The 43,374-nt window shown below is 34.4% G+C and carries 42 protein-coding genes (1 of these 42 cut by a window edge); 18 read left to right on the forward strand and 24 right to left on the reverse strand.

The window, feature by feature from the left end; all coding sequences use genetic code 11:
* Positions 1-391 carry the start of an alpha/beta hydrolase gene (locus F5ESL0230_RS08115; RefSeq protein WP_122022349.1) on the reverse strand. Its footprint begins 473 nt before the window's first position, so only the first 391 of its 864 coding nucleotides appear in the window; the start codon lies at positions 389-391; its stop codon lies beyond the left edge, outside the window.
* Entirely contained in the window at positions 384-1,685 is a 1,302-nt protein-coding gene (locus F5ESL0230_RS08120; RefSeq protein ID WP_122022350.1) for a PTS transporter subunit EIIC, read from the reverse strand. The genes F5ESL0230_RS08115 and F5ESL0230_RS08120 overlap by 8 nt, the downstream gene beginning before the upstream one ends.
* Positions 1,686-1,831: 146 nt before the next feature.
* On the opposite strand from F5ESL0230_RS08120, the gene F5ESL0230_RS08125 reads away from it, so the two are divergent.
* Positions 1,832-2,065, forward strand: coding sequence for a hypothetical protein (locus F5ESL0230_RS08125; protein ID WP_122022351.1), 234 nt, complete (start codon positions 1,832-1,834; stop codon positions 2,063-2,065).
* A 149-nt stretch (positions 2,066-2,214) separates the two neighbouring features.
* Here F5ESL0230_RS08125 and F5ESL0230_RS08130 read toward each other — a convergent pair whose 3' ends face one another.
* The 13 genes from F5ESL0230_RS08130 to F5ESL0230_RS08190 all read right to left on the reverse strand — a co-directional run bounded on the left by F5ESL0230_RS08130 (position 2,215) and on the right by F5ESL0230_RS08190 (position 14,890).
* Positions 2,215-2,934 (reverse strand): helix-turn-helix domain-containing protein, encoded by a 720-nt coding sequence (locus F5ESL0230_RS08130; RefSeq protein ID WP_122022352.1) that lies wholly within the window; start codon positions 2,932-2,934, stop codon positions 2,215-2,217.
* A gap of 114 nt (positions 2,935-3,048) precedes the next feature.
* Positions 3,049-3,987 carry a carbamate kinase gene (gene arcC / locus F5ESL0230_RS08135; protein ID WP_122022353.1) on the reverse strand — a complete coding sequence of 313 codons (939 nt, stop codon included), beginning with the start codon at positions 3,985-3,987 and terminating at the stop codon, positions 3,049-3,051.
* 10 nt (positions 3,988-3,997) lie between these two features.
* Entirely contained in the window at positions 3,998-5,431 is a 1,434-nt protein-coding gene (gene arcD, locus F5ESL0230_RS08140) for an arginine-ornithine antiporter (protein WP_122022354.1), read from the reverse strand.
* A gap of 2 nt (positions 5,432-5,433) precedes the next feature.
* Positions 5,434-6,480, reverse strand: a complete 1,047-nt coding sequence (argF, locus tag F5ESL0230_RS08145; protein WP_122022355.1) for an ornithine carbamoyltransferase — start codon at positions 6,478-6,480, stop codon at positions 5,434-5,436.
* 37 nt (positions 6,481-6,517) lie between these two features.
* Positions 6,518-7,762: an arginine deiminase gene (arcA, locus tag F5ESL0230_RS08150; protein ID WP_122022356.1), complete on the reverse strand. Its 1,245-nt coding sequence runs from the start codon at positions 7,760-7,762 to the stop codon at positions 6,518-6,520.
* 300 nt (positions 7,763-8,062) lie between these two features.
* Entirely contained in the window at positions 8,063-8,740 is a 678-nt protein-coding gene (locus F5ESL0230_RS08155; protein ID WP_122022357.1) for a DUF975 family protein, read from the reverse strand.
* Positions 8,741-9,007: 267 nt separating this feature from the next.
* Entirely contained in the window at positions 9,008-9,946 is a 939-nt protein-coding gene (locus tag F5ESL0230_RS08160; protein WP_122022358.1) for a serine hydrolase, read from the reverse strand.
* The gene (dltD, locus tag F5ESL0230_RS08165; protein ID WP_122022359.1) at positions 9,946-11,253 is read right to left on the reverse strand and encodes a D-alanyl-lipoteichoic acid biosynthesis protein DltD; all 1,308 of its coding nucleotides are present in this window, start codon (positions 11,251-11,253) and stop codon (positions 9,946-9,948) included. The genes F5ESL0230_RS08160 and dltD overlap by 1 nt, the downstream gene beginning before the upstream one ends.
* Positions 11,246-11,485 carry a D-alanine--poly(phosphoribitol) ligase subunit DltC gene (gene dltC, locus F5ESL0230_RS08170; protein ID WP_122022360.1) on the reverse strand — a complete coding sequence of 80 codons (240 nt, stop codon included), beginning with the start codon at positions 11,483-11,485 and terminating at the stop codon, positions 11,246-11,248. The genes dltD and dltC overlap by 8 nt, the downstream gene beginning before the upstream one ends.
* Before the next feature lie 29 nt (positions 11,486-11,514).
* Positions 11,515-12,753 carry a D-alanyl-lipoteichoic acid biosynthesis protein DltB gene (gene dltB, locus F5ESL0230_RS08175; protein WP_122022361.1) on the reverse strand — a complete coding sequence of 413 codons (1,239 nt, stop codon included), beginning with the start codon at positions 12,751-12,753 and terminating at the stop codon, positions 11,515-11,517.
* Positions 12,753-14,264 carry a D-alanine--poly(phosphoribitol) ligase subunit DltA gene (gene dltA, locus F5ESL0230_RS08180; RefSeq protein ID WP_122022362.1) on the reverse strand — a complete coding sequence of 504 codons (1,512 nt, stop codon included), beginning with the start codon at positions 14,262-14,264 and terminating at the stop codon, positions 12,753-12,755. The genes dltB and dltA overlap by 1 nt, the downstream gene beginning before the upstream one ends.
* Positions 14,265-14,276: 12 nt before the next feature.
* A complete protein-coding gene (locus F5ESL0230_RS08185; RefSeq protein WP_122022363.1) occupies positions 14,277-14,426 on the reverse strand; it encodes a teichoic acid D-Ala incorporation-associated protein DltX in 150 nt (49 codons plus the stop codon).
* Positions 14,427-14,569: 143 nt separating this feature from the next.
* Positions 14,570-14,890: a hypothetical protein gene (locus tag F5ESL0230_RS08190; protein ID WP_122022364.1), complete on the reverse strand. Its 321-nt coding sequence runs from the start codon at positions 14,888-14,890 to the stop codon at positions 14,570-14,572.
* Between the two features lie 535 nt (positions 14,891-15,425).
* On the opposite strand from F5ESL0230_RS08190, the gene cbpB reads away from it, so the two are divergent.
* From cbpB to F5ESL0230_RS08205, 3 genes are all read left to right on the forward strand, one after another.
* Complete coding sequence (cbpB, locus tag F5ESL0230_RS08195) at positions 15,426-15,893, forward strand: cyclic-di-AMP-binding protein CbpB (RefSeq protein WP_122022365.1); 468 nt, start codon at positions 15,426-15,428, stop codon at positions 15,891-15,893.
* Positions 15,894-16,109: 216 nt separating this feature from the next.
* A complete protein-coding gene (locus tag F5ESL0230_RS08200; RefSeq protein WP_122022366.1) occupies positions 16,110-16,661 on the forward strand; it encodes a hypothetical protein in 552 nt (183 codons plus the stop codon).
* Positions 16,662-16,795: 134 nt separating this feature from the next.
* Positions 16,796-18,667, forward strand: a complete 1,872-nt coding sequence (locus tag F5ESL0230_RS08205; protein WP_122022367.1) for a heavy metal translocating P-type ATPase — start codon at positions 16,796-16,798, stop codon at positions 18,665-18,667.
* 80 nt (positions 18,668-18,747) lie between these two features.
* Here F5ESL0230_RS08205 and F5ESL0230_RS08210 read toward each other — a convergent pair whose 3' ends face one another.
* A complete protein-coding gene (locus tag F5ESL0230_RS08210) occupies positions 18,748-19,425 on the reverse strand; it encodes a CPBP family intramembrane glutamic endopeptidase (RefSeq protein WP_122022368.1) in 678 nt (225 codons plus the stop codon).
* Between the two features lie 185 nt (positions 19,426-19,610).
* Between F5ESL0230_RS08210 and F5ESL0230_RS08215 the strand changes: the two genes are divergently transcribed.
* The 14 genes from F5ESL0230_RS08215 (at position 19,611) to F5ESL0230_RS08280 (ending at position 33,081) form a co-directional block, all read left to right on the forward strand.
* Complete coding sequence (locus F5ESL0230_RS08215) at positions 19,611-20,699, forward strand: YdcF family protein (RefSeq protein WP_122022369.1); 1,089 nt, start codon at positions 19,611-19,613, stop codon at positions 20,697-20,699.
* A 129-nt stretch (positions 20,700-20,828) separates the two neighbouring features.
* Positions 20,829-23,174 (forward strand): ATP-binding cassette domain-containing protein, encoded by a 2,346-nt coding sequence (locus tag F5ESL0230_RS08220; protein WP_122022370.1) that lies wholly within the window; start codon positions 20,829-20,831, stop codon positions 23,172-23,174.
* Between the two features lie 147 nt (positions 23,175-23,321).
* Positions 23,322-24,047, forward strand: coding sequence for a glucosamine-6-phosphate deaminase (locus tag F5ESL0230_RS08225; protein ID WP_122022371.1), 726 nt, complete (start codon positions 23,322-23,324; stop codon positions 24,045-24,047).
* A 360-nt stretch (positions 24,048-24,407) separates the two neighbouring features.
* Positions 24,408-24,962, forward strand: a complete 555-nt coding sequence (amaP, locus tag F5ESL0230_RS08230; protein WP_147440879.1) for an alkaline shock response membrane anchor protein AmaP — start codon at positions 24,408-24,410, stop codon at positions 24,960-24,962.
* Positions 24,963-24,974: 12 nt separating this feature from the next.
* On the forward strand, positions 24,975-25,154 hold the full coding sequence (locus F5ESL0230_RS08235) for a DUF2273 domain-containing protein (protein WP_090093337.1): 180 nt from the start codon (positions 24,975-24,977) through the stop codon (positions 25,152-25,154).
* Positions 25,155-25,186: 32 nt separating this feature from the next.
* Positions 25,187-25,687, forward strand: a complete 501-nt coding sequence (locus F5ESL0230_RS08240; protein ID WP_122022373.1) for an Asp23/Gls24 family envelope stress response protein — start codon at positions 25,187-25,189, stop codon at positions 25,685-25,687.
* Between the two features lie 282 nt (positions 25,688-25,969).
* Positions 25,970-26,617, forward strand: coding sequence for a deoxynucleoside kinase (locus F5ESL0230_RS08245; protein WP_122022374.1), 648 nt, complete (start codon positions 25,970-25,972; stop codon positions 26,615-26,617).
* A 15-nt stretch (positions 26,618-26,632) separates the two neighbouring features.
* On the forward strand, positions 26,633-27,319 hold the full coding sequence (locus tag F5ESL0230_RS08250) for a deoxynucleoside kinase (protein WP_122022375.1): 687 nt from the start codon (positions 26,633-26,635) through the stop codon (positions 27,317-27,319).
* A 293-nt stretch (positions 27,320-27,612) separates the two neighbouring features.
* A complete protein-coding gene (locus F5ESL0230_RS08255; RefSeq protein WP_122022376.1) occupies positions 27,613-28,254 on the forward strand; it encodes an amino acid ABC transporter permease in 642 nt (213 codons plus the stop codon).
* A gap of 18 nt (positions 28,255-28,272) precedes the next feature.
* Complete coding sequence (locus F5ESL0230_RS08260) at positions 28,273-28,914, forward strand: amino acid ABC transporter ATP-binding protein (RefSeq protein WP_122022377.1); 642 nt, start codon at positions 28,273-28,275, stop codon at positions 28,912-28,914.
* A 43-nt stretch (positions 28,915-28,957) separates the two neighbouring features.
* Positions 28,958-29,779, forward strand: a complete 822-nt coding sequence (locus F5ESL0230_RS08265; RefSeq protein ID WP_122022398.1) for an amino acid ABC transporter substrate-binding protein — start codon at positions 28,958-28,960, stop codon at positions 29,777-29,779.
* Between the two features lie 176 nt (positions 29,780-29,955).
* Entirely contained in the window at positions 29,956-31,263 is a 1,308-nt protein-coding gene (locus tag F5ESL0230_RS08270) for an NCS2 family permease (RefSeq protein ID WP_122022378.1), read from the forward strand.
* A 134-nt stretch (positions 31,264-31,397) separates the two neighbouring features.
* On the forward strand, positions 31,398-32,708 hold the full coding sequence (locus tag F5ESL0230_RS08275) for an NCS2 family permease (protein ID WP_122022379.1): 1,311 nt from the start codon (positions 31,398-31,400) through the stop codon (positions 32,706-32,708).
* Positions 32,709-32,802: 94 nt separating this feature from the next.
* Positions 32,803-33,081 (forward strand): hypothetical protein, encoded by a 279-nt coding sequence (locus F5ESL0230_RS08280; RefSeq protein WP_122022380.1) that lies wholly within the window; start codon positions 32,803-32,805, stop codon positions 33,079-33,081.
* A 110-nt stretch (positions 33,082-33,191) separates the two neighbouring features.
* On the opposite strand, the gene gndA is transcribed toward F5ESL0230_RS08280, so the two are convergent.
* The 8 genes from gndA to F5ESL0230_RS08320 form a co-directional block, all read right to left on the reverse strand.
* Positions 33,192-34,577 carry an NADP-dependent phosphogluconate dehydrogenase gene (gndA, locus tag F5ESL0230_RS08285; protein ID WP_122022381.1) on the reverse strand — a complete coding sequence of 462 codons (1,386 nt, stop codon included), beginning with the start codon at positions 34,575-34,577 and terminating at the stop codon, positions 33,192-33,194.
* A 105-nt stretch (positions 34,578-34,682) separates the two neighbouring features.
* A complete protein-coding gene (gene spxB / locus F5ESL0230_RS08290; RefSeq protein WP_122022382.1) occupies positions 34,683-36,491 on the reverse strand; it encodes a pyruvate oxidase in 1,809 nt (602 codons plus the stop codon).
* Between the two features lie 273 nt (positions 36,492-36,764).
* Positions 36,765-38,663: a tRNA uridine-5-carboxymethylaminomethyl(34) synthesis enzyme MnmG gene (gene mnmG / locus F5ESL0230_RS08295; RefSeq protein ID WP_122022383.1), complete on the reverse strand. Its 1,899-nt coding sequence runs from the start codon at positions 38,661-38,663 to the stop codon at positions 36,765-36,767.
* Positions 38,664-38,673: 10 nt separating this feature from the next.
* Complete coding sequence (gene mnmE / locus F5ESL0230_RS08300) at positions 38,674-40,059, reverse strand: tRNA uridine-5-carboxymethylaminomethyl(34) synthesis GTPase MnmE (protein WP_122022384.1); 1,386 nt, start codon at positions 40,057-40,059, stop codon at positions 38,674-38,676.
* A gap of 103 nt (positions 40,060-40,162) precedes the next feature.
* The gene (locus tag F5ESL0230_RS08305; protein WP_122022385.1) at positions 40,163-41,029 is read right to left on the reverse strand and encodes a membrane protein insertase YidC; all 867 of its coding nucleotides are present in this window, start codon (positions 41,027-41,029) and stop codon (positions 40,163-40,165) included.
* Between the two features lies 1 nt (position 41,030).
* Positions 41,031-41,399, reverse strand: a complete 369-nt coding sequence (gene rnpA, locus F5ESL0230_RS08310) for a ribonuclease P protein component (RefSeq protein ID WP_118895864.1) — start codon at positions 41,397-41,399, stop codon at positions 41,031-41,033.
* A 52-nt stretch (positions 41,400-41,451) separates the two neighbouring features.
* On the reverse strand, positions 41,452-41,592 hold the full coding sequence (gene rpmH / locus F5ESL0230_RS08315; protein WP_003549412.1) for a 50S ribosomal protein L34: 141 nt from the start codon (positions 41,590-41,592) through the stop codon (positions 41,452-41,454).
* A gap of 164 nt (positions 41,593-41,756) precedes the next feature.
* Positions 41,757-42,044 (reverse strand): hypothetical protein, encoded by a 288-nt coding sequence (locus tag F5ESL0230_RS08320; protein WP_122022386.1) that lies wholly within the window; start codon positions 42,042-42,044, stop codon positions 41,757-41,759.
* Positions 42,045-43,374 lie beyond the last annotated feature (1,330 nt).

Genomic DNA, 43,374 nt, shown 5'->3' on the forward strand with positions numbered 1-43,374 from the left:
TTAAAGAGTCAAACGCTATGTCTAGCCAATAAGCTTGCTTTTTTATATTTGCATATCCATCGCGATTATCGGCAAAACCAATAATAATAAATGGTTCGCGGTCATTTTTCCCAATTGAACCACTATATGACAATTTTGCTTCACGTGAAACAGTGATTTTTAATACGCTATGTCGACGCACAGTTGTCTTATTTAGCTGACTAATTAATTGATTAAATCTTTCTGTTGTTGCACTTGATCCCGGCACCATAATTACGGGCGAAAGTAACGATTTACTCCGTTCTGCTCGAGTATTATTTTCTTTTTTCATCCAGGAATAACTGGGGATAGATAAGATAGTCATAATTACGACTAATCCGAGTAGCCATTTATAATTCGTGTTTTTATTCATTTACATTCTCCTGCGTGGCCTCACTTAACTTTTGGCTTACCCGTTCACTAAGTTTAATAATTGGCCACAATAAGCCAATGTCACTTAAAAACAACAAAATTGTAAAAATCAACGTTCCCCAATTGCCATTAGTCCCAAAAAAGGGAACTAATAACCCTGGTGTCCCTTTTAAAATTGGATACACACTCACCGGAATAAGCCGTAAGCTAATTGCACTAGCGGCTATTAGTAAATTAAATAATGGAATTAAAATGCTCGGTAACAAAAATACGGGATTCAGCATAATTGGTAGCCCCACGGTAAAGCCCAAAGTTGAATTAAATGCTGCCGGCAAAAGGCTAATTTTGGTTAAAGAAACAATTTCTTTATTTTCATGACGTAACATTAATATGACAATGATTGCTAAAATAACACTAGAGCCGCCCATCATAGCATAATTATTAATTAAAGAACTACCCAAAAATTGATAAGGAACCTGCCAAGAATTGCCATGTTGTAAAGCATAGGTTAAATTTTCTGCAGAATGAGCATTATTAATTGTTCCAGAAAGGGCATGTACTGGAAAACCAATGCCTAACCAATTTAAAAAAGTAATAACTACTGTGAGTAACATTACTTCCCATAAATTATTTGTAATCTGTACTCGATTAATAAGCTCATTAAAACTAGTCGAATTTAATAGTTTAATTTTTAAATCATAAATAAAAATTCCTAAAATAATACTCAATATGAGACAAACACAAGCTGGAAGCGCAGCTTGCCAAACCCGGCTTTGAATAGTCCTTGTACTTTCATCTTTAACAGGCTGATAATCTTTACCCAAAAATCGGTAAATAAGACCAACCCCATAACCAATAACTAGAGCAATAAATACCGCATTAATTTGTAATAAGCTTTCTGAAAAAAGCTGTTGAGTATTGTGATTAGTACTAGATGCATAAGCACAAAAAAGAATAAATAATACAGCAGTTATACCGGCCATACTCGAATCTTTATGATAAATTCGAGCCGTATATTGAGCCATAAAGTAACAAGCATATAGTCCAAAAATGCCAAAAGTTACTTCCACCATGCCCGCACTAATAAATGAACCCGTGTACCAAAACTGATCTGATATTACTTGGTCTAAACCAAAAATATTGTATATTAGTCCGTCGGGGGCAAAAACCAAATTATGCAAAAGTTTAAAATATGAACCAGCCATGGCAATTGGCATTAACATAACTAAAGTACGTTGAGCAGCTTTAAAAAAAGAACACTCACGAATTTTAACTATAGTAGCGATATCTATCATTTTTTGAACTCCTAACCAAGCTATTAAGACAAAATAATACGCCACTTATTCTAAGCCAGCAAATTTTACGTATAGTTCTTATTTATTTTTTAACAGTAATTTTACTCAAAATGTTATAATAGCTGTAACTTCTAGAAGGTGAAAAAATGAGTAAGAAAAAAATTGAATTATCGACCAATGTAGAAATGTTGATTAAAAAATATCTCAATCTTAATGATCTTAGTTTGGATGAATTAACTAATAGAGCTCTTAAAGCATACTTAGTTAATCACCTAAGTTCAACACAGGTCAAGGAAGCTTTGAAGCAAGCCAATGAAAGTGAATCAAGCTATTCAAATAAATTATTTCAAAGCAACATTGATGATTTAAATAAGCTTTAACCAAGCAAGCCAAGCAGGAAATTTCCTGCTTTTTTTGGACAAAATAAAAATATCCTAGTGTTTAACACTAGGATATTTGAATTCTTAAGGAGACTTTTATTATTAAAATTAAATTTGGCTTATGATATTAATAAAAATCGCTTAGACAGTTACTTAATACTTAAAGAGGTTGTTTTATCTCTTGGCAACATATGATTTGAAAAACTCTGCAATTCAGTTTCAAGTATCCGCAATTTATCAGTTCTTTCCTTTAAAAATGCTGCTATTAAGGTTAATAAATCGATACCCTTATGTGGGTCTAGTTCAGTCACTGTTTTAATTTTCTGTAAACGATATTCTACAGTCTTGGGGTGAACCATTAAAATATTAGCCAGTGACGACATGGATACTTGATCTTTGGCATACAGCCATAGGGTTAGTTGCGTATCTTCATCAATTTGACTTAGCTTTTTTCGGATAGCTGGATAATCTAAGGTTGAATGCATAATATTAGCCATATTTGCCACTTCATCATAATAAACAGTGGCATCAAACTTATTCGTTAATGTTAAAGCAAACAGCGCTTCTTTAATACTGCCCGACAAGTCAAAATGTGGTCTACCAATACCAATAAAAATATTTTTAGGTAAATTAGTTAAAAAATGTTTTTCCTTATTTGGCCGCATAACATATACGCGTTTATTTTTATCTAAATTAAATGCTAATCGCCATTCAGGCAAATTGTTATATTCACTTGAGGCTACTACAGCAATATATTTTATATCTAAGTCAACACCATTAATTTTAGCACGTCCATCAAAGCCATTATCAGCTACTGGCACATCATAATCTGAAACGTATAACCACTCATGCATAAATTTTTCAAGCATATTTATTATTCTCCTATTTCACTAATCAATATATAAATTTTTTCTTATATAAATTTACTATCTGCAAATAGGTAATTAAATAGCTCTATCAAGTAACTGTTCGGCAATTTTTTCTTAATCTGGAACAATTACTGTTCCATCACCATCTTTTAAATAAGAAGAAACATTATCTAATGATGTAATAATAGCTTTATGACCGGTTGACTCTGCGTATGAAATAGCAGCTTCAACTTTTGGTTTCATTGATCCGCTTGCAAATTGATTATCTGCTAAATATTCTTTCATTTGGGATACGCGAACTTCATGCAAGTCTTTTTGGTTTGGCTGTTGATAATTTAAAGTTACATATTTTACAGCGGTTAAAATTATTAATTCATCAGCATCAACTAGTTCAGCTAATTTTGCTGCTGAAAAATCTTTATCAATTACTGCTTCAACACCATGAACTTCAGCTCCCGCTTTAACAACGGGAACACCACCACCACCACCAGCAATTAAAGTCACATCATTATCTACCAAAGTATTAATTGCTTGGGCTTCCATAACACTAATTGGTTTAGGTGAGGGAACCACTCTTCTAAAGCCGCGACCAGCATCTTCAACAATTTGCCAATCAGGGTGTTCTTTTTCAATTTCTGCCACTTCTTCATTATAAAATGGTCCAATTGGTTTTGAAGGATGTGCAAATGCATTATCATGTTCATCAACAACTATTCTAGTTAACATTGTTGCAACATTTAATGATAATTGTCGCCTTTTTGCACATATGTTTAAGGCATTGGCCAGCCATAAGCCAATTTCACCTTGCGTCATAGCGCCAACTGTATCTAATGGCATAGCTGGATTGCTTTTGGTACTACCTGCAAGTTCTTGTAATAATAGATTGCCCACTTGAGGGCCGTTGCCATGAGTGATGACTAATTGTATATCTCCTTTAGCAATAAACTCCGTTAGGTAATCCGCTGTCTTCATTAATGCGGCTTGTTGGGCTTGTGCTGACGGATCATCTGTTAAGATGGCATTGCCTCCCAATGCAACAACAATTCTTTTCATACTTTCCTTTCTACGCTTTTAGCTTACCTAGAATAAGTGCAATAATTGCAGTTAAAGCTAAAAGACCAATAATAATCATAAAAATCCATTCAATCTTACTAATTGGGTGATTATTTTCTTTGCGAGCACGGTAATATAAAACAAAACCAATCACATAGGCAATGGTACACAGCCACAGATATTGCAACCCCGCAAAAATCATCCCCACAACTTCAAAAACTAAAGCAATGAGACCACACCAAATCATGCTCTGATGTCTGTTCTCTAAACCTAATTTCAATTCATATGCGCCAACCAATGCATAACAAACAGCAATTGAAGATGTACATAAGGAGTAAGCAAAGTTGTATGCTTGGTCTGTAAAAAGCAATGTAATTAAAAATAGTTGAATCAAAATTTCAGTTAACCAAAGAGAATTAGCTGGGGCCCTGTGTTTATTCAATTTACCAAACCAATTTGGTAGTAAACCTTGTTCAGCCATTAATGAAGTAGCTTCAACTGGTAACATTGTCCAAGATAACCAGGCACCTAATATGGAAATAATCAAGCCAACTGCAATAAATGCACCGCCAATTGGTCCCGTCATTTCCTTAAATAGATAAAGCAAAACAGGATGCCGCATTGTTTGTAATTTAGCAAGCGGCAAATAGCCATATGGTAAAATAGAAACAACTATATAAATACTTAATAAAGAAAACAAACCAATAATTGTTGCTTTACCTGCATCTGACTTTTTCTTGGCACGAGCAGCCATTGTTGTAGCGCCCTCAATACCAACAAACACCCACATCATAACCATAATGCAGCCTTTAATTTGGCTAAAAATGCCAGCTCTTGTTGGTGCAGTATACGTCACTTTACCCATAAGATTGGTAGACATATTGGCCCAAAAATGACTTGTAAAAATACCTGCCTTAAAAGTAATAAGCGCAATTACAATAAATGCAAAAATTGGAATCATTTTAGTTATAGTAACAATCGCATTAATAACTGCGGCTGATTCAATTCCCTGAGTAACTAAAATTGTTAGTGCCCAGGAAATAATCGAGGCAACAATAATTGCACTAATACTATTACCTGACTTTAATGGTGGGAAGAAATAACCTAATGAAGACATTAGCATCGTTGCAAATGCCACATTACCAAGCCAAGCTGACAACCAATAACCCCAGCCAGAAATAAATCCAGCAAAATCACCAAAACCTGCACGAGCATAGTCTGATACCCCAGTTAAGTCCGGTTTAGTCAAAACTAAATTATTTAAACTTAAAGACAATGTTAAAATACCGATACCAGTAATTACCCAAGCTAAAAGTGCTGCCCCCGGTGTAGCCGCTTGTGCTAAAGTCGATGGTAAATCAAAAATTCCTGAACCAATTGCTGAACTAACAACTAAAGCAACTAGAGCTGGCAGAGCTATCCCTTGCTCTTTGGAATCAGTCATGACTAGTGGCCTGCCTTTTCAAGCTCTGGTACAGCTGGAATAAACATATTGCCTAAAGTTGCTGCCATAATCGCTTTAATTGAATGTTTTCGGTTTTCGGCTTCATCCCATTGGCGAGCGTACTTGCTACGAAAGACTTCATCAGTAACTTCCATTTCGGTAATACCATACTGCTCTTTAACATCTTGACCATATTCTGTGTTAGTGTCATGAAAAGCTGGCAAGCAATGCATAAAAATCAAATTATCATCATCCATGCCTGTTTTGTTCATCATTTCCATATTAACTTGATATGGTTTAAGTAATTTCACCCGATTTTCCCAATCAGACTCACCCATTGAAACCCAAACATCAGTGTAAATAACATTAGCCCCTTTAACACCTTCATCAATATCAGCCGTTACCAATAAGTTAGCACCTGATTCCGCAGCAAATTTATTTGCTAAATCAATAACTTCTTGAGTTGGGTGTAATTCTTCTGGTGCCACAATATGAATATTGACACCGAGCATTGCACCAGTTACTAATAAAGAATTAGCCATATTATTGCGACCATCACCAACAAAGGCCAGTGTCAAGCCTCGCAAATGACCAAAGTTTTCTTTAATTGTCATAAAATCGGCAATCATTTGGGTTGGATGCCATTGATCAGTCAAACCATTCCAAACTGGAACACCGGAATATTTTGCTAATTCTTCGACGTCTGTTTGTTTGAAACCTCTAAATTCAATACCATCAAACATTTTGCCTAAAACAATTGCAGTATCCTCAACGGATTCCTTTTTTCCTAATTGAATATCATTAGCTCCTAAATACTCAGGATGTGCACCTAATTCAATTGCTGCAGTAGTAAACGCTGAACGCGTTCTAGTTGATGTTTTTTCAAATAATAAAGCAATATTTTTTCCTTCTAAATAATGATGCGGAATATTTTTTTGCTGTAAGGTCTTTAAGTGTAGCCCTAAGTCAATTAAATATTGAATTTCTGCTGGAGTGAAATCCTTTTCTGCTAATAGTGAACGTCCTTGAAATACTGAATTAATAGCCATTTTATTTCTTCCTTTTATTTATTTGATTTTTTATTTTTTATAAATCTTCACGCCACAGAGGCTGAGACATACAACGCGGACCACCACGACCTCTTGAAAGTTCACTTGAAATAACTTCATGCACCAGAATATCGTGTTCACGTAACATTTCATTACTTACATAATTACGGTTATAAGTAACTACTTCACCTGGGGCGATAGTTAAAGTATTGGATCCATCATTCCATTGTTCACGTGGGGCAACAATATCATCAGCATTACCAGTCATAATCAAATCTAGTTCTGATAGATGAAGGACTTGTTTTAATGTTTCCCCTAAATCAGTGTGATGTTCCATCTTGATTTTGCCGTTTTCATCTGGGGTCATAACAAAAATATTCATTTTCCCGGCTTCATCCATAATTCCTGGAAAAACAGTAAACTGGTCTTTATTGACCATCGTAAATACCGTATCAAGGTGCATCATAGCGTGATTATGTGGGATTTCAATCGCTACTACTGTATCAAAGTGACTATCATCATTAGTAAATAATTCTTGTGCCAAACCTTCAATTGATTTAGATGATGTTCTTTGTGAAACACCAATTGCTAAAACATGATCGTTTAATACCAATTCATCCCCACCCTCAATTCGGGTACTATGATTACGATCGCGCCAAACATTAACATGACCTGCAAAACGGGGATGGTATTTCATCACAAATTCAGTAAATAATGATTCAGGCTGACGAGCTTTAAAAGTCATATGATTAATAGTAATTCCTGAACCTATAGAGGCTTGTGGATCCCTTGTAAAATATGCATTAGGTAGGGGATCGAGTAGAAATGGGTCATTAGCATCACTGCCTGCCAAATCGTGTAGGGTTTCATTTTTTAAATCCAAATCAATTTCATTACGACGAATACCGCTATAAAGCTTAGTTACCATATCATGCAAGTCAAAACTATTAAGATATTCTTGCAAGACATCATGTGTTACGCCCGCTTCATAACCATGTTCACTAAGGTATTGCTTAATAAACTCTTGACGAATTTCTGAACTTTGACCTAATGCTTCAACCGCTAAGTCATCAATATATAGGGTCTCAACCCCATTCTTTCTTAAGGTTTCAGCAAAATAATCATGTTCTTCTTGGGCAATTTTCAAGTATGGGATGTCATCAAACAACAGATTCTCCATTGTGTCAGGAGTAATATTTTCAACTTCAGCACCTGGACGTTTCAACAATACTGTTTTTAATTTGCCAATTTCTGAATTAACATTTATTGCTGGATTTTCCATCTTTATTTCTCCTTTATGCAACAATTGTAAAATTATCAAAAAGCGCTTTCATTAATTTACGTGATAATTATTGCAAAAACACATATGTGATAAAACGGTATTTTTGATAGTCTTTTTTATCCATTTAGATAAATAAAAAGCACTTACTAACAGGTTACGTAAGCAAGTGCTAATAATGATTGAATAACTATAAAGACATAATATCTTCTTACCCAATCTCTTTTTAGTTTTTTAGTAATTTTCCAACTATAAATAAAAAGCATATAAAGTAGTTATCCTTTTATATGCTTTAATGAAATATTAATTAAATTGGTCGCCGGCCAATTGACGATAAAAATTAGCCTTGGTTGTTTGAACATATGGAACTATCCAAATAAATCCTATGCCCAAAGTAAGTAAACCTATTAAATACCAGCCCAAAAAGCTTAAGTCTAAAACAAACAATTGCCATTTGTGTCCCACCATCAATCGGCGACTTTCAGTAATTCCCGTCGTAGCATGAACTTCTTTGCCACTTTCAACCAGGTCGCTCACAATATACGGAGTTAAGGCATAAGAATAACTTTTAATAATACCTGGAACGACAAGTAAAAGTGTCCACAAATTTTGAAAAATATAACTGCATAAATAATTTAAAAATTCTGGAATAAAACGATTGTCAGTAAAGACCGAAAAAACAGCCTTAAACAGATTGTGCTTATGCCCTCTAGATAAATGTAAGAAGGTAATAACCATACTTAACATAAAAAAGCCACTGAGAAAGCCCAACCCTGTACCTAAAAAAAAGGTGCCATTCGTAACATACGGCTTTACTACTTCAACAACATTATTTCCTTGAAAATTACCAATATCATCTTTTATATTATAGCCAAAAATCAAGCCGTTTAAGATTACTATAATTAGGCCTATGCAGGCAGCCCAGCCCCAATTGCCGCGAAGCTCTTTTTTAGCTTCTGCCTTTAATTCTGCTCTATTCATATTTTCCTCCACACAACTCTTCTAATAAGTTAATTTTAACTTAAACAGATGATTATTAGCAAAGAATATACAAAAAGCTTAGTTCCACCAACATCGGAACTAAGCTCACACAGTGTTTATACCGTCAGCACTGACCACATAAAAAGAAGTATCATTTTCGCTACCGTAGAAAATGATTAAATTATTCTTTTCGCTAACGGCACAACAAAATTCTAGCATGCAATTACCTAAAAAACAAGATATGCAATATTCATGACCAAATAACCATTAATCAATTAAAGACTTCATAATTTTATCAATCTGCGGCTTTAAAGATGTAAATTGCCCCATTCGCGTTCTATCTGACTGGATAATTAGCATTGTTTTAGCATCCTTAGTACTACGTAAAAAGGTATAATAGCCTTCTCCGGCTCCATTAGCTATTTTAAATTTACTATTATTATAGAAACCACCATTGTAAAAACTCGGTGGACTGGCTTGATAAAGTAACTTGCGACTTTTACTCGACAAAAATTTACCCGCAAGCAAATAATGAATTACTTTAGCTAAATCATGATTAGACATTACTATCGAGCCAGCTCCCAGCTCATTGTGTGCATCACTTAAGGCAACTTTAGCTTTGACTAAAATATATCTACCTTTTTTATAAACTTTACCAGGAATAAATCCGGTATTTAACAGCTGAGCCGACTTAGCCCATAAAAATTCAGTATGCTTCAACTTCAATGGTTTAATATAAGTATCACGAAATAACTTTTCATAACTTTTTCCCGTTACTTGGGATAAAATACCGCACAAATATATATAATTAAGTGAACTGTAATACCATTTCCCTAACATTTTCGGTACAAAAATTGTCTTAGCAATATTATGTTCAAGATTTGCTTGATCAGATTTAAAAGCTTTACTTCCTAATTTACTACCAGGCCGTAAACTCAAGCCTGCGGTCATTGAAATTAGATTTGCTAATTTAATTTTCTTTGAGCCAGGGATTGCTGGATAAAACTTACTAAGTGGATCTTGCAAACTTAATTTACCAGTTTGAACAAGCCGCATTACTAATGCTGCAGTCATCGACTTTTGAACAGAATTAATTAAATAACTAGTGTCAGTTGCATTATTTGTAGCATAATCAAGTAGAATCTTATTGTCTTTAATGACAAGAACTGATCCCTTAATTTTTAAGGCATCAATTTGCTGGCGCACTATTTTTCTTTTAAAGCTGCTTTTCGACTTTCAACTGCAGAATATTTGTCCGTTGTCTTAATCATTCCTGGCTTGTTTTGCCATTTTTTAGTATAGAAATAATTACGCATATTATAATTATACGGTTCATTTTTCTGATTCATAAATGGCTTAACCGCTTGATCGACAGCAACCCATCCACGCCAACCAATATGAATGGTATCTTCCATAAAATATTTTTCCGAACCACGTTTGGATAAATCTTCTATCTTATCGAAGCCTTGGCTGTTTAATTGGTACTTAATTTTATTAACTGATTTTTGATACATTGACTCAGATAGTCCAGTATAATCAGCCCACTTTTGATTTATCGGCGGAATAATGAACAAAACATTTGTATGTTGTTTAGCAAATTGGTGCAACATCAATTCAAAGTCACTATACTCAACTGATTTTGTATAATTAAAATCATGCTGACTATCCTTTAATTTAGCTAAGGCTCGTTTATTTAAACGCATTTTGTAAAATTTGTTATTAATGCCAAAGCTATTAGAATTAGTATTAATGGCAGCCTGTTGCTTAGCTATTTGGTCAAGCGCCTTAACTGAGTATGTATTAGGCAATAGTTTGGCATGACCATTAATCTTTTGGATACGATCACGTAGCTGAAATGTACTGAAAAACTTGTCCTCATTGTTCAGCATACGCCGCTGATTTTCAAGGAGAAAACGTTGCGTACTCGTTAAACTCTGACCATTTGCAATTGTTTTCATGCCAGATTTAATAACACCCTTTGTTTCTGGCATTTGCAAGAAGCGTTTGGCTGCATAACGATTAGAAACGTTACTTTTCTTAATTCCTAATAAAAAATTACAAGCTTGCAATGGTGAATAATACAGCGAAAAAGCATCTGGATCTTGACCAATCTTGGTGAACCATTGGGGTGAAATAATCACTACAGCCTTTTTATTCTTTAACTGTTTAGCAGTACCTTGCATCCCTAAAAATTGAGCTAATGATTGGCTTCCAGGTCCCCCCAATAAAAATGGACGATAATTGCGGTGATATTTTTCAGCCAAAACGCTCGGATGAAGTGGATCAAGCCGTGATAATTCACTAGAACCATAAAAAGGGACATAGCCATCATCAAAGGCATTCTGCTTCATTCGTGATCCTTTAAAAATAGTAGTTGTCTGCGAATTAGCTGCTTGATAGATAGCATCCTTAGAAAATGTTCGCTCCCAAGGTATTAAAAAAATAACTAACAGCAGGATAAAAGCGCAAAGAACCGGGCCAAAAATTTGCCACAGTCGGCGTTTATTACTCATCTTTTGAATTTTCCACCTTTGAAACAATCTTACTTGGCGTGTTCCATTCATCCCTGTCAAATTCAGAAACTGGTACATCAATTGCAAACTTCTCTTGCAAATTCAAGAGCATTTGAACACTAGCCATTGAATCCATTAAACCATTTGCAAAAATATCTTCATCCATTCTTTCTGATAAATCTTCACCAGTTAAATCTTGCAAAATGTCTAAAACTTCTTTTTCAATATTCATAATAAAACCTCTTAAATTAGATTACTTTCTTACTTCCAACCAAACCATAATTCACTAAGGAAGCCTGAAAAAATCAAAAAACTAAAACAAACAATATTAAACGTTATAAAAATTGCCAACCATTTCGTAAACTTATTAGACGGAATTTGCTCCTTGTGTTTCTTTTTATATCTAAGCCAGCAATCATTAATAATAATAGCCATTGCATGGAATAAACCATAAACAATATAATACCAGGTTAAGCCATGCCAAAAGCCCATTGTCAAGAATAATAACAAGTATGCAGCTTGTGACAATCTAATCGGATTCTTAAACAGCTTTTTCTTCATGGCAAAAAACGTAAAACGCATGTAAATGTAGTCACGGAACCAAAATGACAGCGTCATATGCCACCGATTCCAGAATTCTTTAATATTTTGCGAAATAAAAGGCTTATTAAAGTTTACTGGTGTATGAATTCCCATGAAATTAGAAATGGAAACTGCAAACAGGGAGTACCCTGCAAAATCAAAAAATAGATACATACTATAGCAGTACATATAGGCTACTAGCCACCAAGAAAGTTTCAGACCACCATTAGCTGCACCTGCAATTAAAGCAGCTTTAGAAATCTTAGGCAACCAATAGGTTCCAAAAAACCAGCCTAAAACAAATTTATAAAGGAAGCCTTGAAAAAGATTTCTTGTTGCTATCTCTAAATCAGCCAGATATTGGTCACGTTTAGGAGCAACATTGCATTCCTTAGCAAATCTGCGGTAACGATCAATTGGGCCAGATGAAAAAGTGGGAAAGAAAAGCAAAAATCGTAGATAGGTGCTCAAATCAAGTTCTTTAATCGCACCATCACGCACTTCCATAATAACCTGTACCGTCTTAAAGGTAATATATGAAATACCTAAGAAAGCTAAGACACCAGGAATTGGTGCTTTAGGAAAAGCAATCTGAAATTTAACTAAAACTAGCGGTAAAATAGCTAAAACAACCGCTAAGTAGAAAACCCATGTCTTATTCTTACCATTTTGGCGATAATGCAGGTACCAATAGCTCACTAATAATTGAAACAATAGGTAAATAATTAAATTAACCCCTTGCTGCCACTTATCTCCATCAAAAATAAGAAATAAAAAAACTAATGAAAATGCCACTTCATAGATTTTTAAGCGATGACCATGATATAAGCCAATAATGATTGGTACTAGGCCAATCAATAAATACACAAAGTATTGCGGATTAGTGTAGGGCTGTAAGTTTATGAAGTTAAAATTCACTACTCATTAACCTCCTTAATTACAGCTTTAATATCAACTTTTCCATTCTGGGAAATTGGCAAAGTTTCACGGTAAACAAATCGTTGTGGAATCATGTATGGCATCAAATTTTTAGCTAAATCAGCACGTATTGCTTTAGTAATTTCAGCCTCTGAATAACGGTCTTTAATACCATCTTTTAGTTTGATTTCAGCTACAAGTTGCTTAACCGTGTGGTCCTTACCATACTTAGGAGCTGCTACTCCATGATCAACAAACTCATTCTTACCTATATAATGATTGATTTCTTCTAATTCAATCCGATAGCCATTAAATTTAATTTGAAAGTCAATTCGCCCACGATAAAATAGCATTCCATTATCTAGGAAACCCTCATCACCAGATCTATGACTCATGTACTTTGCACCTGGCTTTTTGAAAAATGCCTTAGCAGTCTTTTCCGGGTTATTCATATATCCCTTAGAAGTACTTGGTCCTTCAATGATAATTTCACCTTGATTGTGGTCACCCTTTGTTTCATCAATGGTAATTTTGGTATCAGCTTTAGCACGTCCGATTGGTAAACGGTCATACTTATTCAATATTTCGTCAGTAATCTCTACTTGTGTTACTGCAACAGTAGTCTCAGTTGGACCATAAGTATTAAAAATTTTAGCATGGGGGAACTTTTGCTTAAGCATCAAAGCTTCACCATGAGGTAATTCTTCGCCACAAAATAGAAAATGCGTCATTTCAGGATGATGTTCCTCATCAAATGTTTTATCAAGAAAACACATTTGCGCAAATGATGGAGTTGACACCCAAACATTAAATTGCAATTTAGGTAAGGTTAAAAATAACTGGGCAAAATTCTCTGTTACATCATGTGGCAAGACCACCAATTTACCACCGCTAACTAAGGCTGGATAAAGACTCATCACCGAGAGATCAAATGAATAAGGCGCTTGCGATAAGAAACTGGGATAATCAGGTAGAGCAAAATCGGTCATTTCCCAATTGATAAAACTTAGTAGATTGTTATGACTAATCTGAACCCCCTTAGGTAAGCCACTGGTTCCAGAAGTAAAGATAATGTAGAAATTGGCATCACCTGCCACAAAATTTTGCGAATCAATCTCAAAGGTACCGTTTATTACTTCACTAGGTTTAATAACTTGCAAAGTTGTTAAATCAATTTCCGGAAGTGCATCAATCGCCAAAATAACTTTTGCTTTAGCAACTTCTTGAATCATCGCTATTCGTTCCGCATTAGAATAACTAGCAATTGGAATATACGCATGCCCAGCTTTGACACAGCCCAAAAAACTAGCAATCATTTCAAAATCTTGTCCGCCCCATACCATAATTGGACTATCAGCCGGAAGATTTAATGAAATTATTTTATGTGCCCACGCATCTGAACGCTCTTTTAAATCACCATAAGTATTAGTTTTACTTAAATAATCATAAGCAATTCGGTTGGGTTCAATTGTAGCAATTTCATCAATTTTTTTAATTACATCATTAATCATAATGATACCACCTTAAAATTCGTTATAAATAAAGTGAACCGACGTCAGACCACTATATTGATATAGATAAATTAGTGTCATTAAAATAACACAATAAATAAGTGTCGTGAGAACAAACTTACCTATTTGTTTACTACGTGAAACATTTCCTTTTTTTAGCATAAATCTTTATCTCTCTAAATCTTAATAAATCCCCAAAATATTATTATATGTTTACACTGTATTACCACTGTATTACTACTGTCAATGACCAACTTAAAATTTTATCATTTTTTTACTAAATCTAAACATTAGTTTAGCAGGATTCATTGTTCTTTATTAAATTTACTACAAGCGTTATAAGAAAAAATTAGTGGGATAAAGACAATCAATGATAAAAACAAAATAGCAAATGTCAATAGACTTACTAAATTTTTTCGTTTCAACCACCCTTTACTCGTAGCAGTTGTCAGAATAAAAACGGCAAATGCAACGGTCACAATCAACTCAATTAAAAAGAAAACAGAGTAACTCGACCAACTTGCTGTCCTATAAAGCCATAACCAACCTGAGGCCGGTAATAAACATAGCCAGCCTGAAACACGTAACCAAAAAGTAATTCGATTGCGATATTTTTGTTTTTCCATTTTTCTCCTTAATACATTAGATATAGAACAAAGACAATTATAACAATGTGTTCTTCAATAAACAATTTTACATCAAATGAAAAATTGCTTTATTTATGAATTCGTCATACTTTTTTCACATTTTATAGTTATACTGAATGCTGATATGGTGATGCTGAGAAACATTACCATGTTACACTCAACTTTTATGTTTTTCATTCATACTCCTCCAAGTATAATGTAATGAAAAACGGAATGACTTTACAGGTCATTTTCATATCTATCCCTTTCAACTCACGTGTATTGCGTGGGTTTTTCTATTTCCTTTATGACTTCTAAAGGAAATCTTTACTAATTTATAAGACATTTTCTACCTTTACTTTACAATTAAGGAATATTATTTACAAAGTAGTAAGTTAGTAAAACTTGCTACATACTCCCACTTTTTATTTCATTCATTCTTACTCCTTCAAAGTAGATGAAAACTAACTGACCCGCATGTTTTGCGGGTCTTTTTCTTTATTTTGTTTAATTTTAGTGAAAGGGGGTGGCCTAAGTGTTTTCGCCCACAATCAAACAGCTATTAGCAGAAAAAGCCGACACTTTTATTATTCCGGCAGCAAAAGTCGCTTTTGTTCAAGCTAATAATCCTCTCTACCATGCTTTTTTAATTTTAACGAGAGTAAAATATGCTAAGATTCCCGTACTGGATCAGAAAAATCACGTAGTTGGTCTAATTAGTTTAGCCATGATTACTGCTACAATGATGGGAACTCATAAAATAACTAGTGAGCCCTTAAATAGCCTTAAAGTTCGTGATGTAATGGAAACCAAATTCGATAAAATAAATCTTTTAGGATCAACTTTAGAATCCCAACTTCATTTATTAATTGACAATCCATTTCTCCCAGTTGTCGATAATCATAATATTTTTCAAGGTCTCTTAACTCGGCGGGAATGGATTAAAGCTTTCAATTACATTACACATAATCTAGAAAAAAAATATAAAATCATAAAGAAATGATCCTTGCTTTTTATCTTTAAGGATAATACTCAATATACAGTGCAATCATTTATCTACTTATATAGCAAATGGTATTATAAAAATTTTTTTATTACCCACACTTTTTTGAGTTATACTTAACTTAGAATAAGCTTCATGCTTTAGTATTAAAAATTGTCTTGTTTATATTAATTGAAAAATTATAGATTGCTTTGTATTAAAAAGAAGGATACTAATATGGCAAATAAAATAATTTCTGAGCAATTAAACACTTTAATTGATGCTATTATTGACAATTTAGCATATCCTCGTGAACAAGAATTATCTTTATCAGAAAAAAAGCAGCTAGTCACCCAATTAAAAAAAATTAACCAAGCGCCCGATAATTTCTCTGAAAAAGTAATAATTACTGATGTCTTTTATAAAGACAAAATTGCCAAAGAATTTAAAATTATCGACCATAATTTTGGGTGGATTTTCGAAATTTTACAACACGAATTAGTTTCAGCCACTAGACTTCATGCCCTGTTGCTTGATTTAGCCCATGAAGAACATTTTTCACTTGAAGGGATTAATAAAATAAACCACTATTTTTCTGAAACTGACGATCATGGTGACAATGATAATTTTATTACGATGTCTTTTGCTGACTTGATTGATTCACTTAATCGCGCCAAAATTTTTCAAGTTGAAACTAATCCTGCTCCGCAAAAGCAAAGTGTAAAAAAGTCGCCTGCCTCAATCAAAAGAGCCAGTTCAAATAAAATTATCAAATTATATGATTATTGATTCAAGAAAGCTATAACGCTTTCTTTTTATTAAATTCATTATTTTCTATAACCTAATCATTCGTGTAATAAAAAAAGTAAGTTAATGTTAAAATAAAATACATATTATTTTTTTATACGGAGGCAGAGCAAATAATGAGTTTTAAAAAGCAGTGGAAATTTATACTAGTACTACTTATTGGTCTCATTAGTCTTATTTGTCAATTTGGGTTACACACCAATAGCTTATTTCAAATTGGTAATTTACAATTTACAATTCAAGCTATTTTAATTGACCTTGTAGGAATAATGATGACCATTTCCTTACTTAGTGAAATTGTTGCCGACTTTAAATCTGGACGCTATGGTGTAGATATTTTAGCCGTTATTGCAGTTGTATCCACGATTTTAATCGGTGACTATTGGGCCGAGTGGATGATTTTAATTATGATGACTGGTGGCGAAACTTTAGAAGATTATGCCACCGGTCAAGCCGACAAAGAGCTGCGCTCACTTTTAAACAATTCGCCCACAACAGCTAATAAGATTGTCAACCAAAAACTACTTTCAGTTGATGTTAACCAGCTTAAAATTAATGATCATGTTTTAATTAAGCCTGGCGAACAAGTACCGGTTGATGGAAAAGTAGTTACAGGTGAATCCAGTTTTGATCAGTCATCACTTACTGGCGAATCAGTACCAATTAATAAAAAAATTGGTGATGAACTAATGTCTGGATCTATTAATGGTAACACTGCCGTTGAAATGGTTGTAACTAAAAAAGCAAGTGATTCAGAATACCAGACTATTGTTTCCCTAGTCAAAACATCCCAATCTCAGCCAGCCAAATTTGTTAAAATGGCTGACCGCTATGCGGTTCCGTTTACAATTATTTCCTTAGTAATTGGAATTGCTGCTTGGATTCATTCAGGTAATCCGGTTAATTTTGCCGAAGTCATGGTCGTAGCATCGCCTTGTCCTTTATTAATTGCCGCACCGGTAGCCTTGATTTCAGGTATGAGTTCAATGTCTAAACACCACATTATTGTTAAGTCTGGACCAACCATTGAAAAGTTAGCTGAAGCCAAAACTTTTGCTTTTGATAAAACCGGTACTTTAACTGAAAACCAATTGGTAATTGATGAAATAGTTCCTGCCACTAATAATTCAAACTTTAGTAAAGAAACTATCTTAAGTTATGCAACAAGCATCGAACAACAATCAACCCATATTATTGCTAATTCGCTAGTGAGTGTTACAAACAAGCAACTTTTAAAGCCCGCCACTAATATTAAAGAAACAACCAGTCAGGGAATTAGCGGAATTGTCGAGCAACACTTAATTAAAGTAGGTAAATTAAATTTCGTTAGTTCCGAGCAAAAAATTCAAGCTGTTAATGCAACTGCCATTTATATTTCAATTGACAACCAATATGCTGGTTACATCACTTTTAAAGATCAAGTTAGAGCAGAAAGTGCCACTACAATTGAACGATTAAAACGGCAAACTGGAGCCCAGATGATGATGCTAACTGGTGATCATCAGGATGTAGCAGCTAGAATTGGTAAAGAAGTCGGGATTGAAGATATCCGTTATGATTTGCTACCGGTTCAAAAAATTGAAGCAATTAAAAAAGTAACTCAAGATAAACGTCCGGTGGTCATGACTGGCGATGGGATTAACGATGCTCCCAGTTTAACGGCAGCTGATGTTGGTATTGCGATGGGCGCAAAGGGTGCCTCAGCCGCTAGTGAAAGCGCAGATGCCATTATCATGGTTAATGATTTATCTAAGATTAATGATGCCGTGGCCATTGCAAAACATACTATGAAAGTTGCTAATATTGATGTTTTAGCCGCGATAACCATTGTTATTATTATTGAGCTTATTGCCTCTACTGGCATTATCCCCGCTTTTTTGGGAGCAATTTTGCAAGAAGTAGTAGATATGATTTCGATTAGCTTGGCCCTGTTAGCAAAAACTACACCTAAAAATCCAAAACAAACGGGACTAATTACTGAAAAGTAAAATACTTTAACTAGACAAAAAACGAATCAAATGATTCGTTTTTTTATCTGGTTAATATTTAATAATTTAAACTTTAAGCGTTAAACAAGAAAGCCCAATGCATTATAAAGCATGTGCGACAGCATTGAATAACGCATATCTTTTGTGGTTATATAAACCCAACCTAGTACACACCCCAATGACCAATAGACAAGCAAAAATGGACTAAAAGCCGGATTATGCACATAGCCGAAAGCAAAGCCGCTTATAATGATTCCTAACCATTTATTTAATAGTGTCTCTTTGACAAAAAAGGTATTAAAAAACATTCCTCTAAATATGGTTTCTTCAAATATTGGAGCGATAATAACTACCATCGGAACAAAAAAATTTCCTGCTAGACGTGAAATTCTATTAAGCTCCATTTGATTATCTGAAGTAGTATTTACATTGATTCCTAATAGATTAGGAATTAGAAAACTGGCCAATGTCAGCAAAACAAAACCTATGATTGCAATTGCTAATCGCCGGATACTCCAATGCGGACGATAATTAAAATCCCAATCATTTTCTTCTGCTAATTGCTTGTGGTAAAGATAAAATAGCAATAATATCGCCAAAACTGTTACTATTATTACTAGGACAACAAAGCCAGCAGGACTTATTTTTAGAATATTTTGTACTTTAGTTGGATAAAAATATAATAATTGTACTATTGAATATAATAGGAAACTTACAAATAAAATGATGATATTTTTAAAAATTGTTGCTTTTTTCACTTGTTTACTCCTTACTAGTTATAAGAATCTAGTAGATTATTATATATAATTAAGCTACAGTATACCATAAACACACAATTTTATTTATAATGTCCTTTTTCGACTTATGTTAATAAACCACCATGTTTTTCATGATTGTTTTTTATACATCATTCAGCAAGTTTATTATAGTTAAGGTAAGGGTCATGCTCCAATTTTTTGAAATATTTAGTGAAAATCGTACATTCATGTATCTCTCGATAATTGTACTAATTTCATTGGGATTATTTTTGTTTTCTTGGTTAAAAGAACCACGTAATTTAATTAATGGCTTACTTTTTAGTCTTTTTCTTATTTTATTTATTATTTGGTTATCCACTATTATAGTTGCAACAAAGTTAAAACATTTGATAATCTTCTATGAAATTATAATCTTAATCTCCATTTTATTGTTTATAGCAACCGCTGCCTTTTCTTGGCTCTTTTTCTTATGGAATGCTTATCTTGTTTGGCGGCGTGAAAGCCATACCTTAGCAAATTTATTAACCTTTTTTCTGGGAATTGTAATTTTTATTTCCTGGGTAATATTTTTATCTGGTGCTTTTAGACTGATACCTACATGGCTTAAAATGTTTTTATGTGCTCCAACAGCAATTGTCCTTTATTTGCTACTGATAGCTTATAATTTCTTAGTTAATCTTTTACTGTATCAAATAGTGCCACGTCAGTATAATCAAGATTATCTCATTGTTCTAGGTTCTGGCTTGAAAAATGGCAAAACAGTGCCCCCGCTATTAGCTACCCGAATTAATCGGGCAATCCAGTTTGCGCAAAAGCAAGTAGCCAAGGGCCATCAGCCGCCAAAATTTATTATGTCTGGTGGAAAAGGCAATGATGAAGAAATTACTGAAGCAGAGGCAATGAGGTCTTATGCTATTCTTCATGGTGTTGATCCAAAATATATTTTACTTGAAACAAAATCAAAAAATACTTATCAAAATATGCAATTTTCGCAGGCGGTTGCGACGACCGATTTTGGTAATAATCATTATCGTGCTAAATTTTTCAGTAATAATTATCATATTTTTCGCGCTGGCCTAGCTGCTAAAGCGACTGGATTAAATGCAAACGGAGTTGGTTGTTACACTAGACTTTATTTTCTTCCTAATGCAATTATGCGTGAATTTGCTGGTATTTTACTAATTAATAAAAAACGCCATCTAATTATTATTACCTTAATTACATTCCTCTTCCTAATCTTTACCTTTATTAACTTACTTAATAATATGTGCTGAAAAGTAAATGTATAATACTGAAGTCAGCTAAACTTTTTATAATAATAAATACTTCATTATTATAGCTTTAATATCTTATATATGTTAAACTTACGCCTATTAATTAATAAAGGTATAAAGGAGTTAACTATGCTTCAATTAAAGCACTTGCGTAAATCTTATCATGTAGGGGATACAGTCACTCATGCCCTTGATGATGTCTCTATTTCTTTTCGTAATCAAGAATTTGTCGCTATTTTAGGACCAAGTGGTTCTGGAAAAACTACAATGTTAAATGTAATTGGTGGCCTTGATCGCTACGACAGTGGCGACTTAATTATAAATGGAAAATCTACTAAAAATTTTGCTGAAACTGATTGGGACGCATATCGTAACAATTCAGTCGGCTTTATTTTTCAAAATTATAATTTGGTGGCTCATTTATCAATTATTGCTAATGTTGAATTAGGTATGAACCTGTCTGGTGTTCCTGCCTCACAGCGTCATCAAAAAGCACTTGATGCTTTAGCCAAAGTTGGATTAAAAGATCAAGTATCAAAGAGCCCTAATCAATTATCTGGTGGACAAATGCAACGTGTAGCGATTGCAAGAGCATTGGCTAATGACCCAGACATTCTACTGTGTGATGAACCAACTGGAGCTCTCGACACTGAAACGTCTGAGCAAATTATGCAATTAATCAAGCAATTATCTCAAGATCGCTTAGTGATCATGGTCACCCATAACCCAGAACTTGCAAGGAAGTATGCAACTAGAATCGTTAATTTTCAAGATGGCAAAATTTTGAATGATTCAAATGCCTTTAAGCCGGTAAATGAAGCTGATACTTTTAACTTAAAACGAACTAAAATGTCATATTGGAATGCTATTAAACTTAGCTTTACTAATATTATGACTAAAAAAGGGCGAACTGCTCTAACTGCTTTTGCTTCAAGTATTGGTATTATTTCTATTGCAATAGTATTAGCTTTGTCTAATGGTTTTCAAAAACAGATTGATACAACTATGAGTAAAGCATTAGCCAAATATCCTGTAACAATTACCCAAAATGCTGCTAATTTTGATAGTTTTGCGCAAGAAAAAAATTCTAAGAGTGTTGCTAAAAATCGAGGTTATATTACCGCTAGAAAAGATAAGGCACAACAAAGTTCCCACAAAAACAAAATTACGCTAGATTATATTAACTACATTAAAAAGATTAATCCTAAATATGCTAATAATATCTCTTATCAAGTTGGTGTTAACCTCAACCTTTTAGGAAAAATCGACGGCAAAGTTAAGCGTGTGCAGTTTTCACCATTAGAAGCTGGTTCAACTATGACTGCAGCATATTCGCAAATGCAAACACAAGCAGCCAGCATGTCTTTTATGGGATCAGCCGTTTTCCCTACCGAACTTGATAAAAGTCAGGGCAATATTTTAAAAGAGAACTATCACTTGCTATCTGGTACTTGGCCCAAATCAGCAACTGACTTAGTTTTAGTAGTTGATAGTCAGAATACTATTATAGATAATGTACTAAAAAATCTCGGCCTTAACATCAAAAATGGAGCTAAAGTTGACCTTAGCCAACTAGTTGGCAGAGAGTTTAGAATTGCTACTAATGATGATTACTACCAAAAATTACCTACAGGAATGTTTATTCCCAAAAAGGTAAACTCAGCTATGTATACTAATAGTAAGCTTAAACTGCGAATTGCTGGTGTCATTCGACCTAAAAATAAAGATTCGCTAGAACTATTAGCGCATGGTATTGCCTATAGTGACCAACTAGCACAGCAAGTTATTAAAGAAAACCAAAGTTCAGCAATTGTTAAAGCACAAAAAAACTCTAATCAGAATGTGCTAACAGGACAAAATATGAATCAGACCACTAAAAAGCAGGTATTGCAAGCAATCGGTGGTTCTACAATTCCTGCTGGAATCATGATTTATCCTAATAACTTTGATGCAAAAAGCAAGGTCTTAAATTATTTAGATAACTGGAATAAAGGTAAAGCTAAACAAGATAAAATCATTTATACCGATATGTCTAGTGCAGTAACTACTATGACTGGCGGATTATTAAATGGAATTACTGCTGTTTTAATTGCTTTTGCCGCAATCTCACTTATAACTTCAATGATTATGATTGGAATATTAACTTATACCTCAGTCTTAGAAAGAACTAAAGAAATTGGGATTTTAAAAGCTCTTGGCGCACGAAAAAAAGATATTACTCGTGTCTTTGATGCTGAAACTTTTATTTTAGGAATTTTTTCTGGTATTTTGGGAATTGTAATTGCCCGGCTGCTAATTTTCCCAATTAACAGTGTACTTTATTCCATCACTGATTTGACCAATGTAGCTCAACTTAATCCAATTCATGCTCTTGTTTTAATTGGTATTTCGACCATTTTGACGATGCTCGGCGGACACTTGCCTGCCCGCATGGCTGCCAAAAAAGATGCCGCCATTGCTTTAAGGAGTGAATAAAATATTTAAAGTCTTAATCAATATTCTATTTGCAAGAAATATTGATTAAGGCTTTTTTAAATTATTTACACTGCCTATTTTATCTCTAGTTGACAAATTGGCATATACCAATTTATAATTAACTTAATATTTTTGGGAGGCTTATTTATGAAAATAATTATTAAGGACGACAAAGCAAGTGCTAGTAATCAAGCGTTTGCAATTTTTAAAAACAGCATTAGCAATGGAGCAAAAGTTATTGGCTTAGCAACTGGTTCCACTCCGGAAAATCTTTACCAAGAATGGGTTGATAGCCAACTTGATAATAGTAACTTAATTAGTATTAATCTTGATGAATATGTTGGCTTAGACGAAAAAAGTGACCAAAGTTACCACTATTTCATGCAAAAACATCTTTTCCAGCAAAAGCCATTTAAAAAATCATATATACCTGATGGTATTTTAGCTATTAACAATCCACAAAAAGCTTCAGCTGACTACAATAAAATTATCGAAGACAATCCAATTGATATTCAACTTTTAGGTTTAGGTCAAAATGGTCATATTGCTTTTAATGAACCTGGAACCGCATTTGATTCAATCACACACGAAGTTAAATTAACCGAAAATACTATTCAGGCAAATTCGCGTTTCTTTAGCAATATTGATGACGTTCCTAAGTCAGCAATTTGTATGGGTATTGCCAATATCATGAGTGCAAAAGAAATAGTAATTATGGCGTTTGGCGAAAATAAAGCTGATGCCGTCCAAAAAATGATTGAAGGACCAGTAACTGAAGAAGTTCCTGCATCTATTTTGCAAAATCATCCCAATGTAACATTAATTATTGACCAAAGTGCTGCTAGCCAATTAGATGAAAAATATCGCAATTAGGACTTAGATTAAGCAAATCAAAAAAGAAATTAAAACCCTTTAGACTAAACTGTCTGAAGGGTTTTATTATTTTAGTAATTAAACAGATACATCTAGTCTTAAACAGTAAATTGTTTAAATTCAGTTAGTCAGCAGTGAAATAGCTCCCACACCAGTTAGTTTAGCTTTGCCCTTTTTATTTTAATAATTTTTATTTTGTTCAATACCAGTTGAATCCGTTAACATTATTGATTTTTATTATTTAATTATAACGTTATTTAATATATTAACCAGAAATTGTATACATATTAGTGCATATTTCTATACTAGTAAAATATTATGTATTATACTTAGGTTAAATTAAGAGAGGATGGTGATAAGTTGAAACGAATTAAGAAATGGTTTATGATCATATGCTTCTTGCTAATGATACCGCTACCAATATTTATTCTCTGGGATACTAGTGGTTTTTGGCAAAAGTACTTAAAAATCAGCTTACCTACTTTAGGGAAGCTCAACCCAATTTTTACTTGGTATCTGATTGGTATCAGTGCCATTATTTTATTGGTACTAGTTGTTAGTTTAATAATAATTTTGTTTTGGCCTGTACAACGATACTTTAATTTGATTCATAAAAAAGATGGTCAAGTTAAAATAACTAGCAAGGCTATTAATAGCTATGTGGCCAATTCTTTAAATGATTTACCTTATTTAAAGAATCCAAAAGTGGCTTCACGACTAACTAATCGTAAAATCAAAATTAAGATTAGTGGCGACCTTGGAGCAGCTGAAAATATGACTCCCTTGCTTGACAATTATTTAGAAGAATTAGACAAAAATCTCAAGCTATTATTAGGGATTGATCAAAAGCCTAAAATTAAAATTAAATTTGTAAACTATCACACTTCTAATAAACCAGAACAGCGCGTTCAATAAAGGAGGCAAGCAATGAAAGAAAATTTAGAAAAGTACCTCCCAGAAATAAGCGGTGCAGTAATCGGTTTATTACTAGCATTTTGTTTTATCGGACTGGGATTTTACAAAACTATTTTCGTCATCGTTATGTTAGTCTGCGGCGCTTTAGTTGGTCATTATTGGCCCTTACTAAAAAACTTAAAAAACAGATAATAATCGAATAATACCGAAAGGAACTGATATTTATGGTACAAACTAATTCAAAACAAGAAATAAAAGGCGATTTAAATTATGATACTAAGGTAATTCAAAAAATTATCGGTATTGCTTTATCAGACGTAAAAGGGCTCTTAACTGTCAACGGTGGCTTCTTTTCAAACTTAGCTGATAAAATTGTCAATAACGATGATGTTACTTCAGGGGTCAATGTTGAAGTTGGTAAAAAACAAGTAGCTGTAGACATTGAAATTGTTGCTGAATATGGTATTCAAATTTCTAAATTATATGACCAAATTAAACAAAAAATCCATGATAAAGTTAAAGAAATGACTGACTTAGATACTGTTGAAGTTAATGTAACGGTAGTTGATATAAAGACTAAAGAACAACATGAGAAAGATTCGGTTAGCTTACAAGACAAGATTACCGGTACGGCCCAAGATGCTAAAGAAAAAATTGGTGGTCAAGCTGATAAAGTGCAGGACAAAGTAGAAGATAAAAAAGAAGCCAAAGCTAGAGTTAACTAACTATAATTAACTAATTCTACTTTACTTAACAAAAAGTGATAAATCACTAAATTCGGTTGAATCGTGTTTTATCACTTTTTTGTCTAAAAATTTATTGCTTCGCAAGTTAAGGTTTCACGTGTAACAAAATAAAAGCTATATGTATTTTGATATTTTTTTAAGCTGTATTATACAAAAACACTTGACATTTAAATTATTATTTTAATTAATTTTTTGCTTGTCTAACCACTATATCTCGTATTAAACTAGATATGAATCTATATATTGTATTTAAGAAAGAACGTGATTCAAGTTATTGTTTTAAGTGGGCCAATTGGAGCCGGTAAATCCAGTTTAACTAGTATTTTAGCTGAGCATTTGGGTACACAAGCGTTTTATGAAGGAATCGATAACAATCCTGTTTTACCTCTATATTATCAAAACATGAAACGCTACACTTTTTTACTTAATATTTATCTACTCAATCATCGTTTAGCACAAATTAATCAGGCAATTCAAGAAAAAAATAGTGTATCTGATCGTTCCATCTACGAAGATGCCCTTTTTTTCCAAATGAATGCCGAAAATAATGTGGCTGACCCGACTGAGTTTAAGATTTACGATAGTTTACTTGAGAATATGTTGGAAGATACACCTGGTAACCCAAGTAAGAAACCGGACTTATTAATTTATATTCACGTTTCTCTTGACACGATGCTAAAACGCATTGAAAAACGTGGTAGATCATTTGAGCAATTAAGTACCGATCCCAGTTTAAAAGACTACTATGCCCGTCTAATTAATTATTATGAGCCATGGTATGAGAGTTATGATGCTTCACCTAAAATGGCTATTGATGGTGATCAATATGACTTTATTGTTGATGAGCATGCCAAAAAAGAAGTTTTACATCAAATTGATAATAAATTGCACGAAGTAGGCAATTTATAGTAAAGAAGGAACGTGATGACAGTTATTGTTTTAAGCGGGCCAATTGGAGCCGGTAAATCCAGTTTAACTAGTATTTTAGCCAATTATTTAGGAACCAAACCATTTTACGAAAGTGTTGACGATAACCCTGTATTGCCTCTTTTTTATGCGGATCCCAAAAAATATGCTTTCTTATTACAAGTATTTTTCTTAAATACTCGTTTTCGTAGCATTAAAGATGCATTAATGGATGACAACAATGTCCTTGATCGATCAATCTATGAAGATGCCCTCTTTTTTCAAATGAATGCTGATATTGGACGAGCAACCAAGGAAGAGGTTGACACATATTATGAACTTCTAAACAACATGATGACTGAACTTGAGCATATGCCTAAGCGTCAACCTGATTTGCTTGTTCATATTGATGTATCATATAACACGATGCTCAAACGAATTCAAAAACGTGGTCGTCCTTATGAACAACTTAGTTATGATGCCACTTTAGAAGATTACTATAAGCAATTACTGCAATATTACAAGCCATGGTATGAAAAATATGCCTATTCACCTAAAATGACAATTAACGGTGATCAATTAGATTTTATGACCAATAATCAAGATCGCCAAATTGTGCTTGACCAGATAGTCGCTAAATTAAAAGAGATTGGCAAACTACCTGAGACATGGCATAAATCAACTAATATTGAACTTATAGATTAGATTTAATTTAGCAATACCCCGAAATTATTTTGATTTCGGGGTATTATTATGTCCAAATTCATCGTCTTTAAATACAAAATATTATAAATGATGCCTAAATTATTACCCTTCGTCCTAACTATTTCTTATTTAGCATTTCTTCTTTTAAAGTAGCTTATTAATAAATAATCATAGTCAACTTTTTTAAGGTGATATCAAAAAAACTAATTTAATATTTTATTTATGTTATGCTTGTAATTACTTATCCTAGATAGATTACTGTACAATTTGACTTAAAAGGAGAAAAGATAGCGATGGCTTACATTATCTCAATTATTCCTGCTTTACTCGCAGGAGTAAAAATAACTTTACTGCTATTTTTGGGGACAATCATTATGGCAATTCCACTAGGAATAATTACCAGTCTAGGCTTACTATCAGCCATTAAACCCCTAAAATTAATTTTTAAATTTTATATTTGGATTATGCGTGGAACCCCACTATTATTGCAATTAATCTTTATTTTTTATGGCTTACCCATTATTGGTATAATTTTTCAGCGCTATGACGCTGCTTTAGTTGCTTTAGTTATGAATTATGCTGCTTATTTTGCTGAAATATTCCGTGGCGGTTTTCAGTCTATTCCCAAAGGACAATATGAAAGTGCTCACGTTTTGCAACTTAATTATTGGCAAACTTTGCGTTATATTATTATTCCACAAGTCAGTAAAATAGTTATTCCCTCAATTGGCAATGAAATTATCAACTTAATTAAAGATACTTCTTTAGTCTACGTAATTGGTCTTGGTGAACTTTTACGTGCTGGCAATGTAGCTAGTGCCCGTGATGTGACTTTGACCCCCTTAGTTATGGTAGGCATAATTTACTTATTAATAACTGGAATCATTTCATTTCTTTTAAAGCGAATCGAACTTAATTATTCAAAATGGAAATAACTAATTGGGGTCGCAACTATGCTTGAATTAAAAAATATCACCAAAAAATTTGGTTCAAAAATTATTTTAAATAACCTTAATCTAACTATTTTAGACCAACAAATTTTAGCAATTGTAGGTAGCTCTGGTGCTGGTAAGACGACCCTGCTACGTTGTCTAACTGGCTTAGAAAAAATTGATGCTGGTCATTTTTATTGGAATCAACGAGAATTTAATCCTATCGAGCAAAACAAAAACAAACAAATTATGGGGGCTGTTTTTCAAAATTATGAATTGTTTCCCAACCTAAATGTAATAGATAATATTACCTTAGCGCCTCGCTTAGTACTTAAAAATACTACGCAAGAATTACAAATAGCAGTGCAAAAACTATTACTAGAACTTGACTTAACCGGTAAAGAACGACTTTATCCTTATCAACTTTCAGGCGGACAAAAGCAAAGAGTTGCTATTGCTCGTGCATTAGCAATGAAGCCACAAATTCTATGTTACGATGAGCCTACTTCTGCCCTAGATCCAGCTTTACGTAATAAAGTTGCCAAAATTATTTTGCAACTTAAAAATAATACTGGCATGACACAAATTGTCGTTACGCATGATATGGAATTTGCTAAACAGATAGCTGATCGCATCTTTACCGTTAATACTTTAGCTAACTAAGAAGGTAAATTAAGTGAAAATTAAACGTATTGTGACTACAATAATGATATTATCTACGTCTTTCTTTCTAGTAGCCTGCAGCAATGTCTCAGTCGGACAAAATGCTAATTCAATAGACAATTGGACAAGAATTAAGAAAAGAGGCTATGTAATTATTGGTGTTGATGACACATTTGTGCCAATGAGTTTTCGGCAAAAAAATGGTAAGTTGGTTGGTTATGACATTGACCTAGCAACTGCTGTTTTTAAATTATATGGTCTAAAGGTGAGCTTTCAAACTATTGACTGGTCAATGAATACAACCGAATTACGAAACGGGACTATTGATTTGATCTGGAATGGCTTTAGCAAAACCCCTAGTAGAGCAAATAAAGTGGCATTTAGTCAAACCTACCTAAATAGTACCCAAGTTTTAGTGTCATTAAAAACAAATAAGCTTGTTCGTCCCGCTTCATTGAAAAACAAAGCATTAGGTGTACAAACCGGTTCGTCTGGTTATAACGACGTTATAAATTACCCTAATATATATATAAAGCAAATTAAAAACCACTATCCAATACTCTATGATTCTTTTACCAACGCTTTTATTGATTTAAATTCACAAAGAATACAGGGTTTACTACTTGATAGCACTTATGCTAATTATTATATTTCACACCAAAAAGAACCAGACCGTTTTTTTGAAATTCAAAGTCCCTTTCCTAAAGAAGAATTTGCTGTTGGCTTGAGAAAAAGTGATATTATCTTACGTCAAAAAATCAACCGTGCTTTAATCAAATTGGCTAAAGAACAAACTATTACTCGAATTGATTATAAGTGGTTCAAAAATCGAATTCATTCTCCTCTTACCCAAAAATTTACTTAAAGTAACTAAAAAGTAGCTCATCCTTACCTAAGAAATCTAACTGATTGTTAATAAAATCATATTTTTAATTAAAATTATCCTGAAATAATTCGTGTTTGCAATTATTTTTATCAGTGATAAACTAAATAAGTTGTTAAAATTTATACAAAAACGAACATTTTATCAGGAGATGTCAAATGGATTTTATAAAGAGTTATTTTCAACTCGATAAATATAAAACTAGTATCAAAATCGAATTTCTGGCTGGACTGACTACTTTTATTAGTATGTCATATATTCTATTTGTTAATCCCAGCGTTCTAGGAGCTAGTGGTATGGATAAGGGGGCAGTTTTTACCGCTACTGCTTTAGCTAGTGCTTTGGGAACTGCATTAATGGGAATTATTGCCAATTATCCGATTGGTGAAGCCCCAGCCTTAGGGATTAATGCCTTCTTTGCCTACACTGTTTGTGTCGGCATGCATGTTTCTTGGGAAACTGCATTAGCAGCCGTTTTTGTGGCTTCAATCATTTTTATCTTGATTACAATGTTTAAATTACGGGAAAAAATTATTAATGCAATCCCAGCCGATTTAAAATTTGCTATTTCTGCAGGTATTGGTCTATTTATCGCTTTTTTAGGTATGCAAGACGGGGGCTTAATCGTTGGTAACAAATCAACCTTGGTTGGTCTAGGCTCTTTACATGATCCTGCCGTTTGGATTACTATTTTTGGCTTGCTAGTCACTATTGTTTTAATGATCTTAAATATCCCCGGAGCTATTTTCATTGGCATGATTCTGGCAGCCGTTTTTGGTGTATTAACGGGACAAATTGCTTTACCTCACCAAGTTATCTCTTTAGCTCCAAGTATTGCCCCTACTTTTGGTCAAGCTGTTTTTCATGTTAAAGATATCAATTCTTTACAAATGTGGGTAGTAGTTTTAACTTTCTTATTGGTTACCTTTTTCGATACTGCAGGTACACTAATTGGGCTTGCTCAGCAAGCTGGCTTCATGAAAGATAATAAGATGCCACGGGTTGGTAAAGCTTTAGCATCAGATTCTACTGCTATGATGGTGGGATCTGTCTTAGGAACCTCACCAGTTGGAGCATTTGTAGAATCAAGCGCTGGAATTGCTGTAGGTGGTCGTACAGGATTAACCGCAGTTTTTGTGGCAATTTTTTTCTTGATTTCAATGATTTTTAGCCCTTTGCTTGGTTTATTTACAACTCATGTAACAGCGCCGGCCTTAATTATTGTGGGCGTGTTAATGGCACAAAATACCGCACATATCCATTGGGACAAAATGGAAATTGCCGTACCCGCCTTCTTGATTTTAGTTGGGATGCCCCTAACATACTCTATTTCCGATGGCCTTGCTTTAGGTTTGATAACTTATCCAATATGTATGTTAGCTGCTAAGCGTGCTAAAGAAGTAACCCCTATGATGTGGATTTTATTCCTTGTCTTCATCATCTTTTTGTGGGTTTTGAACTTCTAACTAACAAAAATTAATAATATATTAGTCTAAAACAAATCTTATTTGATTTGTTTTTTTATTTCCAAGGAAATATTTTACCTAAATATGCTACACTAAACTTATTAATCTTATTATTTATTTTTTTGGAGGAAAAAATGACGACACTAGAAAAAGTCTTTCATTTAACCGATGCTCATACCACTGTCAAACGTGAGTTGATTGCCGCATTAACCACCTTTGTCAGTCTCTCCTACATCCTTTTTGTTAACCCTAATATTTTACATGCAGCTGGAATTGATAAAGGCGCTGCCTTTACCGTCACTGCTCTATCAATTGCTATTGGCTGCTTTATTATGGGATTCGTAGCTAATTATCCAATTGCCCTTGCGCCAACACTAGGTAGTGCAGCATTTTTTGCTTATAACGTCTGTGGCGGTATGAATATTAATTGGCAAACCGCGTTAGCTGCAGTTTTAGTTGCTTCAATTTTATTTATTTTAATTACTGTTTTAAAATTACGAGAAAAAGTTGTAGATGCAATCCCACAAGATTTAAAATACGCAATATCAGCCGGTATTGGCTTATTTATTTCCTTTATTGGTTTACAAAATGGTAAATTAATTGTTAACAGCGATTCTAATTTAGTAACTCTGGGTAAATTTAATTCGCCTGCCGTTTGGATTACTTTATTTGGCTTAGTACTAACTGTTATTTTGATGGCAATGAATATACCTGGTTCGATTTTTATTGGCATGGTTGTAACTGCCATTTTTGGTGTATTAATTGGCCAAATAGCCATGCCTAAAGGAGTTATTGCTGCTGCACCAAGTATTGCACCAACCTTTGGTCAAGCTATTTTCCACCTTAAGGATATTAATACACCGCAATTATTTATGGTCGTGCTAACCTTTTTATTAGTTACTTTTTTTGACACTGCTGGAACTTTGATTGGTATGACCGAACAAGCTGGCATGGTTGATCAAAGTGGCAAAATTCCGCGAATTGGAAAAGCTTTTTTATCTGATTCTTTAGCAATGGTTGAAGGAGCAGTTCTAGGAACTGCTCCCCTTGGAACCTCTGTTGAATCAAGTGCTGGCATAGCTATGGGCGGACGTACAGGTTTAACAGCTATCTTGGTAGGTATTTTATTTTTAATTAGCATGATTTTTAGCCCCTTACTAGCTGTTATTCCGACTACAGTTACAGCACCTGCATTAATTATTGTGGGCGTATTAATGGCTGGTAATCTTAAAAAAATAAACTGGGATAAATTTGAAATTGCCTTCCCCGCTTTCCTAACGGTTGTTGGAATGCCACTTACTTACAGTATTTCAAATGGTTTAGCTTTAGGGATGATTGCTTATCCCATTACGATGATTGCAGCTAAACAAGCCAAAAAAGTTTCACCCATGATGTATGTCTTGTTTATAGTATTCATTATCTTTTTCTTGATAACCAACATGTAAAATCAATTTATTAAAGCCATGAAAACATGGCTTTTTTATGATATAATTATTAAAGAACAAGTTATGATAGTTAAAAAACTAAGAGGAACTATCAATGAGTAAATTTTATAATAATCATAAAGTTGCATTGTCGTTTACAATTTTGGCCATATTTCCTAGTTTAAATTTGATTTTTAGTTCCAATTATCACAAAATGATGGTCGGTTTAGGCTTTATTTTTATAGTAGCAATAATTTCATTTAGTATAGATTATTGGTTTAATCAGCAAAATTTTAGAACTAATTACCATTGCAATAAAAAAGGTATTGCCGCCTTAATTGATTATTTAATTAGTCTTATTTTACTTGGAATTATTTATCTTTTTTTGACTTAATAGGCTTTAAGTTCAACTATACATATTTGTACTAATAAATTATTTTAATCAACTACAAAAAAGCAGCTAGCCTTTAGACTAACTGCTTTTTGTTACATGTGAAACAAATATTACTTTTCTTCAAACCACTGAGTATGGTACACACCAGCTCGGTCGTTACGATAGTATGTATGGGCACCAAAATAATCACGTTGCCCTTGAATTAAATTAGCGGGTAAACTCGGATTAAAGATTGACTCTAAATAATTTAGTGCGGCACTTAAAGTTGGAGTTGGTATCCCAGCTCTAGTTGCCAATTCAATTACCTGACGTAAAGCAGGTAAATTCTGTTCCATTAGTTTATTAAAGTAAGCATCCTGGAACATATTATTCAGCTGCTTGCCGTTAGCAAAGGCCTTTTCAATATCTTTCAACATTGAAGAGCGAATAATACAACCTGCTTCCCATGATTGAGCAATCGCTGGATAATGTAACTCCCAGTGATAAGCATCAGCTGCCATTTTTAATTGTTGAAAACCTTGAGCATATGCTACTGCTTGACTTAATTCCAAGGCTTTTGCAAGATTATCAATTAAATTGGTTGGGACTTCACCGTTCCATTGGATTTCCTTACCTTCACGTGTAGTCGCCTTAGACATGAAACGGGCTAAAACAGCTTCAGCAACCACACTAATTGGTGCACCAAGGTGCACACCATCTTCAAGCATCCAATTCCCTGTACCTTTATATGAGGCAACATTCAAAATATGATCAATTACATAATCAGGAGTTAAGTCATCTTTTTGCTTTAAAACTTCAGCAGTGATTTCGCTAAGGTATGCTTGAACCAAGCCTTGATTCCAATCAGCGAAAATTTGCGACATTTCAGCATTAGATTTCCCTGCAACCTTACGCAAAACATCGTAAACTTCGGAAAATTCTTGCATGATACCATATTCGATACCATTATGAACCATCTTGACATAGTGACCACTACCTTCAGGGCCGATAAAACTTACGCAAGGATGGCCATCAGAGTTCTTGGCAGCAATTGCTTCTAAAATTGGTGCAACTTCCTTATACGCTTCTTCATCTCCTCCTGGCATCAAAGCAGGCCCTTTTAGAGCGCCTTCTTCACCACCAGAAACACCCATACCAATAAAATGAATGCCGTGTTCTTGTAACTCATGAAACCGGCGATTGGTATCATGAAAATTAGAATTACCACCGTCTAATAAAATATCTCCCTTATCTAATAGTGGTAAAAGCTTAGTTAATGTTTCATCAACTGGCTTTCCTGCGGCAATTTGAATCAAAATTTTACGCGGCTTTTCTAGTGAACTTACAAACTCTTCCCAAGAATAAGTAGGCTTTAATTTTTCATCTTTATAATTCGCCAGCGCATCGACTTCTTTTTTGTCAATACTAAAACCAGAAACGGAAAAGCCGTTATTTCTAACATTTAAAGCCAAGTTTTTGCCCATAACCGATAAACCAATAATTCCGAATTGTTGCATCTTTAATCCTCCCGAAGTTAAAATCATTATCTATTATTATACTTGTAAGATGACAAAAAAGCGAAACTTTCAAAAGTCCCGCTTTTTTTATTAACATTAGTTATCTTAATGTGTTGAAGCACCTGAAGTTGTATCTGTTTCTTCTTCTGGTTCTGGTTCTTCTTCAGCTTCTGAAGCACCTGAAGCAGTATCAGTAACTAAACCATATTTTTCAGCAAAATAGCTAAATGGTTTCAAACCTTGGGCTTGGTACTTCTCAACGAATTCTGGATCATCAAGCGTATTTAACTCAGTTGAGTAAGGCATATCATGAGTGAACTTAACGTCAATTAACATTGGTCCATCCATTTGCTTAAATTCCTTAACTGCGTCTTCGAATTCCTTCTTAGTCCGAACAGTTACACCCTTAACGTTCATACCTTCAGCAACCTTGGCCCAATCATTGTCTGGCATAATAACACCTGATAAAGGTTGGTGAGATTGATCAACTTGTTCAGCTTCAATAAAACCTAAAGTTTCGTTAGTGAAGACAACGTTAATGATATGCATGTTGTAACGCGCTTCTGTCAATAATTCCTGACTCATCATAGCGAAGCCGCCGTCACCACCTAAGTTCCAAACTTCACGTTCTGGATGAACAGTCGCAGCAGCAATAGCAGCTGGAGAACCAAAGCCCATAGTTGCATACAAACCTGAAGTTGCCCAAGTTTGTTCTCCATGCAAGTTAATTAAACGTTGGAAGTCAATATTGATGTTACCAACATCAATTGCATATTGTGCATTGTCATCAGCATATTTGTTGATAACATCAAAGATTGGTTCACGGCGAACTGGCATTTCATCTGAATCAACAAAACTTTGTTGCCATTCATCCCAGTTTTGACGATCAGCAAGACCAGCCTTGTAAATTGGTGATTCTTCACGGGCCTCACCGGCATCAATCATTGCTTGCAAAGTCTTAGCACCATCAGCTAAAATTGGAACATCAACCGCATGACGCTTACCTAATTTTTCTGAGTCAACATCGATTTGAATAACCTTAGCTTTAGGAGCAAAGAAGAAGACAGAGAATGGTGAGTTGTTACCAACCCAAATTACCAAATCAGCATGCATTTGAATGTCGTCACTAGCCTTAGGAGCAACACGACCAATTGAACCCAAGTATGCTGGAAATTCATCTTCAACAATTCCCTTAGCAATAACCGAAGAAAGAAGTGGTGTCTTAAATTTTTCAGCAAAAGCCTTCAAAACATCACCGTGACCTTTAAGACCCATACCATAGTAAACAACAGGGTTCTTAGCTTCAGCTAAAAGCTTAACTGCTGCATCAACATCTGCTTTCTTAGGAGCAGCATAGTTAGGAATAGCTGAAATTGAATTGTAGGTTACACGGAAGTTATCGTTAATCTTGTCCCAACCAAAATCTTTTGGAAGAATTAAAACAGCTGGACCCTTCTTAGCATATGCTTGACGAAGAGCTTCATCCATCATACCTGGAATTTGTTCGGCAGTCTTAATTTGGTGATTCCAAACTGCTACGGAATCAAACCAAGGCTTCTCATCAAAAGCCTGGAAAAAATCGATATCTTGACGACTAGTAGGCACATTAGCAATGATTGCTACCATAGGTACCTTGTCGTATTTAGCATCATATAAACCGTTCATTAAGTGAACAGCACCAGGACCTGCTGAACCAAAACATACACCAGCTTGACCAGTAAATTTATACTCAGCTGCAGCCGCTAAAGCACCTGCTTCTTCATGCCGCACTTCAATAAACTTTAATTTATCTTTGAAGTCGTGGATTGCATTCATTGTTGAATCAAATGAACCACCTGGGAAACCATAAATATGATCAATATGCCAGTCCAATAATACTTGGAGCATAGCATTTGCGCCATTAATTTTTGCCATTTTAAGTGCATCTCCTTAAATACATGTTTACTTACATATTGTATTAAAACATATAATTTCACAATTTCAAGTATGGAAGTTATCTGATTAGGTCAAGGTGTAAGCGCTACTCTAAAATATTATTTTCACAAAGTTAGATAGTTATTTTATAGCTTTCAGATTAGAGCAATAATTTTATTTGTGATTATTTGATCATTCATTTGAATTAAACGCATTCATTGCCAAATATTTTCAAAAAAAATATTTTTGGCTTTTTTAAAGTTTTTACTAAATTTATTTATTAAATTTAGCATAGCGTCCATTTTGAACATATACACTCAAAATTGCAATATCTGCTGGGTTAACTCCGGAAATTCTTTCTGCCTGGGCAATTGTTTCTGGGCGAATTTTTTCAAATTTTTGTCTGGCTTCCGTCGCCAGCCCCCCAATTGCTTGATAGTCAATACCCGCTGGGATTTTTTTAGCTTCTTGACGATGCAGACGTTCAATCTGTTGCTGCTCCTTCTTGATATAACCAGCATATTTGATATTAATTTCTAGCTGTTCTCTTACATAACGTTCATTGGAGATGCTTACACCACTTAAACGCTCAATATCTTCAATTTTAACACGCGGCCGTCTAAGAAAAACATCAGCTTTAATACCAGCTTTTAGTGGGGGTTCACTAATACTTTCCATAAATTCACGTACAGGTTCATCTGGATGAATAGTTATAGCTTTTAATCGTTGCATTGCCTCTTTAATGTGTTCTTTTTTAGTCAAAAATTGCACATAACGCTCATTAGAAATCAAACCTAATTGATGACCATATTCTGTTAAACGTAAATCAGCATTATCATGGCGTAAAATCAAGCGATATTCAGCTCTTGACGTCAGCAAGCGATACGGTTCTTCCGTTCCCTTAGTAACCAAATCATCAATTAAAACGCCGATATAAGCTTCATCACGCCCCACAGTAAAATCACCTTTTCCTGCTGCCCGCAAAGCTGCATTAATTCCTGCAATCAATCCTTGACCGGCTGCTTCTTCATAACCAGATGTTCCATTCATTTGACCAGCGGTATACAAATTCTTTATTTTTTTCGTTTCTAAAGTATGTTTAAGCTGCCAGGGATCAATTACATCATATTCGATTGCATAACCTGGGCGCATCATTTCAGCATGTTCAAGACCTGCAACCGAATGCAACATTTTTAATTGAATTTCTTCCGGCATTGAAGTTGAAAAATCACCCACATAGACTTCCTCGGTCTTTTCACCCTCAGGTTCTAAGAAAATTTGATGACGTAACCGATCAGCAAAACGGACTACCTTAGTTTCGATTGAAGGGCAATAACGTGGTCCTACCCCTTTAATTTGTCCGGAAAACATCGGTGATCTAGTCAAATTTTCGTTAATAATTTGATGGGTCGTTTGATTTGTGTAGGTCATCCAACAGGAAACTTGTTCTTTAAGGTAGTCCTCATCCCGACTCTCAAACGAAAAATGACGCGGAACTTGATCACCAGGTTCCTCTTCAGTCTTAGAGTAATCGATTGTATTACTATTTACCCTTGGCGGGGTTCCTGTTTTAAAACGACGTAATTTAAAACCTAATTTTTCCAAATTTTCTGATAACTTAATGGCTGGAATTGTATTGTTCGGACCAGATGAATAATTTAATTCACCAATATAAATTCGACCACGGGCTGAAGTACCAGTAGTTAAAACTACGCTCTTAGCATGATATTTTGCTCCGGTATTAGTAACCAAGCCGCAACAAACACCATCTTCAACAATTAACTCATCGACAGTTGCTTGCCGCAAGGTTAAATTTTTTGTTGCTTCAATTACATTCTTCATATGCTCATGATACTGCCATTTATCAGCTTGAGCACGTAAAGCTTGTACAGCAGGACCCTTACCTGTATTTAACATTCTCATTTGAATATATGAAGCATCAATGCTCTTGCCCATTTGACCACCTAGAGCATCAATTTCACGTACAACAGTTCCTTTAGCCGGACCGCCAACTGAAGGATTACACGGCATAAAAGCTACCATATCAAGACTAATCGTCAATAATAGCGTTTTTTGTCCCATCTTAGCACTAGCTAAAGCAGCTTCACATCCAGCATGGCCTGCTCCAACTACGATTACGTCGTAATCATTTGTGTCATATGTTTTTATCATTTTGATGCACCTATTTTCCTAAACAAAATTGACTGAACAATTCATTGACTAGCTCATCCGGACTACTGTCGCCTGTAATTTCACCCAAGGTATCCCAGGCTCCATTAAAATCTATTTGGGCAATATCAACTGGAATTTCATTTTCTAAGCTCTCAACTACTTCTTGCAACTGCTTTTTAGCTTTTTCAAGTAAGCTCACTTGCCGTTGATTAGTTACCATTACTTGGTCATTTGAATTTTTAATTCCTTTAAAAAATAATTTTTTTATTTCTTCTTCTAATAATTCAATATTTTTTTCTTGCAAAACTGAAATAGCAACTACTTCACTACCTGTTATTTTTTTAACTTCTGCAGATGTTATTTTTTGTTCTAAATCTGTTTTATTTAAAATTATAATTCGCTTCTTCTTGTTTGTAGCTTCAATTAAAGCATAATCTTCTGCTGACAAGTTTTTACTTGCATCAAATAGCAATAAGACTAAATCGGCCTTAGCTAATGCCTGCTTAGATCGTTCTACACCGATTTTTTCTACTTTATTATCGGTATCACGAATTCCAGCAGTATCAATTAGCTTTAACGGGACCCCCTTGACTGACACGTATTCTTCTAGTGTATCCCTCGTAGTGCCAGCAACATCAGTTACAATTGCGGTATCACTTTTAGTTAAATAATTCAGTAATGACGATTTACCAACATTAGGCTGACCAATAATTGCAGTAGCCAATCCGTTGCGCAAAACTGTTCCCTCCGTAGCGGTTGCCAAAAGATGGTCAATTTTACTAATTACCGACTTTGATACACTTATCATTTGTTCAGCTGTAATGGTATCTGCATCATATTCGGGGTAATCGATATTAACTTCGACATTAGCTAAAGTATCCAAAATTTGTTGCCGCAAAGCACGGATTTTTGCAAGTAACCCACCTTCAAGCTGCCTTTCAGCTACCTGTCTTGCCCGATCAGTTTTGGCTCTAACAATGTCCATGACACTTTCAGCTTGAGTTAAATCAATTCTGCCGTTAACAAAAGCCCGTTTAGTAAATTCGCCAGCTTCAGCCATACGAGCACCTTGCTTTAATAGTAACTGTAAAATTCGATTAGTAACAATAATACCGCCGTGACAGTTAATTTCTACAATATCCTCACGCGTAAACGTTTTAGGTGCAAGCATTACCGATACCATAACTTCATCAATTGTTAGCTTTAAAGCTGGATCAATAATATGACCATAATGAATAGTATGGGTAGGAACTTTTAGTAAATTAGCTCCTTTAAAAACCGTATTAGCAATTTTAACTGCATCTTCGCCTGACATTCGTACAATTGAAATTCCGCCTTCACCAATTGGGGTTGAAATTGCTGCTATTGTATCAAACTCAGTTAAAGTTTTTACCATGATTTTCTCCTTTTTCAATCAAAAAAGCGCATTATAATCATGAATAACCATGATATATAAAGCACTTTGACTACTTTATCTAAAAATCACTTTAGATTGATATTTACTTTTTACGTTTTAATCGTTTGTAAGTTTTTCTTAACTGACGTTGACGTTCACGTTCTGCTTGCCTTTTAGCCTCTTGCTCTTGGCGATACCTAATCGGATTTTGCAAAATGAAGGTCTGAACTACTTGGAATAAATTAGAAATTACCCAATATAAAACAATTGCCGATTGGAAGTAAATTCCCATTACTCCAACCATGATTGCCATCCCATAAGTCATTATCTTGGTTGAAAAATTCTGTGATTCCTTCGGTGTTGATAACTGACTAATATAAGTTGACAAGAACGTCAGAACCATTGATAGAACTGGCATAATGAAAAATGGATCAGGTTTGGCTAAGTCCATCCACAAAAAATGACCTGTCAACAGCTGTGGAGTTTGAGCAATTGCTCCGTATAAGGCAAGCATAACTGGCATTTGAATCAGAAGTGGTAAACATCCCGCATAGGGATTAATACCAGCTTCTTTATAAAGCTTATTAGTTTCTTGCGAAAGTAATGTACGCGACTCCGTGTCATTACCTGGATATTTTTTACGCAAAGCTTCAATTTCAGGCTGAATACTCTGCATCTTAGTCGTGCTCTTAATTGAAAGTGCACTAAGGGGATACAAAATTACGCGGACAATTACCGTAAAGACAATAATTGCCCAGCCGTAATCATTACCCATTATCTTGGCAAGCCAAAGCAAAAATGTCGACATGTAATAAATTACCCAGCGATTCCACCAATTACCACTAGTATGTGAAACAGGTGCAGGCTTAGCATTTGATGCAGCACAACCAGTCAAAACAACAGCAATTGTAATTACAGCCAACAAGGTCAACAACCGCTTGACATTCTTTTTGGTTAAAATGTCTTTCACTCTAATCTTCCTCAATTTCATCAGGTATTTCTTCGATAATATTGGCCAAAAAAAGGGCATGAAGCAAATTTTTTCTGACATCGGTCATTTTAAAACTACGCACATAAGGTCTAGCAATTACTAAAAAATCAATCTGCGGGTTAATCGCCGCTTTATTTTCAGTCAGAACAGCTCTAATATACCGCTTAAGCCGATTACGAACCACAGCAGTATGCCCGACCTTTTTGCCTACTGAAATGCCCACCCGAAAATGTGCATTTTCAGGCTTATTTATTTTATAAATAACAAAGGCCCGATTTGCAACTGAATTGCCAGCTTGAAAAACTTGCTGAAAATCATTTTCAGTTTTAACTCGATAAGACTTTCTCAAAACGCTTCATTCCACTCTTTGATACTAAAAAAACCACTGGGATTTCAGTGGTTTAAGCAGATAAGACTTTTCTACCCTTTGCACGGCGTCTAGCCAAAACCTTACGGCCATTTGATGTGCTCATCCGCTTCATAAAGCCGTGAACGCGTGAACGGTGACGCTTTTTAGGTTGGTAAGTTCTTTTAGTTGTCATTAAACTACACCTCCATTTTTAATATGCTAATTGCACAATTTAATAATTAGAATACCATGATTAAAGTAAAAAACCAAGTAAAAACGAAAAAAAGATGAAGTTAATCACTGAGCAGACAAATAATTGCTCAAGCAAGCTCGAAAAACTAGTCATAGACATATTTATTATAGCAAGTCGTCCTTGCCGATTTGGATTGAAGGATAGTGCTGCAGCGTGGACAAATCCGTGTCAAGCGGGCAGCTGTAAACCATGTAGTAATCGTCTTTCGCAGCTGAAGTTAGTTCCGCAAACTTCTGCCGGACTTTTTGACAATTATGAGTCGCATAAACTACGCTAACCACACCTACTTTCCCCTCAGCATTCCTGCTACTGTGTTCGACACTGCCTCTTAATATTAACTTCAGATTACCATCGTCCTTTAGCCCCAGCTCAATATAATCTTGCTCATTCATTGCAATTCCTCCGCACTTAATAAACAATAATTTTCATTAATTATATTTAGTCAACAATATACTGTCAATTGCTTTCTTAGAAGCGTTGCATGATAATAAACGGCACTTAATAGCCACTTCCATATAACTCGCTTTCACGCGGTATTGTATGTTCTCAGTCCTTAATTAAGCTTATATATAGTGGTAAAAATATTGACTAAGTATCTGATTTGAGGTTCTAACAATGACAACGAGTGAATTATTAAAACAATATCGCCTGCACGCAAACAAAACCCAAAAAGAATGGGCTGGAACAGCAATCAGCCCTTCTTACTATCTCCAAGGTGGAAAAGGGCCTCAACCGGATTACTGCCGCCGACTTAATCAAACTCCTGGACTATAGCGGCAAGCCCCACTAAGGGAATTTGCCTCATCGCCAAGATTATTTATTAATGATTAAAGGTTATATTGCTTTATTCACTAACCCTATTACAGAATTAGATACTACAACTGAATCACTTATTTAAAGAAAAGATTTTCAATATTGCAAAATTTGACGACCTCTTCCTCCCTAATTATTGTAATTTCAGGCAGCTTTATGCTCTAGATATTAATTACTAGAAAAATCAGCAAACAATTTCAGGCTAGTAATGTCCTTAAAATTCAATAGCCTATTGGCGATTATTGTAAATACACTATTTCGCAAATAAAGTGAACGATTATTCTTGGCGCCACCATGTCTGTCAGTGAGAAGTAGCGAAGCCATGTATTGGACTTAATCCAAAACCGCTGCCATGTTACCCACAATATGTCCATGGCAGCGGTCTGGCGACTACGCAGCCTCGCTGACCAGAGCGCAAGAGTAAATTTTGGTTCTATAAATGCCCCATTTAGCAGTACCCGCGAGTGCGGGGGCTGCTTTTTTGCTTTATTAAACCGCAGCATGCGGCCCATAACAAAATTGCAATAGCAAATTTTATGTCTTATTTTAAACAGCCGCGACCAGACCTCGTATGTTAACATAAAGACCTGTGATTTTATCCACAATAGACAAGTCACAATGCTTTGCACAAGATTATGCACAATTCTCAGCCTGTTAAAAAAATTATGCACAGCATGTGGATATTTTGCTGCGAAATTCGGCTAAATCCCTGTTATTATAATAAAAATTATGCACAAGAGAATATGCTGATAAACTTTTTCAAGTACTCATTTGAGCAAATTTTGTGTATTCTCATAAAATATTTATCCACATCCTGTTAATTCTGAATTCTTTTTATTCACTTGTGGAAAACATTTTTATTAGATGGTAAAATATACTCTGCTTTAGTTATCGGAGGGGTTTATTTTG

It is taken from the genome of Lactobacillus sp. ESL0230 (genome assembly GCF_003692805.1).
Classification (GTDB): Bacteria; Bacillota; Bacilli; order Lactobacillales; family Lactobacillaceae; genus Lactobacillus; species Lactobacillus bombicola.

Coding starts and splice junctions, on each gene's coding strand:
- F5ESL0230_RS08120 (WP_122022350.1), bottom strand. CDS start 1,685: ATGATAGATATCGCTACTATAGTTAAAATTCGTGAGTGTTCTTTTTTT.
- F5ESL0230_RS08125 (WP_122022351.1), top strand. CDS start 1,832: ATGAGTAAGAAAAAAATTGAATTATCGACCAATGTAGAAATGTTGATT.
- F5ESL0230_RS08130 (WP_122022352.1), bottom strand. CDS start 2,934: ATGCTTGAAAAATTTATGCATGAGTGGTTATACGTTTCAGATTATGAT.
- arcC (WP_122022353.1), bottom strand. CDS start 3,987: ATGAAAAGAATTGTTGTTGCATTGGGAGGCAATGCCATCTTAACAGAT.
- arcD (WP_122022354.1), bottom strand. CDS start 5,431: ATGACTGATTCCAAAGAGCAAGGGATAGCTCTGCCAGCTCTAGTTGCT.
- argF (WP_122022355.1), bottom strand. CDS start 6,480: ATGGCTATTAATTCAGTATTTCAAGGACGTTCACTATTAGCAGAAAAG.
- arcA (WP_122022356.1), bottom strand. CDS start 7,762: ATGGAAAATCCAGCAATAAATGTTAATTCAGAAATTGGCAAATTAAAA.
- F5ESL0230_RS08155 (WP_122022357.1), bottom strand. CDS start 8,740: ATGAATAGAGCAGAATTAAAGGCAGAAGCTAAAAAAGAGCTTCGCGGC.
- dltD (WP_122022359.1), bottom strand. CDS start 11,253: ATGAGTAATAAACGCCGACTGTGGCAAATTTTTGGCCCGGTTCTTTGC.
- dltC (WP_122022360.1), bottom strand. CDS start 11,485: ATGAATATTGAAAAAGAAGTTTTAGACATTTTGCAAGATTTAACTGGT.
- dltA (WP_122022362.1), bottom strand. CDS start 14,264: ATGATTAATGATGTAATTAAAAAAATTGATGAAATTGCTACAATTGAA.
- F5ESL0230_RS08185 (WP_122022363.1), bottom strand. CDS start 14,426: ATGCTAAAAAAAGGAAATGTTTCACGTAGTAAACAAATAGGTAAGTTT.
- F5ESL0230_RS08190 (WP_122022364.1), bottom strand. CDS start 14,890: ATGGAAAAACAAAAATATCGCAATCGAATTACTTTTTGGTTACGTGTT.
- F5ESL0230_RS08200 (WP_122022366.1), top strand. CDS start 16,110: ATGGCAAATAAAATAATTTCTGAGCAATTAAACACTTTAATTGATGCT.
- F5ESL0230_RS08205 (WP_122022367.1), top strand. CDS start 16,796: ATGAGTTTTAAAAAGCAGTGGAAATTTATACTAGTACTACTTATTGGT.
- F5ESL0230_RS08215 (WP_122022369.1), top strand. CDS start 19,611: ATGCTCCAATTTTTTGAAATATTTAGTGAAAATCGTACATTCATGTAT.
- F5ESL0230_RS08220 (WP_122022370.1), top strand. CDS start 20,829: ATGCTTCAATTAAAGCACTTGCGTAAATCTTATCATGTAGGGGATACA.
- F5ESL0230_RS08225 (WP_122022371.1), top strand. CDS start 23,322: ATGAAAATAATTATTAAGGACGACAAAGCAAGTGCTAGTAATCAAGCG.
- F5ESL0230_RS08235 (WP_090093337.1), top strand. CDS start 24,975: ATGAAAGAAAATTTAGAAAAGTACCTCCCAGAAATAAGCGGTGCAGTA.
- F5ESL0230_RS08240 (WP_122022373.1), top strand. CDS start 25,187: ATGGTACAAACTAATTCAAAACAAGAAATAAAAGGCGATTTAAATTAT.
- F5ESL0230_RS08250 (WP_122022375.1), top strand. CDS start 26,633: ATGACAGTTATTGTTTTAAGCGGGCCAATTGGAGCCGGTAAATCCAGT.
- F5ESL0230_RS08255 (WP_122022376.1), top strand. CDS start 27,613: ATGGCTTACATTATCTCAATTATTCCTGCTTTACTCGCAGGAGTAAAA.
- F5ESL0230_RS08260 (WP_122022377.1), top strand. CDS start 28,273: ATGCTTGAATTAAAAAATATCACCAAAAAATTTGGTTCAAAAATTATT.
- F5ESL0230_RS08265 (WP_122022398.1), top strand. CDS start 28,958: ATGATATTATCTACGTCTTTCTTTCTAGTAGCCTGCAGCAATGTCTCA.
- F5ESL0230_RS08270 (WP_122022378.1), top strand. CDS start 29,956: ATGGATTTTATAAAGAGTTATTTTCAACTCGATAAATATAAAACTAGT.
- F5ESL0230_RS08275 (WP_122022379.1), top strand. CDS start 31,398: ATGACGACACTAGAAAAAGTCTTTCATTTAACCGATGCTCATACCACT.
- F5ESL0230_RS08280 (WP_122022380.1), top strand. CDS start 32,803: ATGAGTAAATTTTATAATAATCATAAAGTTGCATTGTCGTTTACAATT.
- gndA (WP_122022381.1), bottom strand. CDS start 34,577: ATGCAACAATTCGGAATTATTGGTTTATCGGTTATGGGCAAAAACTTG.
- spxB (WP_122022382.1), bottom strand. CDS start 36,491: ATGGCAAAAATTAATGGCGCAAATGCTATGCTCCAAGTATTATTGGAC.
- mnmG (WP_122022383.1), bottom strand. CDS start 38,663: ATGATAAAAACATATGACACAAATGATTACGACGTAATCGTAGTTGGA.
- mnmE (WP_122022384.1), bottom strand. CDS start 40,059: ATGGTAAAAACTTTAACTGAGTTTGATACAATAGCAGCAATTTCAACC.
- rpmH (WP_003549412.1), bottom strand. CDS start 41,592: ATGACAACTAAAAGAACTTACCAACCTAAAAAGCGTCACCGTTCACGC.
- F5ESL0230_RS08320 (WP_122022386.1), bottom strand. CDS start 42,044: ATGAATGAGCAAGATTATATTGAGCTGGGGCTAAAGGACGATGGTAAT.